51 protein-coding genes and 1 tRNA gene are annotated in these 56,766 nt (G+C 67.0%); 30 read left to right on the top strand and 22 right to left on the bottom strand.

Translation table 11 applies throughout. The features are described from left to right. Positions 1 to 272: 272 nt before the first annotated feature. The 4 genes from C996_RS0110040 to C996_RS0110025 form a co-directional block, all read right to left on the bottom strand. The gene (locus C996_RS0110040; RefSeq protein WP_018867314.1) at positions 273 to 1,043 is read right to left on the bottom strand and encodes a DUF2063 domain-containing protein; all 771 of its coding nucleotides are present in this window, start codon (positions 1,041 to 1,043) and stop codon (positions 273 to 275) included. Beyond that, the gene (locus C996_RS0110035) at positions 1,036 to 1,920 is read right to left on the bottom strand and encodes a DUF692 domain-containing protein (protein ID WP_026279281.1); all 885 of its coding nucleotides are present in this window, start codon (positions 1,918 to 1,920) and stop codon (positions 1,036 to 1,038) included. The genes C996_RS0110040 and C996_RS0110035 overlap by 8 nt, the downstream gene beginning before the upstream one ends. Next, complete coding sequence (locus tag C996_RS0110030; RefSeq protein WP_018867312.1) at positions 1,910 to 2,203, bottom strand: hypothetical protein; 294 nt, start codon at positions 2,201 to 2,203, stop codon at positions 1,910 to 1,912. Before C996_RS0110030 ends, C996_RS0110035 begins: the two co-directional genes overlap by 11 nt. 117 nt (positions 2,204 to 2,320) lie before the next feature. Next, on the bottom strand, positions 2,321 to 2,956 hold the full coding sequence (locus C996_RS0110025) for a DoxX family protein (RefSeq protein WP_018867311.1): 636 nt from the start codon (positions 2,954 to 2,956) through the stop codon (positions 2,321 to 2,323). Positions 2,957 to 3,126: 170 nt separating this feature from the next. Between C996_RS0110025 and C996_RS0110020 the strand changes: the two genes are divergently transcribed. Further along, positions 3,127 to 4,059 carry an AraC family transcriptional regulator gene (locus C996_RS0110020; RefSeq protein ID WP_018867310.1) on the top strand — a complete coding sequence of 311 codons (933 nt, stop codon included), beginning with the start codon at positions 3,127 to 3,129 and terminating at the stop codon, positions 4,057 to 4,059. Between the two features lie 9 nt (positions 4,060 to 4,068). On the opposite strand, the gene C996_RS0110015 is transcribed toward C996_RS0110020, so the two are convergent. The 6 genes from C996_RS0110015 to sdhC form a co-directional block, all read right to left on the bottom strand. Then, complete coding sequence (locus C996_RS0110015; RefSeq protein ID WP_018867309.1) at positions 4,069 to 5,025, bottom strand: NifU family protein; 957 nt, start codon at positions 5,023 to 5,025, stop codon at positions 4,069 to 4,071. After that, positions 4,979 to 5,233 carry a succinate dehydrogenase assembly factor 2 gene (locus C996_RS0110010; RefSeq protein WP_018867308.1) on the bottom strand — a complete coding sequence of 85 codons (255 nt, stop codon included), beginning with the start codon at positions 5,231 to 5,233 and terminating at the stop codon, positions 4,979 to 4,981. The genes C996_RS0110015 and C996_RS0110010 overlap by 47 nt, the downstream gene beginning before the upstream one ends. A gap of 136 nt (positions 5,234 to 5,369) precedes the next feature. Further along, positions 5,370 to 6,071 (bottom strand): succinate dehydrogenase iron-sulfur subunit, encoded by a 702-nt coding sequence (locus C996_RS0110005; RefSeq protein WP_018867307.1) that lies wholly within the window; start codon positions 6,069 to 6,071, stop codon positions 5,370 to 5,372. An 80-nt stretch (positions 6,072 to 6,151) separates the two neighbouring features. After that, entirely contained in the window at positions 6,152 to 7,927 is a 1,776-nt protein-coding gene (gene sdhA / locus C996_RS0110000) for a succinate dehydrogenase flavoprotein subunit (RefSeq protein ID WP_018867306.1), read from the bottom strand. 10 nt (positions 7,928 to 7,937) lie between these two features. Then, complete coding sequence (gene sdhD, locus C996_RS0109995; RefSeq protein WP_018867305.1) at positions 7,938 to 8,276, bottom strand: succinate dehydrogenase, hydrophobic membrane anchor protein; 339 nt, start codon at positions 8,274 to 8,276, stop codon at positions 7,938 to 7,940. Then, on the bottom strand, positions 8,273 to 8,653 hold the full coding sequence (sdhC, locus tag C996_RS0109990; RefSeq protein ID WP_018867304.1) for a succinate dehydrogenase, cytochrome b556 subunit: 381 nt from the start codon (positions 8,651 to 8,653) through the stop codon (positions 8,273 to 8,275). The genes sdhD and sdhC overlap by 4 nt, the downstream gene beginning before the upstream one ends. A gap of 188 nt (positions 8,654 to 8,841) precedes the next feature. Between sdhC and C996_RS0109985 the strand changes: the two genes are divergently transcribed. Both C996_RS0109985 and C996_RS14665 read left to right on the top strand, forming a co-directional pair. Next, positions 8,842 to 9,888 carry a folate-binding protein YgfZ gene (locus tag C996_RS0109985; protein WP_018867303.1) on the top strand — a complete coding sequence of 349 codons (1,047 nt, stop codon included), beginning with the start codon at positions 8,842 to 8,844 and terminating at the stop codon, positions 9,886 to 9,888. A gap of 3 nt (positions 9,889 to 9,891) precedes the next feature. Continuing rightward, positions 9,892 to 10,056 (top strand): hypothetical protein, encoded by a 165-nt coding sequence (locus C996_RS14665; RefSeq protein ID WP_012983248.1) that lies wholly within the window; start codon positions 9,892 to 9,894, stop codon positions 10,054 to 10,056. Positions 10,057 to 10,093: 37 nt separating this feature from the next. Here C996_RS14665 and C996_RS0109975 read toward each other — a convergent pair whose 3' ends face one another. From C996_RS0109975 to C996_RS0109960, 4 genes are read right to left on the bottom strand one after another with little or no spacing between them, the layout of a single operon-like run. After that, a complete protein-coding gene (locus C996_RS0109975) occupies positions 10,094 to 11,527 on the bottom strand; it encodes an FAD-dependent oxidoreductase (RefSeq protein WP_018867302.1) in 1,434 nt (477 codons plus the stop codon). Further along, the gene (locus tag C996_RS0109970) at positions 11,527 to 11,907 is read right to left on the bottom strand and encodes a DUF302 domain-containing protein (RefSeq protein ID WP_018867301.1); all 381 of its coding nucleotides are present in this window, start codon (positions 11,905 to 11,907) and stop codon (positions 11,527 to 11,529) included. Before C996_RS0109970 ends, C996_RS0109975 begins: the two co-directional genes overlap by 1 nt. Before the next feature lie 54 nt (positions 11,908 to 11,961). Continuing rightward, positions 11,962 to 13,101 (bottom strand): acyl-CoA dehydrogenase family protein, encoded by a 1,140-nt coding sequence (locus tag C996_RS0109965; protein WP_018867300.1) that lies wholly within the window; start codon positions 13,099 to 13,101, stop codon positions 11,962 to 11,964. Positions 13,102 to 13,135: 34 nt separating this feature from the next. Next, positions 13,136 to 13,684 carry an OsmC family protein gene (locus tag C996_RS0109960; RefSeq protein ID WP_018867299.1) on the bottom strand — a complete coding sequence of 183 codons (549 nt, stop codon included), beginning with the start codon at positions 13,682 to 13,684 and terminating at the stop codon, positions 13,136 to 13,138. A gap of 415 nt (positions 13,685 to 14,099) precedes the next feature. Here C996_RS0109960 and C996_RS0109955 point away from each other — a divergent pair, with 415 nt between their 5' ends. From C996_RS0109955 to C996_RS0109915, 9 genes are all read left to right on the top strand, one after another. Continuing rightward, entirely contained in the window at positions 14,100 to 14,960 is an 861-nt protein-coding gene (locus tag C996_RS0109955; RefSeq protein WP_018867298.1) for an ABC transporter ATP-binding protein, read from the top strand. A gap of 43 nt (positions 14,961 to 15,003) precedes the next feature. Continuing rightward, a complete protein-coding gene (locus tag C996_RS0109950) occupies positions 15,004 to 16,287 on the top strand; it encodes an ABC transporter substrate-binding protein (RefSeq protein ID WP_018867297.1) in 1,284 nt (427 codons plus the stop codon). Then, on the top strand, positions 16,284 to 17,123 hold the full coding sequence (locus C996_RS0109945) for an ABC transporter permease (protein WP_018867296.1): 840 nt from the start codon (positions 16,284 to 16,286) through the stop codon (positions 17,121 to 17,123). Before C996_RS0109950 ends, C996_RS0109945 begins: the two co-directional genes overlap by 4 nt. 198 nt (positions 17,124 to 17,321) lie before the next feature. Beyond that, positions 17,322 to 18,965 carry a sigma-54-dependent Fis family transcriptional regulator gene (locus C996_RS0109940; protein WP_018867295.1) on the top strand — a complete coding sequence of 548 codons (1,644 nt, stop codon included), beginning with the start codon at positions 17,322 to 17,324 and terminating at the stop codon, positions 18,963 to 18,965. Positions 18,966 to 19,151: 186 nt separating this feature from the next. Beyond that, entirely contained in the window at positions 19,152 to 20,606 is a 1,455-nt protein-coding gene (locus C996_RS0109935) for an ABC transporter substrate-binding protein (protein WP_018867294.1), read from the top strand. A 3-nt stretch (positions 20,607 to 20,609) separates the two neighbouring features. Continuing rightward, entirely contained in the window at positions 20,610 to 21,458 is an 849-nt protein-coding gene (ntrB, locus tag C996_RS0109930) for a nitrate ABC transporter permease (protein WP_018867293.1), read from the top strand. Positions 21,459 to 21,487: 29 nt separating this feature from the next. Then, positions 21,488 to 22,399, top strand: a complete 912-nt coding sequence (locus C996_RS0109925) for an ABC transporter ATP-binding protein (protein ID WP_018867292.1) — start codon at positions 21,488 to 21,490, stop codon at positions 22,397 to 22,399. A 33-nt stretch (positions 22,400 to 22,432) separates the two neighbouring features. Continuing rightward, complete coding sequence (gene cynS, locus C996_RS0109920; protein WP_018867291.1) at positions 22,433 to 22,879, top strand: cyanase; 447 nt, start codon at positions 22,433 to 22,435, stop codon at positions 22,877 to 22,879. A 130-nt stretch (positions 22,880 to 23,009) separates the two neighbouring features. Then, positions 23,010 to 25,475: an EAL domain-containing protein gene (locus tag C996_RS0109915; RefSeq protein ID WP_018867290.1), complete on the top strand. Its 2,466-nt coding sequence runs from the start codon at positions 23,010 to 23,012 to the stop codon at positions 25,473 to 25,475. Between the two features lie 49 nt (positions 25,476 to 25,524). Here the strand turns inward: C996_RS0109915 and C996_RS0109910 are convergent. Continuing rightward, positions 25,525 to 25,600: transfer RNA gene (locus C996_RS0109910), tRNA-Ala, on the bottom strand. Between the two features lie 548 nt (positions 25,601 to 26,148). On the opposite strand from C996_RS0109910, the gene C996_RS0109905 reads away from it, so the two are divergent. The 11 genes from C996_RS0109905 (at position 26,149) to C996_RS0109855 (ending at position 38,913) form a co-directional block, all read left to right on the top strand. Beyond that, the gene (locus C996_RS0109905; protein ID WP_018867289.1) at positions 26,149 to 26,928 is read left to right on the top strand and encodes a 3',5'-cyclic-nucleotide phosphodiesterase; all 780 of its coding nucleotides are present in this window, start codon (positions 26,149 to 26,151) and stop codon (positions 26,926 to 26,928) included. Positions 26,929 to 27,060: 132 nt separating this feature from the next. After that, on the top strand, positions 27,061 to 27,750 hold the full coding sequence (phoB, locus tag C996_RS0109900) for a phosphate regulon transcriptional regulator PhoB (RefSeq protein ID WP_018867288.1): 690 nt from the start codon (positions 27,061 to 27,063) through the stop codon (positions 27,748 to 27,750). 15 nt (positions 27,751 to 27,765) lie between these two features. Next, positions 27,766 to 29,109, top strand: a complete 1,344-nt coding sequence (gene phoR, locus C996_RS0109895; protein ID WP_018867287.1) for a phosphate regulon sensor histidine kinase PhoR — start codon at positions 27,766 to 27,768, stop codon at positions 29,107 to 29,109. A 302-nt stretch (positions 29,110 to 29,411) separates the two neighbouring features. Next, positions 29,412 to 30,380, top strand: a complete 969-nt coding sequence (locus C996_RS0109890; RefSeq protein ID WP_018867286.1) for a PstS family phosphate ABC transporter substrate-binding protein — start codon at positions 29,412 to 29,414, stop codon at positions 30,378 to 30,380. A 239-nt stretch (positions 30,381 to 30,619) separates the two neighbouring features. After that, complete coding sequence (locus C996_RS0109885) at positions 30,620 to 32,890, top strand: ABC transporter permease subunit (protein WP_018867285.1); 2,271 nt, start codon at positions 30,620 to 30,622, stop codon at positions 32,888 to 32,890. Positions 32,891 to 32,917: 27 nt separating this feature from the next. Beyond that, a complete protein-coding gene (gene pstA / locus C996_RS0109880) occupies positions 32,918 to 34,585 on the top strand; it encodes a phosphate ABC transporter permease PstA (RefSeq protein ID WP_018867284.1) in 1,668 nt (555 codons plus the stop codon). Between the two features lie 349 nt (positions 34,586 to 34,934). Further along, positions 34,935 to 35,765 carry a phosphate ABC transporter ATP-binding protein PstB gene (gene pstB / locus C996_RS0109875; RefSeq protein WP_018867283.1) on the top strand — a complete coding sequence of 277 codons (831 nt, stop codon included), beginning with the start codon at positions 34,935 to 34,937 and terminating at the stop codon, positions 35,763 to 35,765. Between the two features lie 26 nt (positions 35,766 to 35,791). Next, positions 35,792 to 36,514 carry a phosphate signaling complex protein PhoU gene (gene phoU, locus C996_RS0109870; RefSeq protein ID WP_018867282.1) on the top strand — a complete coding sequence of 241 codons (723 nt, stop codon included), beginning with the start codon at positions 35,792 to 35,794 and terminating at the stop codon, positions 36,512 to 36,514. Between the two features lie 67 nt (positions 36,515 to 36,581). Next, positions 36,582 to 37,187 carry a DsrE family protein gene (locus C996_RS0109865; protein WP_018867281.1) on the top strand — a complete coding sequence of 202 codons (606 nt, stop codon included), beginning with the start codon at positions 36,582 to 36,584 and terminating at the stop codon, positions 37,185 to 37,187. A 441-nt stretch (positions 37,188 to 37,628) separates the two neighbouring features. Continuing rightward, positions 37,629 to 38,063, top strand: a complete 435-nt coding sequence (locus C996_RS0109860; RefSeq protein ID WP_018867280.1) for a glutathione S-transferase N-terminal domain-containing protein — start codon at positions 37,629 to 37,631, stop codon at positions 38,061 to 38,063. A 22-nt stretch (positions 38,064 to 38,085) separates the two neighbouring features. Beyond that, the gene (locus C996_RS0109855; RefSeq protein WP_018867279.1) at positions 38,086 to 38,913 is read left to right on the top strand and encodes an amidohydrolase family protein; all 828 of its coding nucleotides are present in this window, start codon (positions 38,086 to 38,088) and stop codon (positions 38,911 to 38,913) included. Between the two features lie 430 nt (positions 38,914 to 39,343). Here the strand turns inward: C996_RS0109855 and C996_RS0109850 are convergent, their stop codons facing one another. Then, the gene (locus C996_RS0109850) at positions 39,344 to 41,254 is read right to left on the bottom strand and encodes a methyl-accepting chemotaxis protein (RefSeq protein WP_018867278.1); all 1,911 of its coding nucleotides are present in this window, start codon (positions 41,252 to 41,254) and stop codon (positions 39,344 to 39,346) included. A gap of 179 nt (positions 41,255 to 41,433) precedes the next feature. After that, positions 41,434 to 42,936: a DASS family sodium-coupled anion symporter gene (locus tag C996_RS0109845; RefSeq protein WP_018867277.1), complete on the bottom strand. Its 1,503-nt coding sequence runs from the start codon at positions 42,934 to 42,936 to the stop codon at positions 41,434 to 41,436. 172 nt (positions 42,937 to 43,108) lie between these two features. Between C996_RS0109845 and C996_RS0109840 the strand changes: the two genes are divergently transcribed. The 3 genes from C996_RS0109840 to argF all read left to right on the top strand — a co-directional run bounded on the left by C996_RS0109840 (position 43,109) and on the right by argF (position 45,915). Continuing rightward, on the top strand, positions 43,109 to 43,690 hold the full coding sequence (locus C996_RS0109840; RefSeq protein WP_018867276.1) for a superoxide dismutase: 582 nt from the start codon (positions 43,109 to 43,111) through the stop codon (positions 43,688 to 43,690). Positions 43,691 to 43,792: 102 nt separating this feature from the next. Then, positions 43,793 to 44,989, top strand: a complete 1,197-nt coding sequence (locus C996_RS0109835; protein ID WP_018867275.1) for an acetylornithine transaminase — start codon at positions 43,793 to 43,795, stop codon at positions 44,987 to 44,989. Beyond that, positions 44,986 to 45,915, top strand: a complete 930-nt coding sequence (gene argF / locus C996_RS0109830; RefSeq protein WP_018867274.1) for an ornithine carbamoyltransferase — start codon at positions 44,986 to 44,988, stop codon at positions 45,913 to 45,915. The genes C996_RS0109835 and argF overlap by 4 nt, the downstream gene beginning before the upstream one ends. Positions 45,916 to 46,079: 164 nt before the next feature. Here argF and C996_RS0109825 read toward each other — a convergent pair whose 3' ends face one another. Together C996_RS0109825 and msrP are read right to left on the bottom strand one after the other, a co-directional pair. Beyond that, positions 46,080 to 46,727 (bottom strand): sulfite oxidase heme-binding subunit YedZ, encoded by a 648-nt coding sequence (locus tag C996_RS0109825; protein ID WP_018867273.1) that lies wholly within the window; start codon positions 46,725 to 46,727, stop codon positions 46,080 to 46,082. A 12-nt stretch (positions 46,728 to 46,739) separates the two neighbouring features. Then, complete coding sequence (gene msrP / locus C996_RS0109820; RefSeq protein ID WP_019592804.1) at positions 46,740 to 47,717, bottom strand: protein-methionine-sulfoxide reductase catalytic subunit MsrP; 978 nt, start codon at positions 47,715 to 47,717, stop codon at positions 46,740 to 46,742. A 214-nt stretch (positions 47,718 to 47,931) separates the two neighbouring features. On the opposite strand from msrP, the gene C996_RS0109815 reads away from it, so the two are divergent. Next, on the top strand, positions 47,932 to 48,132 hold the full coding sequence (locus C996_RS0109815; protein WP_018867271.1) for a PA3496 family putative envelope integrity protein: 201 nt from the start codon (positions 47,932 to 47,934) through the stop codon (positions 48,130 to 48,132). Between the two features lie 293 nt (positions 48,133 to 48,425). Here the strand turns inward: C996_RS0109815 and C996_RS0109810 are convergent, their stop codons facing one another. The 3 genes from C996_RS0109810 to C996_RS0109800 form a co-directional block, all read right to left on the bottom strand. Continuing rightward, positions 48,426 to 49,565: a lipocalin-like domain-containing protein gene (locus tag C996_RS0109810; protein ID WP_018867270.1), complete on the bottom strand. Its 1,140-nt coding sequence runs from the start codon at positions 49,563 to 49,565 to the stop codon at positions 48,426 to 48,428. 137 nt (positions 49,566 to 49,702) lie between these two features. After that, the gene (locus C996_RS0109805; protein ID WP_018867269.1) at positions 49,703 to 52,243 is read right to left on the bottom strand and encodes an ABC transporter permease; all 2,541 of its coding nucleotides are present in this window, start codon (positions 52,241 to 52,243) and stop codon (positions 49,703 to 49,705) included. Beyond that, positions 52,240 to 52,956 carry an ABC transporter ATP-binding protein gene (locus tag C996_RS0109800; RefSeq protein ID WP_018867268.1) on the bottom strand — a complete coding sequence of 239 codons (717 nt, stop codon included), beginning with the start codon at positions 52,954 to 52,956 and terminating at the stop codon, positions 52,240 to 52,242. Before C996_RS0109800 ends, C996_RS0109805 begins: the two co-directional genes overlap by 4 nt. A gap of 451 nt (positions 52,957 to 53,407) precedes the next feature. On the opposite strand from C996_RS0109800, the gene mgtE (C996_RS0109795) reads away from it, so the two are divergent. The 3 genes from mgtE (C996_RS0109795) to C996_RS0109785 form a co-directional block, all read left to right on the top strand. Continuing rightward, positions 53,408 to 54,766, top strand: coding sequence for a magnesium transporter (gene mgtE / locus C996_RS0109795; protein WP_018867267.1), 1,359 nt, complete (start codon positions 53,408 to 53,410; stop codon positions 54,764 to 54,766). A gap of 12 nt (positions 54,767 to 54,778) precedes the next feature. Continuing rightward, positions 54,779 to 56,137: a magnesium transporter gene (gene mgtE / locus C996_RS0109790; protein WP_018867266.1), complete on the top strand. Its 1,359-nt coding sequence runs from the start codon at positions 54,779 to 54,781 to the stop codon at positions 56,135 to 56,137. A 434-nt stretch (positions 56,138 to 56,571) separates the two neighbouring features. Continuing rightward, positions 56,572 to 56,766 (top strand): transposase (locus C996_RS0109785; RefSeq protein ID WP_026279278.1); only part of this gene is annotated, 195 nt, incomplete at its 3' end.

Below are 56,766 nucleotides of genomic sequence, written 5' to 3'. Positions count from 1 at the left end.
GGCGACGCTGTGCCGGCGCAGTTGGGCCCGTATCCGGTGCCGCCGAGGAACCCGGAGGACATCAGCCCTCGGCACTCGACGCCCGACTCCGTCTACCAGATACCTGAACCAGCCCCTCAGCTTGCCGCCCATTGACGCTCGCCTCACTGAAACCGGGGAAACACTGATCAATGTTTCCCAAAGGCTTTCTGTTTCAGTAACTAGCGTCTTTCACCGACCTTTCCCATGCCCGGGCGTCCGGGTCTGCGGTGCCGGCGTCCAGTCCCTCTCCCTCAGCCGGAAACGCCTTCCGGCCGCGTCCCCACAATGGCGCCCAGGCCACGGTAGTGCTCCAGGAGCTGGCGGCCACTGGCGACCAGGTCATCGGTGACCTCCAGTTCGAAATCGCCAGCCACCCGACGGATCTGTTCGGCGCCCGTCGCCGGCGCCTCGAGCACACGCCACAGCAGGCGGGCACCGAGCGGATTCAGCTCGGCGAAGCGCACCCGCTCCTCGCCCGAGCGATAGGCCAGCAGATAGGTCGGGACCTCACCCGGCTGTTCCGGCTGGAACTCCGCCCCGATGCGATGCACCGGATACTCGTAGGCGAGCAGACGCGCGGTGGCGGAGAACACCGGGACCCCGGTCATCAGGTCGCCGGTGCGGTCGAGGTCCGCGGGGCAGACGTCTTCGGCGTAGACCAGCTCGGTCTCCACCCGCTCGTAATGGGCCAGTTCCGCCAGAAACGGCGGATCGCCGGGCTGCGCCGAACGCTCGTCCGCCAGGTAGCGCACGAACTCCGCCGCCAGTTGCGGGAAGTACGGCGTCTCGCTGCCATGATCACGGTAGAAATCGCGTACCAGCTGTTCCCATGCGGCGGCTTCCAGCAACCCGCGCAAGACCGGAAACCCCCTGGCCAGCAGGTTCGCCACGTTGTTGAAGAACAGCCGCCGGTAGATCTCCAGGCGCCGGCTCTCGATGCCTTCCGGCGCCGGGTAGCGTTCGGGGTCGCGCAGATGCCGCGCGAATGCCGCCTGGATCTGCTGGAAGTCGGTCTCAGGCATGCAGGATACGCTCTTCCTGCCCTGCCCGCGCCTGGAGCTGCATATCGCGGATGCGGTTGGTCTCCGCCAGGAGCTCCTCCAGCGGCGGGAAATTGAAATCACGCTCGAGCAGCGTCGGCACCGGGCCGATGCGCGCGTAGGTCTCGCCCAGCAGATCCCAGACATCGCTGCAGATCGGCTGGCCATGGGTATCGACGCGCAGATCCGGCGCCTCGGCCTCGTGCCCCGCGATATGCAGATAGCGCACCCGCTCCAGGGGCATCGCGTCGAGAAACTCGGTCGGCGCGTAGCCGTGGTTGATGCTGTTGACGACCACGTTGTTCACGTCCAGCAGCAGGTCGCAGTCGGCCTCCTCCAGCACCGCGCGAACAAACGTGATCTCGTCGAGTTCGGCCCCCACCGGGGTGTAATACGAGACGTTCTCCAGGGCCATCCGGCGCCCGAGGATGTCCTGTACCTGACGTACGCGGTCGGCCACGTAGTGCACCGCCGCCTCGGTAAACGGGATCGGCATCAGGTCATACAGATGCCCCTGGCCATCGCCACAGGCCGAGAGATGCTCGCTGTAATCCTCGATCCCGTGAGTATCCAGGAAGGTCCGCAGGTCCTGCAGGAAGGTTCGGTCCAGCGGGCGCGGCCCGCCGATGTCGAGGGACAGCCCGTGGCAGACAAAGGGCTGGGCCTCGGTATATTCGCGAAAGATGCGCCCCAGGCGTCCGCCCAGGTGCATCCAGTTCTCCGGCGCCGCCTCGAAGAAGCCCAGGCGTTCCGTCGCCTCCGGGGCCTCGGCCAGCGGGCCCAGAAGGGCCCGCCGCAAACCGAGCCCGGCACCGCTGACGCGGGCCGGGTTGACGGGCCTGACGCTCCTAGCCGCCACAGGTCCCCTCGCCACAGGCCCCTTCGGAATCCTTGTCGTCGCCGGATCCGCCGCAGGTGCCTTCGCCACAGCTACCTTCGCTGTCCTTGGGTTCTCCGGCACCGCCGCAGGTACCTTCTCCGCAGGCCCCTTCGGCCAGCATCAGCGGCGACTGGCCACCCTGCTGATAGCCGTGGTTCAGGTCGGCCGATGCGAACACCGGGCTGGTGGCCATGGCCATACCGATCGCCGCGCTGCCGACGGCCCCGGCGAGGGTCTTGGTGGAAAACAGATCGTTCTTCATGATTTCACTCCTCGTCTTGCGATTATGGACCCTTGGCTTATAGATCCTTGGGTTATAGACCCTTGAGCTATAGAACCCGGCCCCGTTCAGTAATGGCTGCTCGCACAGCTCTTGGTGTTATCCCCTGCTCATCATCCTCCGACGGATGTAGTAGTCGATGCTGACATAGCGCCCCGCCCCCCAGAAGAACAGGACCAGCAGCATCACGAAAAAGGTCGCGGCCATCTCGATCCCGTTGTTGACGATGGCAAAGTTCCCGGTCTCGGTCAGCCAGTTATAGTTGCCGTGTTCCTGCAGGATGGACTTGGCCCGGTCCAGGCGCATCTGCGCCTGCTCGATCCCGGAACAGTTGAACAGACACATCATCGGGTCGGAGATGCGCTGCCAGCCGTGTTCGAGATGCACGGTGACCGCCGCCACGACCATCGTGATCATCAGCGGGATGGAGAACCAGCGCGTGGCCAGCCCAAGCAGCAGCGCGATCGCGCCCAGCACCTCGGCATAGGCCGACAACAACACCATCAGATACGGGAACGGCATGCCCAGGCCCCAGTCCGCGTTGCCGAACCACATCACCACGCTTTCCTTCGGCAGCAGCCCGTCCAGCTTGTTGGTCCCCGCCATCCAGAAGATGGGGGCGAGGTAAAGCCGCAACAGCAAGGGCGCCAGGAAGTCCGCGCCGCGCGTCCAGTCAAGCCAGCCCTGTATCCGTACCATCAAGTTTCCCGTCGCGCCCATGATGCCCTTCTCCATTTCGTCTGCTACTGGATGAAAGCCTAGACCGACCGCGTCGCCAGTACGCGGGGTCAGACGCCGGCGTTTATGTTCGAGCGTCCAGATCCCCCCTTATGACCACAAAACGGCGGAAACCCGGGGCGCAACGGTCTAAGGTGAATCCCAACCACAAGGGAAAAGGACGTTCAATGGATATCAGCCCCCACGAGGACGTGCTGTCGACGGTACTGGCGGCCTACAACCTGCGCGCGCGCATCGACACCAACCCGCGGCTGTGCGGGGAATGGCAGCTCAGCACCGCGGGTTCGGGGAATGCCAGCTTTCACCTGGTCGGCGAAGGCGGCTGCTATCTGCACATGGAGGATATGGCCCCGGTCTGGATGGAGGCCGGCGATCTGCTGTTGCTGCCCCACGACGACTGGCACCTGATGGCCAGCCGCGACACCGTGCCCGATCGGGACAACCACCTGACGCTGGTCGAGGGTGCGGATCCGCCCGACACCCCGGTCACGCAGCTCCTGTGCGGGCACTTCGAGTTCGATTCCGGCCGGCGCAACCCGATCCTGGCCGCTCTCCCCGACCACATCATCATCCGCCGTCGCGAATCGGGCGAACGCCTGGCGCATCTGGCGGATCTCATGAACATCGAACTCGCGGAGCGTTCCTCGGGCTACCGGCCGGTGCTGGATCGTCTGGCGGATACGCTGTTCGTGATGGCCGTGCGCCATCACATCTGCACCCAGCGCGAGCACTCGGAGGGATCCCTGATCGCGGCCCTGGCGGATGACCGCATCCGCCGCGCGCTGGATGCCCTGCACGCCCGGCCCGAGGCGAGCTGGACCCTGGAAGGCCTCGCCAGCGAGGCGGCCATGTCGCGCAGCAGCTTCGCCGAGCGCTTCCACACCCTGGTCGGGCAGACCCCCATCGACTACCTGACGCAGTGGCGCATGGTCCTGGCCGAGCGGCTGCTGCGCGATGGCCGCGAGTCGGTCGCCAGCGTGATGGACGCGGTGGGCTATACCTCGGAGGCGGCCTTTCGCAAGGCCTTCAAGCGGGTACACGGGTTCGGGCCGGGACGCCTCCGGCAACTGCTGCGCCGTCTGGGCTCCGGCCCGGCCTGAAGGCAGCCGTCAGAAGGTATTCGCGACGCTGGCCACGCCCGGTGCCCGCGAGCGGACCAGGCGTTCGACGACATTCTTGAGATCTAGCGTGGAACGCGGGCAGCCGACACAGGCTCCCTTCAACCGAACCCGCACGGTGCGCCCATCGAGTTCGACGAACTCGATATCGCCCCCGTCCTGCATCAGGATTCGCCGCGCCTCCTCGATCGCGGCGCGCACGGCGTCCTCGTCGATCGGACCGTCGGCGGGCACGTCCGCCGCCTCGCGTTGCGCATGGGTCTGGGCACGGTCCAGACGCAGCGCGAGTTCCGGGTCCAGCTCCTCGATCGCGTCGAGTTCTTCTTCACTGTAGACGTGATCGGGCTCGTCGCTCAGCAGATGCGAGACGTCCACCATCACCTGCGCATTGTCGGGTCCAGCCATGCTCGGGCCTCCGGGTACTCGGCTTTTGGCCAGTATAGCAACGCCCCGCTCCAGCCCAGCGCGAAGCCGCACCCGCCAGCCGGGATCCGCTTCCTCGCGCCCCGGAGGCCAGCGCAGGCGCATGCGCAAGCGGCGCAGGTCCTCCGGGTGCAACCGGCCCGCGTGCAGCCAGAGACGCCGGACCCGACCGGTCTCCGGGAGCCGGACCACCAGGATCACCATCCCGCGCAGCACCCGGGTATCGGGCAGGATCTCCACCCAGTCCACCCGCTCCTGGCGCAGTCCTTCGGCCGTGGCCAGCCACGTCGCGCCATCGGGCGTCTGGCCCAGCCAGTCCCAGGGCGGCGGCCGTGTCCGTCCTTGCCATACCCAGCCGGCCACCGCCAGCCCGAACGCGGGCATCAACGCCCACAACGGACTGTATGCGAGCACGTACCCCACGACCGCCAGCAGCAGAAGGATCTGGCCCGCGAGCGCGAGCCGGGGAAGAACCAGGTCAGGCCGAAGGTGCAGCCGCAGCGGCGGCGCGGATCGCCGGGACAAGCCGGGCTATCCCTTCATCCACCGTGGCCTGGCGACCCATGACCACATCCAGCAGCACATTGTCGGGGTAGTCGAGCAGGCGCTCGAAGGCATCGCGACCCTCCTGGTCCAGTTGCGCATATCCCTGCGCGAGAAACTGCCCGAGCAGCCAGTCGTTCTCCAGCATCCCGCGGCGGCAGCGCCAGCGAGTACGGCTGTCGGGTTCCATCACAAAAACGCCCGTCCAGGCCCCTGGTAGGAGCCTGCTTGCAGGCGAAGCCCCTGCCCGCGTCTGGCTTTGGCGGGGGCATTCGCCTGCAAGCAGGCTCCCACGGGGGCCCGCTTGAGACGGTGCATGGCGCCGGTCACAGCGACTTCTTCAGCATGGTGCGGCGAATGTCGCTGATCGCCCGGCTCGGGTTCAGGCCCTTCGGGCATACCTGCGTGCAGTTCATGATCGTGTGGCAGCGGTAGAGTTTCCAGGCATCGTCCAGCTCGGCCAGGCGGTGATCGGTGGCCTCGTCGCGGCTGTCCTGGATAAAACGCGCGGCCTGCAGCAATGCGGCCGGGCCGAGGAACTTGTCCGGATTCCACCAGTACGACGGACAGGCGGCGGAACAGCAGCCGCACAGGATGCATTCGTACAGACCATCCAGCTGGTCACGATCCTCCGGGCTCTGCTTGCGCTCGACCTCGGGCTCCGGGCTGTCGTTGACCAGCCAGGGCTCGGCCTTGCGGTACTGGTCCCAGAAGTTGCCCATGTCCACGATCAGGTCGCGGATCACCGGCATCCCCGGGAACGGGCGCAGCGTGACCGGCGCTTCCAGATCCGCCAGCGGCGTGATGCAGGCTAGACCGTTCGTGCCGTTGATGTTCATGCCGTCCGAGCCGCAGACCCCGTGCTGACAGGAGCGGCGAAAGCCCAGGGAATCGTCCTGCTCCTTCAGCAACAGCAGCGCATCCAGCAGCATCATCCCCGGCTCGACCTGGTCGTCGGGCAGGGTGAAGCGCTGCATCTTCGGCAGCGTATCCGTATCCGGGTTGAAGCGGTAGATCGAGAATTCCATCCGTACCTTCCTTCAGCGCCTGCTGATGCGGTTCGCGGCGCGAACCGCATCCCGCAGAGCGTTGCATTCCCGACAGGCCATCAGTACACGCGCTCCTTCGGCGGGAACGAGGCCACGGTGTTCGGCTGGGTGCGCACCGGCTTGTAGTCGAGGCTGTCGTCCGCCAGCGAGTACAGGCTGTGCTTGAGCCAGTGCTGGTCGTCGCGCTCGGGGAAGTCGATGCGCGAATGTGCCCCGCGGCTCTCCTCGCGCCCCAGCGCGGAGCGGATGGTCGCGATCGCGCAGTCCATCAGGTTCTCCAGCTCCATCGCCTCCACCCGTGCGGTGTTGAAGGTGGCCGAGTGGTCCGCGATCACCGCATGGTTCAGGCGTTCGCGCAGGGCGCGGACCTTTTCCACCCCCTCGCGCATCACCTCGTCGCTGCGGAATACCGAGCAGTGGTCCTCCATCACCTTGCGCAGTTCGCGCTTGAGCGGTTCGACCTGCTCGGCGGAGCCGTCGCCCGGGTCCTTGCGATCCCAGCGCGTCAGTCGCGCCATCGCCTGATCCACGGCCGTCTCGTCCAGCGGCCGGTGGTAGCGGTTCTCGGCCAGGTACTCGAGGATGTGGTTCGCGGCCGCGCGCCCGAACACCAGGATATCCAGCAGCGAGTTACCGCCCAGGCGGTTGGCGCCATGCACCGAGACACAGGCGGCCTCCCCGGCCGCGTACAGCCCCGGCACCGGGTCCTCCGGGGTGTCCTTGACCGGCGCCACCACCTGGCCAAAGCGGTTGGTCGGGATCCCGCCCATGCTGTAGTGACAGGTCGGAAAGATCGGGATCGGCGCCTCGATCGGATCCACCCCGAGGAAGGTAATGCTCGTCTCGCGGATGCCCGGCAGACGCTGCATGATCGTGTCCGCGCCCAGATGGCGCAGATCCAGCAGCACATGGTCCGCGTTGCGCCCGCAGCCGCGGCCCTCGCGCACCTCGGTGGCGATGGAGCGGCTGACCACGTCGCGCGAGGCCAGGTCCTTGGCCCGCGGGGCGTAGCGCTCCATAAAGCGCTCGCCCTCGGAGTTGATCAGGAACCCGCCCTCGCCGCGCGCGCCCTCGGTAATCAGCATGCCGCGCCCGGCGATCCCGGTCGGGTGGAACTGCACGAACTCCATGTCCTCCAGCGGCACCCCGGCGCGCAGGGCCATCGCCATGCCGTCGCCGGTATTGATCAGGGCGTTGGTGGTGGTGCGGAACAACTGCCCCGCCCCGCCGGTGGCGATCAGCGTGGTCTTCGCCTCGATCACGATCGGCTCGCCGGTCAGGATCTCGAAGGCCAGCACACCGAGCACGAAGCCCTGCTCGTCGCGCAGCAGGTCCACCGCGAAGTACTCGTCAAAAAAGTGCGTACGCGCGCGCAGGTTCTGCTGGTACAGCGAGTGCAGAATGGCGTGCCCGGTACGGTCGGCCGCCGCACAGGTGCGCGCCGCCTGGTCCTGACCGAAGTTCTGGCTCTGCCCGCCGAAGGCACGCTGGTAGATATTGCCGTTGTCCAGGCGCGAGAACGGCACGCCGAAGTGGTCCAGCTCGTAGACCACCTTGGGCGCGGCGCGGCACATGTATTCGATTGCGTCCTGATCGCCCAGGTAGTCCGACCCCTTCACGGTGTCGAACATGTGCCAGTGCCAGGAGTCCGGCAGCACGTTGGCCAGCGCGGCGTTCACCCCGCCCTGCGCGGCCACCGTGTGCGAGCGTGTGGGAAACACCTTGGAGACCACCGCGACCTGGGCATCGCCGTTGGACAGCTGCAGCGCGGCGCGCAGGCCCGCGCCGCCGGCGCCGATGATCAGGGCGTCGAATTTGCGCCGTGCCACGTTCATGCCAGTCCCTTCATGCAAGCCCCGCTCGAATCAGAATGAATAACGCCCACAGGCCCGTCAGGAGCAACCCGCCGCCACCGAGCACGAACACCACAAGCCGTGCACCGGGGGCGTGCACGTAGTCCATCGCCACGTCGCGCAGGCCGATCCACGCATGCAGCCAGAGCAGCAACACGAACACGGCTGTCAGCAGCCCCACCACCGGGTGTCCCATCACCGCCAGCCAGGCCGCATGGTCCGCCGGCGCGGCCAGCACGAAGAATCCCAGGGCGAGAATTACGTACACGCCCACATAGACCGCCGTGATGCGCTGCAGCAGCCAGGCGCGCTGTCCGCTCAACAACTTCACAGCACCAGCCCCAGCCAAACCAGCGCGGTGGCCAGAAGGCCGGCGTACAGCGCATCACGCGCCGTGCGCAGCGAGCCCTCGCGATCCTCCCCGATGCCGAATTCCATCAGCAGGTAGCGAATGCCGGCGAACAGGTGATGCAGCAGCCACCACAGCCCGAGCGCCAGCGCCGCCAGGCCGAGCGGATGGTGGATGATCGCGATCACCTGTGCGAAGCCCGCGGGGCTGGCCAGGGAGCGGTCCAGCAGCCAAAGCAGCACGGGAATCGACAGAATCAGGAAGACGCCGGTAATCCGGTGCAGAATGGAGACCACGGCATTCAGCGGCAGTCGGATCTTGCGCAAATCCAGAAAGACGGGACGTCCCTGCCGAGTCATGCCACCCCCTAGAACAAAGATAAAGAATCCAGGGCTGACACCCTGTGAAAGGTTCGTCTACTATCGAGCCGCTTGGTTCAGCTTACCACCTCAATCCAGTGCAGCGCTGCCTTTCCGGGCGTCCCGGCCACCGATGGCGAATCGGTCCGGCGGCGCGCGGCGACGAGCACTGCCACAGGAGAATCCCGATGCGCGAAGACTGGAAACACCACTTGATCGACGCCGGCGCCGAGTTCGAGGAGGACGACCTCCTGCACTACGGCAACCCGGAGCGCGAGCGCCGCATGGCCGTCAACGGCGAGGTGATCTGCGACCTCTCCCACCGCGGTCTGCTGGAGGTGCGCGGCGACGACGCCACCGACTTCCTGCAGGGGCAGTTCGGCAACGACATCCACGCGGTGGACGCCCAGCACAGCCAGCTCTCCAGCTACTCCAGCCCCAAGGGGCGGGCCTATGCCGTGTTCCGCGTGCTGCGCACGAAGGACGGCTACCTGCTCGAGATGCCGGCGGACCGGATCGAGCCGGTCGCCAAGCGCCTGCAGATGTTCGTGCTGCGCGCGAACGTGATCATCGAGCACGCCGGGGACTCCCGCATCCACTTCGGCTTTTCCGGACCGGATGCCGAGAAGGAGCTGACCAACGCTCTGGGCGTGTGTCCCGGCGCACCGGAAGAGGTGATCGAGAAGAATGGCGTGACCGTCGTCCGGGTACCCGGACTGCACCCGCGCTTCGAACTGTTCGGCGAGATCGACGCCATGCGCCGCGCCTGGGACAGCCTGAACGTCCACGCGGCCCCGGTGGGCCCGCGTGACTGGGCACTGCTGGACATCCTTGCCGGCGTCCCGACGGTGGTGGAGGAAACCACCGAGATGTTCGTCCCGCAGATGCTGAACCTGCACGCCCTCGGCGCGATCAGTTTCGAGAAGGGCTGCTACCCGGGGCAGGAGGTGGTGGCGCGCATGCACTACCTGGGCAAGCTCAAGCGGCGCATGTTCCGCCTGGCCATCCATACCCAGACCCCGCCGCAACCCGGCTCGCCGGTCTTTCGCGCGGACGGCAAGCCGGAGCAGTCGGATGGCGAGATCGTCGCGGCCGAACTCCACCCGGACGGGCTCTACTCCGCCCTTGCGGTCGTGCAGGTGGCCGCCGCGGAAGGCGAGCTGCGCTGGGGTGCCCCGGATGGTGCAACGGCCGAGGTGGTCGATCTCCCCTACGCCGTCCCGGAAGGAGCCTGACGCATGCGCTTCCTGTTCTTCTTTTTCGTCCTCATCCTGCTGGCGCTGTGGGCGGCCTTCTTCAGCCGCCCCAACAACCCCACGCTGTCCAACTGGCTCTACGTGCTGGCCGGTGTACTGGCCGTGCTGTTCCTGATCGGCTACCTGCGGCTCGACGGGGTCATATGAGCCCGCTTCGGGCCGGCCACGCCGGCCCGGTAGCGCATCACGACGCCAGGCGCGCCCGGGGATCCGCCACTGGTTTGCCCAGGCAGGTCTCCAGTTCGCGCGCCCGCCGCGCGTGCCGCCCCGACAGGGCGAAGCCGGCGAGCCGTCCGTCGGCGTGATATTCCAGGTGGCGCCCGTCCCCATCGGCGCTGATCTCCACCCATTCCCCGGTATCCACCGGCGGCGGGCAGACATTCAACGGCAGGCTCCCCGTCTTGACCTGCACGACACCGGCATCCGGTCGGTAGACCGTCGCCTCGCCCGACAGGGTCCGCGCCAGCGCCGTCGCCTGGCCACGCAGGGTCTCCACGTACGGGCGCAGCCGCCCCTCGAACTCGCAGCCATCACCCAGGGCGAAGATCGCCGGATCGGTCGTGCGCAACAGCGCATCCACCTCGATCCCGCGGTGACACGCCAGGCCCACGCGTTCGGCCAGCTCGCGCTGGGGCTCCAGGCCCAGCGCGGTGATCACCACCTCGGCCTCCAGTGTCGCTCCGTCATCCAGCACGAGGCGCCGTGTTGCATCCGTTACCGGTTCGATGCGCTCGACGGTGGCCTCGGTGTGCCACTGCACGCCATGATTCGCGAGTGCCTGCTGCAGGTCATCCCCCAGCGATTGGGGCAACAGCCCGGCCAGCGGCTGCGACGCACATTCGACGAGGTGCACGGGGTGGCCACCGGCCGCCAGGTCGTCCGCCAGTTCGCAGCCCACCAGACCTGCCCCGATGATGGCCACCCGGGTATGGGCAGGCGCGCCGCCACCGGCCTCCAGCGCCCCGCGCAGGGCCCGATAGTCCTCCAGCGTGTTCACGGCCAGGGGGGGCGCGGCGCCGCCCGGGAACGCCATCCTGCGCGGCCGGGCGCCAGTGGCCAGCACCAGCTGGCCGTACGGCACACCCCCGCGCGCTGTGATAAGGCGCTGCTGCGCACGGTGAATATCCAGCACCCGCACGAAGGGCATCAGGTCGATCCCGAGCCGCGCCGCCCGCGCCGATCCGGTCTCTTCGACCAGGTCCTCGACCGTGGTACCGCGCGCGAAGGCGTTGGAGATCCGCGGCTTGGTGTAGTAATCGCCCGAGTCGGCCGTCAGCAGGCGGATGGTCCGCCGCGGATCCCGCTCGCGCAGGGCCTCGGCCAGGGCCCAGCCGGCCATGCCGCCACCGACGATCACCACCGCATCCGGGTCGGCCATACCGCTCCCGGCACTCCAGGCCATCGCGGCGGCGCCCGCGTCCGCCGTTTCGGCGCGCGGTTCCAGCGCGGTGAAGTCGGCCTTGGTCACGTTGCAGTCGGGGCAGTACCAGTCGTCGGGGATATCCTCGAAGCGGGTCCCCGGCGCCAGGCCGGAATCCGGATCGCCCTTGGCCTCGTCGTAGATATAGCCGCAGACCTTGCAGATATAGCGCTTGAATGCGTCGGTTTCGGTACTCATCACGCGGCCTCCACGGCGTCGAGAATGGCCTGCAGTTTCGGGTCCAGTTCGGATCCGATGGCCTCCAGGTCGGGGTTGGCCCACGGCGCGAACACCTCCCGCGCGGAACGCGTGCTGATACGCAGGATGTCGCCATTACCGGACACATGGATACGCAACGGGATGTCGATGCCCGCAGGCTTGCAGGCCTCCCAGACACGCACCGCGTAGCTCGGGTGAAAGACCTCTAGGATCTGATCGGTCGGCACTTCGACCCCGATCTTCGCGGCGTTGGCCTGACCATTGATATGCGAGACCAGCTTCAGGCCCTGGGCATCGATCGCCGCCTTCAGGGTGTCGACGGCCGCCTCGGGATCCATTCGGGTAGTGATTTCCAGCATGGCGATTCCTTGATTCGGCCCGGGGCCCGGGGGCCCCGACCGTGGGTGGTGGTTTCAGTGCGCGTGGATGCGCGCAAGCTCCTTGCGCAGGTGCTTGATGGCCGGTGTCACGATGGCCACAAAGTACGACTCGCGCAGCTTGCGCTGGGCCGCCGCATCCGCCTTGTATCCGCGCGCCCCGCAGTGCAGCAGGGCCGACTGCGACGCGCGCAGGGACAGCTCGGACCCGGTCAGGCGCATCTGCAGCACGTCCGCGAAGAACCGCTCGGATTCGTCGAACGGCGTCTCGGCCAGCGCATAACAGGCCGCGCGCCCGTCCTCCAGGGCCTCTTCCAGTTCGCCGACCTGGTCGTCGAGATAGCCGTTTACGTGCGCCAGGGTCTCGTTGGCCTCGCGCATCGTGCGAAGGCAGCCGTCGATGAGCCCCAGCCCCATGCCCATCTGCAGCAGCACGAAGCCCGGACGGATCCGGCGGATGTACTCGGGGAGCGACTCGGCCAGCACGTGCGCATCGGGCACGAATACGCGGTCGAAGTGGCAACCGAAGGTGCGCGACCCCTCCAGGGCCGTGAACTCGGGGCAGGCCGTCAGGCTGAAACCGGGGTCGGCGCAGTTGATCAGTGCCATCACCGGGCGCGGGTTCGCGTCGGTGGTCCGGAAGATCGCGCCGAAGTAGTGATCCTCGCCCAGGTTGGACACCCAGGGCAGCGACCCGGAGACCACATAGCCCCCGTCCACGCGTTCGGCGGAGAGTTTCAGGTCCTCGATGTTGGCGAACCATTTCATCGGGTTGGACAGCGCGGTGGCGCCCAGCGCCTCGGCATTGGCCAGCTTCGGCAGCGCCTCGCGCTTGAGTGTGTCCGAGCTGCTGTTCTCCACGTACCAGGCGCAGGCGTTCTGGCACCAGGCCACGAACCCGGTGGTCATGCACTCGGCCGAGATCACCTCGGTGGCGCGGATCGCGCTGGCAATGTCGGTGGTGCCACTGGCGTTCTGGCTGGCCAGATGGCGATTGAAGGCGCCGAGGCGGCCAGCCTCGCGCAGAAAATCCTCGGGGTACAGGCCTTCGCGGTCGATACGGGCGGTCAGTGGCGCGAGGTCGCGTTCCACCAGCGCCTGCAGCGCGGCGTCGGCATCCGCCGGCCCTGCGGCCGGCGACACCCCCGTCACGTCTTGAGTGCGGGTTTCGAGCATTGGGTTTTACTCCCGTAAAGATCCAGTAACCGGTTCAGGCCAGCTCGACGCTGACGTTGACCGGGTTGCGCATGGTGTTGGCGACCGGCGACCAGAAGTCGGCATGCGCCACCAGGTCCTTGAGCTGCTCCTCGCTGGCATCGCCTTCCAGGTGCGCCTTCACGCGGATGTCGGAGAAACCGAGGTGCTTGTTGACGTCGGTGTCGCCCACGCCCCATACGGCGGTCACGTTGATATCCCCTTCCAGAGTGAGTTCGAGCTTGGTCAGCGTGATGCCGCGGTCGATCGCGTTGGCGTGCATGCCCACCGACAGGCAGGCGCCCAGGCTGGCGAGAACGGCCTCGGAGGGATTCGGCGCGGTGTCGTCACCGAGCAGGTGCGGCGGCTCGTCGATTACGTGGGCATCCAGATCGCGCACGTAGGTCAGGTTGCGGAACTTGCCCTCGCAGACCGTGGTGGCCTTCAGGGTCACGATGCTTTCGGGGTTGGCCTTGCCCTTGGCGGCCAGGCCGTTCAGGCCGTCCTGGTCGATCGGCTCCAGGCCGTTGACGGTCAGGGAGGTGGTGGCTTCGGCTACGGACATGGTGATACTCCTCGCAGTTGGGATTCGTGGTTCCCCGGCGTTCGACCGGGTCGCCCATCCCGGTGCAGAAGCCGTGCCAACATCGCGCACACCGCACCACAAGGCCGTTTTCGGGACGTCGCTCCGGAATCGCCCCGTCACCCGACGACCATTTAGTCCACTTTGTCCACCCGGAATCGGCCGCTTTGTCCGGATTGTCCATTGCGCATGCCCCGCGCCGGATCGCCCCGGCTTGCCGGCGCACCCACCCTGCCTCCCGGTATTTCGCGTCAGCACGCCGTTTCGAACCCGCCAACGATGAAAATCCCGGGGATCAGGACGGGTTTGGCACGTCCCTTGTAAGGAACCTTCGTGAACGCGCCGCCGAGGCGATCCGCCCGGCGGCTCATGAACGAAGGATCAAGAGGGACACGCCATGGGCGCCGCCATCTCCATCGACTACATCACCCATCACTATCCCGGGCAGGAAGCCCCCACGCTGAAGGACATCCAGGTCAACATCGCGCCGGGCGAGACCGTGGCCCTGATCGGCCAGAGTGGCTGCGGCAAGTCCACCCTGCTGCACATGCTCGCGGGGTTGCTGATGCCCAGCGATGGCTGCGTGCGCATCAACGGCCACCAGGTGATCAAGCCGAGTCCGCGCTGGAACATGATGTTTCAGAAGCCCTCGCTCTACCCCTGGATGACCGTGCGCAAGAACGCCTCGCTGGGCCTGATCTTCCAGGGCCGCAAGCGCGACATGCGCGAGCGCATCGACCAACTGCTGGAGACCGTCGGCCTGACCGACAAGGCCGAGGTCAACGTGCAGTCGCTCTCCGGCGGCCAGCAACAGCGTGTCGCCCTGGCGCGCAGCCTGGCCACCGACCCCGAGTTGCTGCTGCTCGATGAACCGTTCTCGGCTCTGGATGCCTTCACCCGGGTCGCCCTGCAGGACGAGGTCACCCGCCTGGCCCGCGAACGCGGCATCTCCGTGGTGTTCGTCACCCACGACATCGAGGAGGCCGTGGCCATGGCCGACCGCGTGCTGGTCATGGGCTCCAACCCCGGCACGATCACCGCCGAGCTGAGCATCGAAATCGACCACCCCCGCGACCGCAACAGCCAGGCCTTCGTCGACCGCAAGGCCGAACTGATGGGCTACTTCGGAGCCACTCGAAGCCCCAGCACCGCTCCGGAAGCCGCCGAGTCCGAGACCGCTTCGCCTGACACGGAAGACGAAAGCCAGGCGACCGAACCGACCACATCCGAATCCCGGGCACGCGTACGCGCTGCCTGATCCACCGCCGCCACTGCCCGACCCTGACCGAGGAACCACCACCATGTGCAACTGCGACAATCACCATGACATCGACCGCGAGCTGGACAGCCTGCTGGACCGCAGCTTTTCCCGTCGCAACTTCCTGCGCACCGCCGCCGTCGGCGGCCTGGCCGGCACCGGGCTGGCCCTGCCCGGCTCGCTGTTCGGTGCCGAACCGGGCAGCCTGGAGGAACCCGAGGGCGTCGTCCGTGACTTCGACGGCGTCGTGCGTATCGGTTACATCCCGATCACCGATGCCGCCGCGCTGCTGGTCGCCCACTCCGAGGGCTATTTCGAGGACGAAGGCCTGGAGGTCGCCGACCCGACCCTGATCCGCGGCTGGTCGCCGCTGATCGAGTCCTTCGCCGCCAACCGTTTCAACCTGGTGCATCTGCTCAAGCCGATCCCGCTGTGGATGCGCTACCAGAACGACTTTCCGGTCAAGATCATGTCCTGGGCCCACACCAACGGCTCTGCCGTGGTCACCGGGCGCCACGTCGACGTGCAGTCGTTCTCCGACCTGGGCGGCAAGAGCGTGGCCGTCCCCTACTGGTATTCGATGCACAACGTGGTCATGCAGATGGCCCTGCGCGACGCCGGCCTGACGCCGGTGATCCGCGACCAGGGCTCGGCGCTGGAGGCGCACGAGGTCAATCTGATGATCATGCCGCCGCCGGACATGCCGCCGGCCCTCGCCGCGCGCTCCATCGATGCCTACATCGTCGCCGAGCCGTTCAACGCGGCCGGCGAATTGCTGGCCCGCGGCAACGTGCTGCGCTTTACCGGCGACATCTGGAAGAACCATCCCTGCTGCGTGGTCTGCATGAATGAGCGCCTGACCGACCGCGAGCCGGAGTGGACGCAGAAGGTCATGAATGCCGTGGTCCGCGCCCAGGGCACCATCCAGGAGGACAAGAAGAGCATCGCCACAATGCTCTCGCGTGACGGCAAGGGCTACCTGCCTATGCCCGCCAACGTGGTGGAACGCGCGATGACGAACTACCACGACGACAGCACCTACGCCGACAGCGGCGCGATCCGTCACCCCGAATGGGAGAACGGCCGCATCGACTTCTCGCCCTGGCCGTATCCGTCCGCGACGAAAATGCTGGTGGGCGCGATGAACGAGACCCTGGTCGGTGGCGACACCACCTTCCTTGAAGGCCTGGACCCGGACTTCGTGAAGGATGACCTGGTGAACTACGACTTCGTGCGCAAGGCGATGGAGACCCACACCGCGTGGCAGGGTGCCCCGGGTGTGGACATGGATTCGCCGTTCGCCCGCGAGGAGGTGGTGGTCCTATGAACCGCGAAGCCACGCTCTCCGTCGACCCCACAACCGTGGAACGGCTGATGCCGCTTCTGCGGTTCGCCGACCGCGCCCGCCGGGCCCTGCAATACCCGGCACTTGGGATCGCCGGCCTGTTCGCCCTGTGGTACTGGGGCGGCTGGGCCATCGCCAACAACGAGGACACGATGGCCTTTGCCAGCTTCGCCCCCGGGCCGACGCTGGCGGCGTTCTGGGACCTTGTCGTCTCCGGCAACGTCTGGAAGCCGATCGAGTCCAGCCTGTACCGCGTGGGCTGGGGTCTGGCCTATGCGATCGCCATCGGCGTCCCGCTGGGGGTAATGATCGGCTACTTCCTGACCCTGAAGCAGGTCACCCATGTGCCGTTCCAGTTCCTGCGCATGATCTCGCCGCTGGCCTGGATGCCGATCGCGGTGCTGGCCTTCGCCACCTGGGACGCGGCCATCATCTTCCTGATCGCCATTGCCGCCGTCTGGCCCATCACCTATGCCACCGCGCACGGGGTACAGCGCATCGACCCGATGTGGCTGAAGGTGGGCAACAACCTGGGGGCCAACCCGTACCACACCCTGCGCTACATCGTGATGCCCGCGATCGCCCAGGATGTGTTTGCCGGGATCCGCCTGGCCGTGGGGGTCGCCTGGATCGTGCTGGTCCCGGCGGAGTACCTCGGCGTCACCTCGGGGCTGGGCTACGCGATCAACGATGCCCGCGACACCCTGGAGTACGACAAACTGGCCGCCTTCGTGCTGGTCATCGGCATCATCGGCTACATGCTGGACGCCATCTGCGTGCGCCTGATCAAGCGCAGCAGCTACCACGCCGAGGGATAATCCCCACAAGCGGGACCCCATGGGCCCGGCCACCCCGGCCGGGCTCTTTCCCCCATCGGGCTAGGCGCGTGCAAGCCAACGGTGCGCCGCCCCGCCCCGTCACGAGGCACCGGCACCAAAACGGACCACCCCGCTACTGCGCCAACCCTTTACAAGCCGCCATGGGCGCACTGGCAGGGTTTCTGCATATCCCCACCCATGGCCTCGCAACACGCATCCGATTCGACCCCGCCCGACCTCGCCACGCGGGAGCAGGAGATCACCCTGCTGCTGGAGGTCGCCAAGCTCATGGGCCGCTCCGGCGACCCGGACGCCGCGATCTACCGCATCCTCGGGATGATGTCGCAGCTGCTGGGCCTCAACCGCGGCCGTGTGCTGCTGCCGGACCCGAACAGCGGACAGCTACGCATCCGCCACGCCTACGGCCTGACCGACGCCGAGCGCGACCGCGGCAGCTACAGCCTGGGCGAAGGCGTCACCGGGCGCGTGATGAAGACCGGCCAGATCGCCCTGATCCAGGACATCGACAACGAGCCCGAATATCTCGCGCGCGCCATCGACCGCTCCACCCTGCCGCAGGAGACCGTCGCCTATATCGCCGTCCCCATCGTGCAGGACGAACACGCCATCGGCGTCCTCGGAGTGCATCGCCTGCGCCGCCGCTCGCGCCAGTTCCAGGACGACCTGAACCTGCTGCGGGTGGTCGCCAGCATGATCGGCCAGGTCCTGCGTATCCATCAGCTCATCGCCGAACGCACCGCCGAACTGGTGTCCGAGAATCGCTACCTGAAGAGTGCCCTGGACACCCAGGGCGGGCAGTACGGCATCCTCGGCGAGAGCCCGGCCCTGCGCCATGTCCTGAAACAGGTCCACCGCATCGCGGACACCCAGGCCACCGTGCTCGTCACCGGGGCCTCCGGCACCGGGAAGGAAAAGATCGCGCGCATGATCCACCGGATCAGCCAGCGCAGCGCCAAGCCATTCATCTCCATCAACTGCGCCGCGATCCCGGCCGATCTGCTGGAATCCGAACTGTTCGGCCACGAAAAGGGCGCCTTCACCGGTGCCTCCAGCGCCAAGACCGGCAAGATCGCCCTGGCCGACGGCGGCACGCTGTTCCTGGACGAGATCGGCGACATGCCGGAGGCATTGCAATCGAAGATCCTGCGTGTGCTGCAGGAGCGCGTGGTCCAGCCGATCGGCGGTTCGCGCGATATCCCGGTGGACGTGCGCATCATCGCCGCGACCCACCAGAACCTGCAGGCCGCGGTGAATGCCGGGGAGTTCCGGCTCGACCTGTTCTACCGCCTGAACGTGATCCCGCTGCACATGCCGGCGCTGCGCGACCGCGCCAGCGACATCCGCCTGCTCACCCGTCATTTCCTCGACCGCTACACCCACCTGCACGGCTGGAACGTGGTCGTGGATGACGGCGTCCTGGAGCGTCTGGAGGCCTTCGACTGGCCGGGCAATATCCGGCAACTGGAAAACGTACTCGAGCGGGCCGTGCTGCTGTCCACCGACGGCCGCATCGGCACACCGCTGATTGACGAGATCCTCCACGAGGAGTCCCGCATCAGTCCGTTCGAGCGTGAGCCCCTGGGCTCGCACACCGAGCCCTCGTCGGCAGCGCCCCGCGAAGCCGCGCCGGCGCCCCCTTACGGCGCAGACTGCACCAGCGCGGTGCGCCCCTACCAGCGTGTGCACGCCTCCGAGGCAGAGCGCCTGGCGCGGGCGATCGAGCGGGCGCGCGGGAACAAGACCCGCGCCGCCCTGGAACTCGGGCTGACCCCGCGTCAGCTGCGCTACCGCCTGAAAAAGCTCGGCATCGAAACGACTTAGCGCCGCCCCCGGCGCCAATGGACGATTCGTCGGCATTGCCCGAAATGACGTCAAAGTGTCGGCCGGTCGCGCCCCTGCGGGGGCCCCGCGGCAACCGTTTCCAGCCGTTGGCATGGCACCTGCAAAGACTCTCGACATGCGCGGCAAAGATGCCCGCATCGATTCGAGCCACGAGGAGAGCCGACCATGCCGACCAAGAGTCTTCACGATCCCTTTGACGCCAATGCCGACCTGCGCCATGGCTCCAGCTGCCGCCACGGCCATACCAGCCCCGGGAGCTGCAGTTGCTTCGACACCGCGTCCCCGGACCTGGAAGAAAAACTGGAGCACCGCGCCACCCATGACCCCGTGCAGGCCGACGCCCACCAGACTGGCGAGGACCTGAGCGACGAGGGCATGATCGACCGCGCCGTGGAAAGCGCCATCGTCCGCGGCATGTTCGGCCACAACGAGATCAACCGTCGCCGCTTCCTGCAGATGCTGGGCGGCGGCACCGTGGCCGCGGCCCTGGGTTCCATCCTGCCGCTGGAGAAGGTGAAGGCCGCGATCAAGGACGGCGGGCCGCTGGAGAAGACCAAACTGCGCGTCGGCTTCGTGCCGATCACCTGCGCCACCCCGATCATCATGGCCCACCCGATGGGCTTCTACGAGCGCCACGGCCTCGACGTGGACGTGATCAAGACCGCCGGCTGGGCCGTCGCCCGCGACATGTCGCTGTCGGGTGAATACGACGCCTCGCACATGCTCTCGCCGATGCCGCTGTCCATGACGCTGGGCTCGGGCTCCTCGCGCGAGCACTACATCATGCCGGCGGTCGAGAACATCAACGGCCAGGCCATCACCCTGCACAACAAGCACAAGGACAAGCGTGACCCGAAGGACTGGAAGGGCTTCACCTTCGCCGTGCCCTTCGAGTACTCCATGCACAACTTCCTGCTGCGCTACCTGGTCGCCGAGCACGGGCTGGACCCGGATCGCGATATCAGCATCCGCGTCGTCCCGCCGCCGGAGATGGTGGCCAACCTGCGCGCCGAGAACGTCGACGGCTACCTGGCCCCCGACCCGTTCAACCAGCGCGCGGTCTGGGACGGCATCGGCTTCATTCACATGCTGACCAAGGATATCTGGGATGGGCACCCGTGCTGCGCGTTCGCCTGCTCCGCGGCCTGGGCCGACGAGCATCCCAACACCTTCGGGGCCCTGTTCCGCTCGCTGATCGAGGCCACCCAGTACAGCTCGGACATCAACAACCGCGCCGAGATCGCCGAGGCCATCTCCCCGCGCGCTTACCTCAACCAGCCGCAATCGGTGGTCGAACAGGTGCTCACCGGTCGCTACGCCGACGGCCTGGGCAACGTGCAGAACGACCCGCACCGGATCGACTTCGACCCCTTTCCCTGGCACTCGATGGCGACCTGGATCCTCACCCAGATGAAGCGCTGGGGGTACGTGGATCGAGACTTCGACTACAACCGCCTGGCCGAAGACGTCTTCCTGGCCAGCGAATGTGCCGAGGTGATGACCGAGCTGGGCTACGAGGCCCCCAGCGACACGTACAAGAACTTCGAGATCATGGGCAAGGTGTTCGACTACACCGACCCGGAAGGCTATCTCGACAGCTTCGAAATCCGCAGGAGCTAAGCCATGTTGAGCAATCTCAACTTCCGGGCGACCGTCCTGTCGCTGGTGATGCTCGTGGTCTTCCTGGGTGTGTGGCAGCTCGCCACCGCCCCGGAGGTCCTCGCGCCTCAGCAGGGCGAGCTGAGCGAATACGAACGTCTGACCGGTGGCGGTGCTCAGCAGAGTTCGGGCAGCGGCATTCCGGCCCCAACGCAGGTGTTCAGCCACGCCTTCAGCGAACTGAGCAACCCGTTCTACGACGCGGGCCCGAACGACAAGGGCATCGGGATCCAGCTGGCCTACTCGATCTACCGGGTCCTGCTGGGCTTTGCGCTGGCCGCGCTGATCGCCATCCCGCTCGGCTTCGTGATCGGCATGTCGCCACTATTGAACAAGGCGTTCGATCCCTACATCCAGATCCTCAAGCCGATCTCGCCGCTCGCCTGGATGCCGCTCGCCCTGTTCGTGATCCGCGATTCCAACATGTCGGCGATCTTCGTGATCTTCATCTGCTCGATCTGGCCGATGCTGGTCAACACGGCCTACGGCGTCGCCTCGGTGCGCAATGACTGGCTGAACGTGGCGAAGACCCACGAGCTATCCAACCTGCGGACGGCCTTCACGGTGATCCTGCCCGCCGCGGCCCCGACCATCCTGACCGGCATGCGCATCTCCATCGGCATTGCCTGGCTGGTCATCGTCGCCGCCGAGATGCTCGTGGGCGGCACCGGCATCGGCTACTACATCTGGAACGAGTGGAACAACCTCGATCTCGCCAGCGTGATCTTCGCGATCATCATGATCGGCATTGTCGGCTTCCTGCTGGATGCCTCCCTCGCCCAGGCCACCAAACTCGTGCGCTACGCCGACTGAGTCGGCGCAGCCCAACCAGGAGTACAACCATGAGCAAGGGATTCCTCGAAATCGAGAACCTGAGCCAGCGTTTCCCGCAGCCCGACTCGAACGACCTGATGACGGTGTTCGAGGGGGTCGACCTGGACATCGAAAAGGGCGAATTCGTCTGCCTGATCGGTCACTCCGGCTGCGGCAAGTCCACCATCCTCAACGTGCTCGCCGGCCTGGCCACCCCCACCGACGGCAACGTGATCATGGACAACAAGGAGATCAAGGGCCCGAGCCTCGACCAGGGCGTGATCTTCCAGAACCACAGCCTGCTGCCCTGGCTGTCGGCCCGCGACAACGTGATGTTCGCGGTGCGCGCCCGCTGGCCGCACTGGAGCAAGGCCAAGCGCCGCGAACACGCGGAGAAGTATCTGCACATGGTGGGCCTGGATCATGCGATGGACCGCAAGCCCGCTCAGCTCTCCGGGGGCATGCGCCAGCGCGTCGGGATTGCCCGCGCCTTTGCCATTGAACCCAAGCTGCTGCTGATGGACGAGCCGTTCGGGGCCCTGGACGCCCTGACCCGCGGCGTCATCCAGGAAGAACTCCTGAAGATCTGGTCGGAGACCCACCAGACCGTGTTCATGATCACCCACGACGTGGACGAGGCGATCCTGCTGGCCGACCGCGTGCTGCTGATGACCAACGGTCCGCATGCCCAGGTCGCCGAGTCGGTCAAGATCGACATCCCGCGCCCGCGGAAACGGGCCACCCTGCATCAGGAGGAGGCCTACTACCCGATCCGCAACCACCTGGTGGACTTCCTGGTGGACGGCGCCAAGGCGATGTCCGCGAAGGCGCAGGAGGCGGCCGCCCGCGGCGAAAATCCGCGCCACCGTCCGCGCATCGTCAACCCGGCCCGGCCCGAGGCCGATCCCGAACCCGGCCCGCGCATGGTCCGCGCGGTCTGAACCCTTTCCTCTATCCCTTTCAAGGAGCACACGATGAGTCTCAGCAAGAGCGCCATGACCACCACCATCCTCGAGGCGAAAGAGAACCGCGGCACCACCTGGGCCGCGATCGCCGAGGCCACCGGGTTGCACGAGGTCTATGTGACCTCCGCCTGCTACGGCATGAATCACCTGGAGAGCGACCAGGCCGACAAACTGGCCACTTTCCTGGGGCTTGGCCCGGAAGTCGCCCAGGCCCTGCAGGTCTTCCCGCACAAGGACTGGGACAAGACCATCCCGACCGACCCGGTGCTCTACCGCTTCTACGAGGCCATCAACGTCTACGGCGACACCATGAAGGCCCTGATCCACGAGAAGTTCGGCGACGGCATCATGAGCGCGATCGACTTCACCATGGACATCGACAAGGTCGAGGACCCCAAGGGCGACCGCGTCAAAATCACCTGGAACGGCAAGTTCCTGCCCTACAAGAGCTGGTAGTCCACCCCTCCGGTCACGCGGCGGCGACCTTGCTTGCCGCGTGACCGCCCCTCATCCACAGGCCGGTCAAGTACGGCCCTCCAGCCGGGAGCGTGTACGGCAAGTCCCTTCTCATAGTAGGCTCTTGCCGATGCGCCTCCGGTCCCCCCTCGTCCGTCTGCTGATCCTGCTGTCCGCGCTGTCCTGCGCCGCGCCGGCGATGGCCGGAGATCATGACGGTGCCGAGGTGTACACCATTGGCGTGCTGGCCTTCCTCGACGCCGGCCAGACCGCTGCCCAGTGGCAGCCCACCGCCGACTACCTGAGCGCGCAGATCGACTCGGCCGAATTCCGTATCCAGGCCCTGAACTACCCGGAGCTGAATCGGGCCGTCGCCGCGCGCGACATCGATTTCGTCCTGACCAACACCGGACATTACGTACGCCTGGAGGCCGGACAGGGCATTACCCGCCTGGCCACCCTGATCGCCGAGGAACAGGGCCAGCCTATCCGCCAGTTCGGCGGGACCATCCTGGTGCGTGACGACCGCGCGGATCTTCAGTCCCTGGACGACCTGAGAGGCCAGCGACTGCTCGCCGTGGACGCGGACTCGCTGGGCGGCTGGCTGGCGGGCCACGAGGCGCTGCGTAACGCGGGCGTGGAGCCACAGGACGATCTCGCCGCCCTTGAATTCACCGGCATGCCACACCACCGCGTGATCGAGGGGCTGCTCGCCGGAGACGCCGATGCCGGCATCGTGCGCACCGGCGTACTGGAGGGCCAGCTCCGGGCCGACACCCTCGCCCCGGGGGCACTGCGCGTCCTGGAACCCCGGGAGACCGCGGAGTTCCCGTTCGCCCACTCCACCCGCCTGTATCCGGAATGGCCCTTCTCGCGCCTGGAACACACGCCGGATCCGCTAGCGGAGGCGGTGAGCATCGCCCTGCTGAGCCTGCCGTCCGACCATCCCGCGGTGCGCGCCGGCGGCTACCACGGCTGGTCGGCGCCGTTGTCCTATGCCTCGGTTCACACCCTGCTGGAAGAACTCGGCCGTCCGCCCTACGACCGTCCGGTGGTGGTCGACCTGCGCGCCTACTGGGAGGCCCGACCCGAGGTCCTGCTGGGGTTCCTGGCGGGCCTGTTGCTGCTGAGCGGCCTCGCCGCGCTTTATTACCGGCGTCTCACCACCCGGCTGTCGCTGGAGGTCGAGCAGCGCCGGGCGGCCGAAGCGCGCCTGCGCACGCACGAGGCGGAACTGGCCTACCAGGCCGGACACGATCCGCTCACCGGCCTGCCCAACCGCACGCTGCTGCAGGAGTGCCTGCACGATGCCATGCAGCAGGCCCGTGAGGCGAACGGATGCCTGGCCATCCTGTTCGTCGATCTCGACCGCTTCAAGACCGTCAACGACAGCCTGGGTCACCGGGTCGGCGATGCCCTGCTGCAAATCCTCGGCGAGCGCCTGAAGACGCGTTTCGAAGCGCGCACCATCGCGCGCATCGGCGGCGACGAGTTCGTTGTGATCATCGAAGACGCGGCCGATCACCGGGAACTCGAGGCGCGCGCCCGCCAGTTGCTGGCGCTGATCGCGGAACCCTTCGCCGTCGGGGGCTGGAGCGACCTCCAGGTGGGCGCAAGCATTGGCATCGCCCTGTATCCCGACGACGCCACCGAGGCCGGCGAACTGATCACTCAGGCCGACGCCGCGATGTACGAGGCCAAGGACGCGGGACGCAATACCTTCCGCTTCTACCGCACCGCCCTAACCGATGCGGCCAGCCAGCGCCTGGAGATCGAGAACCGCCTGCGCCGCGCGCTGGCACAGGGCGAACTGGAGGTGTACTACCAGCCCCAGATCCAGATGACATCCGGCGTGATCACCGGCATCGAGGCCCTGGTTCGCTGGCGCGACCCGGAACACGGCCTGGTCACGCCGGACGTGTTCATCCCACTGGCCGAGGAGACCGGGCTCATTGTGGATGTCGGCGCGTTCGTCCTGCGCGAGGCGTGTCGTCAGGTCGTTGACTGGGACCGGGCCGGACTGCCGCCGCTGGAGATCTCGGTCAACCTGTCGGCCCGCCAGGTCGCCGCACCGGGCCTGCTTCACCAGGTCCGACAGGTCCTGCAGGAAACCGGTCTCCCGGCCCGACGCCTGACCCTCGAGCTGACCGAAAGCACGCTGATGGAACAGGCCGAGACGACCCGCGGCACCCTGCAACAGCTCAAGCAACTGGGCGTGGCACTGGCCATCGACGATTTCGGCACGGGCTATTCGTCGCTGGCCTACCTGAAGGAATTCGCCATCGACATCCTGAAGATCGACCAGACCTTCGTGCGCGACCTGCCCGAGGATCGCAGCGACGCCGAACTGGCCGTGACCATCATCGGCATGGCGCACAACCTCGGGCTGGATGTTCTCGCCGAGGGGGTGGAAAACGCCGCGCAACTCGGCTTTCTCGCCACCCAGGGCTGCGATGCCTGGCAGGGCTACCTGTGCAGCCACCCCCTGCCGGCCGATGCCCTCGCCGCACTCGTGCGCCAGCACGAGCCCGAGCCCTTCGCCCGCCGGACCGCACCGCGCAGACGAACATTGCCCCGGCGCCACGCGGGCCCGTAACCCGCCCAAAAAGAAAAAGGCCTGCGAAAGCAGGCCTTTTTCAGGTGTTTGGTGGAGCGGAGGAGGATCGAACTCCCGACCTTCGCATTGCGAACGCGACGCTCTCCCAGCTGAGCTACCGCCCCAAACAGGACGCGCATTCTAGCAACTCCACCGGGTGGCGGGAAGACCCGTCGGTGCAACTTTCCTTTGCGCATATCGCCCGCGAAATCGCCTTTTCGAGCGACACGTCACGGAAGCCGGGGCTGGACTGGGTCTAGCATTGAGGCATGTCCGTCAGCCACCTCCAGCACCCAGGGAAACACGGATCCATGTACACGCTCGCGTTGGCACCCCAGGTTTTCCGAGACAAGGCGCGGTGCGCAGCCGGTAATGGTTCTACCGGCCCGTTTTTGATGGATGCGGGCCGCAACGCAGGATCGGGGAACCTGGGGTGCCAACCCCGAAGGGGCTCGGCCGCCCGTTGTGACCAAAAACGGGCGCGCGCACGGCGTTGCGGCGCCCTTGTGCAGAATGACTGCACGGCAGTCACCGCGCCTTGTTCGCACGCAAAAGCGACTCGAGCGCGTGCCTGTACATGGATCCGTGTTTCCCTAGGGGCGTCCGGCCTCGGCTCGCACTCCCCCAATCCAGCCGCGGGACGTCCCGCCGCCGGCTGGATATACTACCTCGCATGAGCTTGACCGTTCGCATCCTGGGCGCCAGTGGCGGGATCGGCCCGGGCCGGCGCACCACGTCGATCCTTATCGATGACGATGTCCTGATCGATGCCGGCAGCGGCGTTGGGGACCTGAGCCTGGACGAACTCCGCCGCATTCGCCACGTGTTCCTGACCCACTCGCATCTGGACCACATCGCCTTCCTCCCGATGCTGGCCGACATGGTCTACGGCCCGGATGCCGCACCCATTCATGTGCATGGACTGCCCGCCACGCTGAAGGCCCTGTGCGACCACGTGTTCAACTGGGTGATCTGGCCGGACTTCACCCGACTGCCCCGGCCCGACCAGCCCCTGATCCGGCTGGAGACCGTGCAGCCGGGGCAAACCGTCGCGGTGGAACAGCGCGAGATTTGCGTGCTGCCGGCGCGTCACACCGTTCCCGCGGTTGGCTACAGCGTCACCAATCACGACGGCGCGGCCTTCGCCTTCAGCGGCGACACCACCTCCTCGCACCAGCTCTGGCCGGCCCTGAATGCCCTGCCCAACCTCGACCTGCTGATGATCGAGACCGGTCTCCCGGACGAGATGGAGGGCATGGCCGACCTGGCCAAGCACTACACCCCGCAGCATCTGGGCGAGGATCTGGCCATGCTGGAACACCGCCCGCGTATCGCCATCACCCACCTCAAGCCCGGCCATGAGCAGGCGATCCGCAAGCAACTGGCCCGCTCCCCTCACCACGACGGCATGATCTTCCTGCACGGCGACGAGCGCTTCGTACTCGGCACCTGAAGGCGTGGCCACCAGTGCGCAGGCCAACGGGCCTCCAAACCCGCACCTTCGGGACCATCCACTATCCGCAGGTTCACATGTCTGTAACATCGCTGTTATCTAATGCCGACCAGGCAATCACGAGACGGGGCCATGGCCACTCGAATTCTGCTGGTGGAGGATGACACCGCCATTCGCGAAATGCTGCAGCTGCCGTTCCAGAAGGCGGGCTACGAGGTGCGCGAGGCCGGCGACGTGCGCAGCGCCAAGTCCCTGCTGCTGGAGGACCCGCCGGACCTGATCCTGCTGGACTGGATGCTGCCCGACATCAGCGGCATCGACTGGGCGCGCACCCTGAAGGCCAGCCCGGTCACCAAGGACATCCCGCTGATCATGCTGACCGCGCGCGGCGAAGAGGAAGACCGCGTGCGCGGCCTGGACGTCGGCGCCGACGACTACGTGACCAAGCCGTTCTCGCCGCGCGAGCTGGTCGCGCGCATGAAGGCGGTGCTGCGACGCACCTCGCCCACTACCAGCGAGGAACCGGTCGAGATCGAGGGCCTGCGCCTGGATCCGGTCTCGCACCGCATCACCGGCAATGGCGAACCCATCAGCATGGGCCCCACGGAATACAACCTTCTGCACTTCTTCATGACCCACCAGGACCGCGTGTTCAGCCGCGAACAGCTTCTGGACAAAGTCTGGGGCACCAACGTGTACGTCGAGGAACGCACGGTAGACGTACACATCCGCCGCCTGCGCAAGGCGCTGGCCGACACCGGCCATGATCACCTGGTGCAGACCGTGCGCGGTTCGGGGTACCGTTTCTCGCAACACCCCTGACCTTCGGCGGTCCCCGTGCAGCCCCGCAAGACCTGGCCCGACATCCTCATTACCAGCCTGCTGATCGCGCTGCCGATCCTGGCGCTTGGCTGGGCAACCGGCCAGTTCTGGCCCACGGTGGCCTTCCTGCTGGGCGCGGCCCTGGCCTGGAATATCGCCAACCTGCTGTGGCTGGAGACCTGGCTGCGCCGTGGCGGGCGCGCCGAGCCCCCCGATGTGCGTGGGCTCTGGGGCGTGATCTTCGATCAGCTCTACCGCCGCCGCAAACGCCACGAGAATCGGGTGCATCGGCTGCGCCAGCTCCTGGAACGCTACCGCGACTCGGCCCGCGCGATGCCCGACGCGGTCGTGGTCCTCAACGACGACCTGCGCATCGAGTGGATCAACGATATGGCTTGCCAGCTGCTCGGGCTCGAGTGGCCGCGTGACGAGGGCCAGCGCATCACCCACCTGCTGCGCCACCCGGAATTCCTCACCTTCATGGAACGCGCCCGCGAGTCGCTGGCGCGGGTCACCGTGCCGTCGCCGCTGGATGACGAGCGCCAGCTGGAGATGCGCATGCTCCCCTACGGCGATGCGCAGTACCTCCTCCTGGCGCGCGACACCACTCACCTGCACCGGCTGGAGGTGATGCGCCGCGACTTCATCGCGAATGTCTCGCACGAGCTGCGCACGCCGCTGACCGTGCTCTACGGCGTTACCGAGACACTGGAAGACGCACTGGAGGACCAGCCGGAACTGACCCGCTCGGTGCAGATGCTGCGCGAACAGTCGGAACGCATGAAGCTGCTGGTGGACGACCTGCTACTGCTCTCGCGCCTGGAAACCGGCGAAACCACCGGCCCGCAGGACTGGTTCAACCCGCTACCGATGCTGCAGAAACTGACCGAGGAGGCACGGCTGCTGTCGGGCACGGAGGCCCATCGGATCGTCCTTGACGCCGACCCCACGCTGGAATTCCGGGGGAATTCGGACGAGCTGCGTTCCGCCTGCGCGAACCTGATGTTCAATGCGGTCAAGTACACCCCCGGCGGGACCACAATCACCCTGAAATGGCGAGCCGATCCTGACGGTGCGCGCCTGATCGTCGACGACACCGGCCCCGGCATTGCCAGCCATCACCTCGGTCGGCTGACCGAACGCTTCTACCGGGTCGACGCCGGACGCACTCAGTCCCGCGGCGGCACCGGACTGGGGCTTGCCATCGTCAAGCACGTCCTTGCCCGCCACGACGGCCACCTCGCGATCGAGAGCCAGGTCGGCCAGGGCAGCCGCTTCACCTGCCTGTTCCCCCTGAGCCGCATTCGCCACGCCGAAGCCGCCGACCGATCCAGCCAGGAAGACCCGGCGGGGGCCTGACGAGCATCCACAAGGTTCCCGGTCCCGGGCCATCCGGACCGATTGCCGCGTCGCTGCGCTCCTCGCAATGACTGCTACAGCAACCCGTCATTGCGAGCGCAGCGAAGCAATCTACCGGGCATAGCCCGGGTCTGGCCGGACCCACATCCCCGATCGCCGCGCTGCCGCAGTGGCCCGCCACATGTCACACCGCTGTCATGTTGCCGTCACGCAACTGCAAGCAAGCCTCCCGATAATCCCGCATCAAGGACCGACCGATCGGCTCCGAACAAACCTCAAAGCAAGCACCAGGGAGTACACCCATGCTGTTCAAGCGCACGATTCTCGCCGCCGCCGCGGCTGCCGCCCTCGCCATTACCCCGGCGATGGCCGATGTCGACCCCAACCTGCCGGCCTATCAGGCAGTCAGCGGGATCTCCGGTAACCTGTCCAGCGAAGGCTCGGACACCCTGAACAACCTGATGGCGCTGTGGGCCGAGGAGTTCCAGGACTTCTACCCGAACGTCAACATCCAGATCCAGGGCGCCGGCACCTCCACTGCCCCGCCCGCCCTGACCGAAGGCACCGCCGACTTCGGCCCGATGTCCCGCCAGCCGCGCGACAGCGAGCAGGCCGCGTTCGAAGAGCGTCACGGCTACGAGATGACCCTGGTGCCGGTCGCCATCGACTCCATCGCGGTCTACGTCAACCGTGACAACCCGATCGAGGGCATGTCCATCGCCGACGTGGATGCGGTGTTCTCCTCGACTCGCCGCTGCGGCGGTGCCGAGGACATCACCCGCTGGGGCCAGCTGGGTCTGGAAGGCTCCTGGGCCAACCGCGACATCACCATCTACGGTCGTAACGCGGTCTCCGGTACCTACGGCTACTTCCGTCAGCACGCCCTGTGTGACGGCGACTTCAAGAACGCCGTGAACGAGCAGCCCGGTTCCGCCTCCGTGGTCCAGGGTGTCGCCGAGTCGCTGAACGGCATCGGCTACTCCGGCATTGGCTACCTGACCTCCGGCGTGCGCACCGTTGCCCTGGGCGAGAACGAAGGCGAATACTTCGAGCCGACCGCCGAGAACGCCGCCTCCGGTGACTACCCGCTGTCCCGCTTCCTGTACGTCGCGGTCAACAAGCACCCGGAAGACGGCCTCGCCCCGCGCCAGGCCGAGTTCCTGAAGATGGTGCTGTCCAAGGAGGGCCAGGAAGTGGTCGTGCGTGACGGCTTCGTGCCGCTGCCCGAGACCGTCGCCCAGCGCCAGCGCGAAGCCCTCGGCCTCGAGTAAACACCACCACAGGAGCCTGCCGGCGGGGCTTCACCCCCATGGCCGCTCCAACGCGATCATCGGCCGCGGCCGAGACCGCACAAGGCCCGGACACCGTCCGGGCCTTTTTTTTGTGCCGCCAACCCTTCCCATTGGCGTTCAAGCGGCTGTCACGTCGCTGTCACCTTTCTGTCACGAAGCGCCCGTAGCATGCACGCCAACTCAAGCCTTCCGCCTGCCGACCCTCAGGGGAATCCCGAATGTCCGGACCTCATGCGATCTCCACCCTTGGCCGCTTCCAGCGCTGGCGCCGCGCCAAGGACACCTCGGCGCGCTACCTGATCGGCTTTTTCGGCGTCGCGGTGGTCGGCGCGCTGACCCTGATGTTCGTCTACCTGCTGAGCGAAACGCTGCCCATGTTCCTGGGCGCCGAGCTCGAGGAACAGACCCAGTACAGCGCCCCCGGCGGCGCCGACACCGGGACCGTCCACCTGGCGGTGAACCGCCACCGGGAGATGGCCGTGCGCCTGACCGAGGACCGGCGTGCGATTTTCTTCCGTCCGGAAAGCGGCGAGATCATCCAGGAACAGTCGCTGCCAATCCCCGACGATGCCCGGGTCACCAGCTTCACCGCCGCCGAACCGCGCACCCGACTGGTCGCCATCGGACTGGACAATGGTCAGGTCCTCGCCATCGAGTACGAGTACAACGAAAGCTTCACCCCCGAAGGCCGCACCTACGAGCCCGGCCTGGTCTACCCACTGGGGGACGAGAGTTCCTCGCTGCTGGACGTCGATGGCGAAGGCCAGGCCATCGAGGTCGTCGGCATTCAGCGCGGCTCCAGCGGCGTCCGCGTCGCCGCGGCCACAGCCGATGGCCGCCTGCGCCTGGTGAATTTCGAGGAACGCACCTCGATGATGACCGGCGAGGTCGAAGTGCGCCGCTCCGCCCACGACATGCCGTCCCTGCCGGAAGGCGCCACTCCGTCGCGCATCCTGCTGGACATCACCGGGCGCAACATGCTGGTGGGCGACGACCAGGGGCGCCTCCACTTTTACGACATCTCCAACCCCCGCAATGCCCAGCGTATCGATACCCGTCGCGTGGTCGAGGGCGAGGACGCCGAGGTCACCTCGCTGGAGTATCTGCTGGGTACGGTCTCGGTGATGGTTGGCGGGTCGGACGGCTCCGTGACGCAGTACATGCTGGTGCGTGACGACGATAACGTGAACCGGATTACCCGGGTACGCGAGTTTCCCCGTCACGCGGCTGCCGTGACCAACACCCAGCCGGAATATATCCGCAAAGGCTTCGCCACCGCGGACGCCAGTGGCGCCCTGGCCATCCACTACCCCACCTCGCAGCGCACGCTGGTCCAGTATCAGGTCGGCACCAAGCCCCTGCATCGGGTCTACATGGACCCGCGCAACCGGCTCCTGATCGCGATCGACACCGACGAGACCTGGACCCTGCACCGCCTGTCGAACCCGCACCCGGAGGTCTCGCTCCACGTGCTGTGGCAGAAGGTCTGGTACGAGGGCCGCTCCAGTGGTGACTACGTCTGGCAGTCGTCCTCCGCGACCGACGAGTTCGAACCCAAGTTCTCGCTGGTGCCGCTGACCCTGGGCACGGTCAAGGCCGCGTTCTACGCCATGCTGTTCGCCACCCCGCTGGCGATCATGGGGGCGATCTACAGCGCCTACTTCATGTCCAGCCGCATGCGCAGCCTGACCAAGCCCAGCATCGAGCTGATGGAGGCCCTGCCGACCGTCATCCTCGGCTTCCTCGCCGGGCTCTGGCTGGCCCCGTACATCGAATCCAACCTGCCGGCGGTCGCCAGTATCCTGATCCTGATGCCCCTGATGATGCTGGTGGTCGCCTTCGTCTGGACGCGGCTGCTGCCGGAGGGCGTGCGCCGCGTGATCCCAGCCGGCTGGGAGGCCGCCGTGCTGATCCCGGTGGTGATCCTGGTGGGCTGGTTCTCCGCGTCGATGAGCCCCCTGATCGAGGTCTGGCTGTTCAACGGCGACGCCCGCCAGTGGCTGACCGACGCCGGCTACACCTACGACCAGCGCAACGCCCTGGTCATCGGCATCGCCATGGGCTTCGCGGTGATCCCGACCATCTACTCGATCTCCGAGGACGCGGTCTTCAACGTGCCCAAGCACCTGACCCAGGGCTCGCTGGCGCTGGGCGCTACCCCATGGCAGACCGTGGTACGCGTGGTGCTGCTGACCGCCAGCCCGGGGATCTTCTCCGCGGTGATGATCGGCTTCGGCCGCGCCGTGGGCGAGACCATGATCGTGCTGATGGCCACCGGCAACTCTCCGGTCGTGAACTTCAACATCTTCGAGGGCATGCGCACGCTCTCCGCCAACATCGCGGTGGAGATGCCCGAAACTGCGGTGGGTGGCACGCACTACCGCATCCTGTTCCTCGCCGCACTGGTGCTGTTCGCGCTGACCTTCTTCGTGAACACGGTCGCCGAGATCGTGCGCCAGCGCCTGCGCAACAAGTACAGCTCCCTCTAAACCGCATCGACGACAGGCTCCGATCCGATGAATAAATGGTTCAAAACGGGCACCCCCTGGATCTGGCTCAACGCGGGCGCCGTGGCGGTGTCGCTGACGATGGTCTTCGGGCTGATCATGATGATCGCGGTCAACGGCCTGTCGTTCTTCTGGCCCTCGGACATCATCGAGTTCGAGTACCAGACCACCGAGCAGAGCGAGCCCGTCCGGGTGATGGGCGAGCTGTCGCGCTCCGAGACCATGACCGCCCAGGCCATGCGCGAGACCGGCTTCGATGTCCCGGAAGGCCAGGAGATCGTGGTCCGCCACCTGATCAAGCGCGGCAACCGCGACCTCGATTCGCGCGACTTCCGCTGGTACGTAGAGGACTTCATGTCCGAGTGGGAACGCCCGCGGGACGCCGTGGCCCTGGAACGCCTGCAATGGGGCAACTTCTACGGCTACATCCGCGAGTTCCGGGTGGATGACGAGGTGGTGGCCGAGGGCAGCGCGGCCCGCGAGGCCTTCGAGGCGCGCATCCCGGAAACCCGCTCCCTGGTGCAGAAGATCGAGCGCATCGAGCGCATCGAGATCGGCCGTATCAACCACGCGCTGGAACAGGTCCGCCTGGCCGAACGCGGCCTGGAGCGCGACACCGCGCTTTCCGACGCGGAACGTTCCGAACGCCATGAGGCCCTGCAGGCCGAGCGCGAGGCACTGGATGCGGAGTACAGCGAACTTGAGGCCGAGCGCAACCGCCTGCGCCAGGAGGTCGCCCGCTACGCGCTCACCCTGCAGACCGCCGATGGCCAGCGTTCCAGCATCAGCCTGTCCCAGATCGTGAACGCCTGGTGGCCGAACGACATGGGCACCGTGCAGAAGCTCGGCCACTACGTGGTCAACTTCTGGGACTTCATGACCGGCTTCCCGCGCGAGGCCAACACCGAGGGCGGCATCCTGCCGGCGATCTTCGGCACCGTGCTGATGGTGCTGCTGATGTCCATCGTGGTGACCCCGTTCGGCGTGCTGGCCGCCATCTACCTGCGCGAATACGCCAAGCAGGGGCCGCTGGTGCGCACCATCCGCATCTCGGTGAACAACCTCGCCGGGGTCCCCTCCATCGTGTTCGGCGTGTTTGGCCTGGGCTTCTTCGTCTACCTGATCGGCGGCAACATCGACCAGGTCTTCTTCCAGGATGCCCTGCCCTCACCGACCTTCGGCTCGCCGGCGATCATCTGGGCCTCGCTGACCCTCGCCCTGCTGACCTTGCCCGTGGTGATCGTGTCCACCGAGGAAGGCCTGACCCGCATCGGCAGCAGCATCCGCCATGGCTCGCTGGCCCTCGGGGCCACCAAGGCCGAGACGCTATGGCGGCTGATCGTGCCGCTGTCCGCCCCCGCCATGATGACCGGCCTGATCCTGGCGGTGGCGCGTGCCGCCGGCGAGGTGGCCCCCCTGATGCTGGTTGGCGTGGTCAAGCTGGCGCCCAACCTCCCGGTGGACGGCAACTTCCCGTATCTCCACCTGGACCGCGCCTTCATGCACCTCGGCTACCACATCTACGACGTCGGCTTCAAAAGTCCGAATGTCGAGGCCGGCCGGCCACTGGTCTACGCGACCGCGCTGGTCCTGGTGCTGCTGATCATCGTGCTCAACCTCACGGCGATCTCCATCCGCAACCACCTGCGCGAAAAGTACCGCGCCGACAGCGACTGAGACGCGCCATGCACAACGTCTCTCTCAGGCACGGTCATTGCGAGGCCCCGCAGGGGCCGCGGCAACCTCGCGACGCAACCCCGACGTTCGCTCCAGTCGCCTGCGGCGTCCGTCACAGAGATCGCCACGGCCCTGCGCGCCTCCCCATGACGCCTGGCTTCTCCCGTCATTGCGAGGGTCCGCAGGACCCGTGGCAACCTCCGGACGCAACCCCGGACGTCCGTCGGGCCCAGCGCCCGGGCCACCCACGGAGATCGCCACGGCGCTGCGCGCCTCGCGATGACGGTGCTTTTCCGTACCGTCGCGATAACGGGCTGCGTCGAACCCTATTCCCCATGGAGTACCCGAAATGAGTGACACCCAGACCCACGCCGTCAACGTGGCCCAGAACAACCAGGCCCCGCGCGGCCTGAACCTCGACCGCGAGGACATCTGCCTGACCGCGGAGGACCTCAAGCTCTATTACGGCGAGGACCAGGCACTCAAGGGGATCGACATCCGCATCCCGAAAAACCGCATCACCGCGTTCATCGGACCGTCCGGCTGCGGCAAGTCCACGTTCCTGCGCTGCTTCAACCGCATGAACGACCTGATCGACGCAGCCCGCATCGAGGGCACCATCCGGCTCGACGGCGCGGACATCTACGACAAGACCGTGGACATCCCCGAGCTGCGCCGACGCGTCGGCATGGTGTTCCAGAAGCCGAACCCGTTCCCCAAGTCGATCTACGAGAACGTGGCCTACGGCCTGCGCCTGCAGGGGGTCAAGAACCGGCGCCGGCTGGACGAGGTAGTCGAGAAATCGCTCAAGCGCGCGGCGCTGTGGGACGAGGTCAAGGATCGCCTGCACGAGAACGCCTTCGGCCTGTCCGGCGGCCAGCAGCAGCGCCTGGTGATCGCCCGCGCGATCGCGATCGACCCCGAGGTCCTGCTGCTGGACGAGCCCTGCTCCGCGCTGGACCCACTGGCCACGCTGAAGATCGAAGAACTGATGATCGAGCTGAAGAAGGACTACACGCTGGTCATCGTCACCCACAACATGCAGCAGGCCGCGCGCGTATCCGACTACACCGCCTTCATGTACATGGGCGAACTGATCGAATACGCCGACACCGACACCCTGTTCACCTCGCCCGCGAAAAAGCAGACCGAGGACTACATCACCGGCCGCTTCGGCTGACGTCGCGACCGCAAGGGGATACCACAATGGACAAGAGCTTCTTCAAACAGCACATCTCGCAGCAGTTCAACGCCGAGCTGGAGGACATCATCAAGCAGGTGATGGCCATGGGCGGCCTGGTCGAACAGCAGCTCGCCGATGCTGTCCACGCGATGGTCGAGGGGGATGTCGAACTCGCCGAAAAAGTGATGACCTCGGACTACCAGATCAACGCCAAGGAGGTCGAGATCGACGAGGAATGCACCCACATCCTCGCGCGGCGCCAGCCGACCGCCTCGGACCTGCGCCTGGTGATCGCGGTGATCAAGACCATCACCGACCTGGAACGCATGGGCGACGAGGCCGAGCGCGTCGGCCGCATGGGCCTGCACCTGCTGGACGCGGACCGCAACAGCGCCCCGATGGCGGACATCGCCAGCATGGGCGAGCACGCCCGCGAGATGACGCGCGGCGCTCTCGATGCCTTCGCCCGTATGGATGTTGAACAGGCCGTGCGTGTGGCGCAGCAGGACATCCAGATCGACAGCCTGTACGAGATCATCACCCAGAAGCTGATGAAACAGATGACCGCCTCGCCGGATTCGGTCCCGCGCCTGATGGACATCATCTGGGCTACCCGTTCGCTGGAACGCATCGGCGACCGCGCCCGCAACATCTGCGAATACGTCGTCTACTTCGTCAAGGGCAAGGACGTGCGCCACACCAGCTACGACCAGATGGCCGAAGAGGCCACCGGCGACCGCCACTGAGGCAGGTCCCGTCGCACCCGGGACACGGTCGTTTGCGTCCCGGTCCGGTGCCCGCTTCAATGGGGGCATGCGCAGCTACAGCCTCCTCAAGTCGTTCGCGTCCCGCTCCGGGGGGCTCGTCGCCATGTGCCTGTGCATCCTGAGCGCGATGCCGGCGCTGGCCGCGAACCCGCTCGGCGCACCCGAAGAGGCGCCCGCGGGAGAACCCTCGGCCGCCGTACTCGAGATGCTGGAGCGCGACGAACGCCCCGCCGGCGTGGTCTTCGAGATCATCGAGAATGACCGCGCGGCACTCGCCGCGCTGCTTCCCGAGATCCGCGCGAACATCGCCCGGCTGCGCGAAGACGACCCGGATTTCCCGGTGGCCATCGTCGCCCACGGCGCGGAGCAGTTCACCCTCACCCGCGGCGAGGCCGGCCAGCACCCCGGCCTGCACGCCGAGGTCGAGGCACTGGTGCGCGACGAAGACGTAAGCGTCGCCGTCTGTGGCACCTTCGCAGACTGGCGCGGCATCGAGGCCGACGCCTTCGCCGACTTCGTGGAGGTCGCCGATCTGGCCCCGGATCGCCTCGACGACTACCGCGCGCTCGGCTTCGAGATCATCCGCCTGCGCCCCTCCCTGCTCGACGCCCCCGAACAGGACCCCTGGCAGTTCGACTTCGGCAATCCCTGACCTACTGATTGAAAGACCTTTTTCACCACGAAGCGCACGAAGGCACGAAGAAGGGCCAGGTCAAAGTCAAAGGCAGTTCACAGGAAGGCTGGAAGATGCGAAGGATGGATCGGCCAGAACCGGCCGGAACCCGGCAAACGCACCGGGCAACCCCCTGTGGGAGCGGGCTTGCCCGCGAAGCCCCCGCCCGCGCCCACTCAGCCACCGGCCTTCAAAACACCCCTCCCCGCCGGGCCCTGCCAGACCCATTACCCGATCCATATCTCTTCCAATCTTCCCCTCTTCCTGTAAATCGATTCTCCGCCCTTGACCCGCCCCTTCTTCGTGCCTTCGTGCGCTTCGTGGTGAATCCGCCCTTAAACCGCCCTTGCAGCAGCATGACTAACACTCTGGCCGTCGGGATGCTGTAACGCCGTCGGGCTCCTGTGGCATGCTTTCCGCATGCGATTCCTGATCCGAACCTTCTTCCGTGGCGTGCGCCTGATCCTGACCCCGTTCATGCTGATCGGGGAGCGCGTCTCGCGCCCGCGCGGCATCGAGCGCGACCCGGCCGAACAGGCCCGGGTCGACGAGCAAACCCGCCATCTGGCCCTCTATCACTTCCCGGCCTGCCCGTTCTGCATCAAGGCCCGACGCGCCATGCAGCGGCTTTCGCTGGACATCGAACTGCGCAACGCCCAGGCCGCCGGGCCATGGCGCGAGGAGCTGCAGAATGAGGGCGGCCGCCTCCAGGTGCCCTGCCTGCGCATCGAGGAAGACGACCACTCGGTGCGCTGGCTGTACGAATCCGACGCGATCATCCGTTACCTGCGCGAGCGCTTCGATCCGCAACAGGCCGCGCCGGCCGCCGCCACCGACGCCCCGCCGCGTTCCTGACCCGGAGCGACAGCCGAAGACCATGTATCACTCCATCCGTCGTTCCCTGCTCGCGCTCCTGCTGACCCTGCCATTCGCGGCGGCCAGCGCCGCTTCGCCGATCTTTGACGCCCACCTGCACTACCGGCCGGCCGAGGCCGCACACTTCGGCATTAGCGACGTCGCGCGTACCCTGGCCGCCAACGAGGTGCGCAGCGCCATCGTCATGGCCCCCGAAGACGATCTGATCCGCCGCCTCAAGGCCGGGTCCGATACGCGCATCGTGCCGTTCCTGGAGGTTTCGCAGCGGCTGGGCAAGAAGATGGACTGGATGCATGTCGAGGATCTCGGCGACCGCGTCGCCCGCATGCTCGATGAATCCGACGTGAAATGGCGCGGCCTGGGCGAGTTCCATATCCTGGCGGATGACCGCTTCGCCCCCGGTTTCGAGCAGCTGCTGGACCTGGCCGTGGCGCGCGACCTCACCATCATGATCCACGGCGACCCCGCCGTAATCGACCACGCCTACGCGACCCATCCCGAGGTCCGCATCCTCTGGGCCCATGCCGGCAGCTACGCGTACCCGCCGCTGGTGCAGGACTACCTCGAACGCCACCCGCGCATGAACATGGACCTGTCCATGCGCAACCCGCGCATCAATCCCGGCGGCCAGATCGACGACGCCTGGTTCGAGCTCTTCCTGGCCCACCCCGACCGCTTCATGATCGGCGTGGACACCTTCACGCGCACCCGCTGGGAACAGTACACGCGCCTGAAGGACGAGACCCGCGCCTGGCTGGAACAACTCCCCGAGGACGTCGCCCGCGCGATCGCATGGGAGAACGGCGAAAGGCTCTTTCCCGCCCAGTAAGGGCCTGGATTCACCACGAAGCGCACGAAGGCACGAAGAAGGGCCAGGTCAAGGGCGATTCACAGGAAGGCCGAAAGATTCGAAGGATGAATCGGCTAAAACCGCCCGGGGCCTGGCCGACGCCGTGACCCGTCCAGCCCGCCGGCCGAGCCCCCTGTGGGAGCGGGCTCGCCCGCGAAGCCCCCGCCCGCGTCCGCTCGAGCACCAGGCCTCCAACCAACCCTCCCCGTCAGACCGTGCCCGATCCACTACCCCATCAATCTCGCTTCCAATCTTCTCCTCTTCCTGTAGACCGGTTTTCGCCCTCGACCCAGCCCTTCTTCGTGCCTTCGTGCACTTCGTGGTGAACCAAGCCGTTCAACCACACACGCATGAAAAAGCCCGCCACCCCAAAAGGATGGCGGGCTCGGCTCCCGGCACCTGATCGTGATCAGACCTTGAACTGACCCACGCGCTGCTGCTGCTCGGAGGCCAGCTTGGACAGCTCCTCGGACGCATTGCGGATCTGCTCCGAACCCGACGCGGTCTGATCCAGCACCTCGGTGATGTTGGCCACGTTGCGGTTGATCTCCTCGGCCACCGTGGACTGTTCCTCGGCGGCGCTGGCGATCTGCGTGTTCATGTCGCTGATGCGGGTGACGGATTGCGTAATCGCGACCAGCGACTCGCCGGCCAGGTTCACCTGCTCCACGCTCTCGTGGGCCTTGGCACGGCCGTCTTCCATCGCCTGCACCGCCTCGCGCGTGCCGGTCTGGACCCGCTCGATCATCTGCTGGATCTCGTGGGTCGAGTCCTGAGTGCGGCTGGCCAGCGTGCGCACCTCGTCCGCCACCACCGCGAAGCCACGGCCCTGCTCGCCGGCGCGGGCGGCCTCGATCGCCGCGTTCAGCGCCAGCAGGTTGGTCTGATCGGCAATGTCGCCGATCACCTCGAGGACCTTGTTGATCTCCTCGGCGTCCTGCGACAGACGACTGACCACCTCGGCGGCGCTGTCCACCTGAGTGGACAGGCCATTGATCGCGGTGACCGTCTTCTGCACCACCTGCTGGCCGGCGTTCGCATCCTGATCGGTGGTCTGCGCGGCGGCGGCGGCGTCCGCCGCATTCCGGGCCACTTCCTGCACGGTGGCCGTCATCTCGTTCATCGCGGTGGCGACCTGGTCGGTCTCCGCCTTCTGGCGGCGGACCTGCTCGTTGGTCTCCTCGCTGGTCGCGGACAGCTCGTTGGCCGCGGCCGCTACCTGGTCGGAACCGGCCGCCACCTGCTGGATCAGCACCCGGATCTTCTCCACGAAGTTATTGAAAGCGATGGAGAGATCCCCCAGCTCGTTCTTGCCGGATACCTTCAGCTGACGCGTCAGGTCCCCTTCGCCACTAGCGATGTCGTTCAGACGGTCCACGGTCTGGCACAACGGCCGCACGATGCTGCGCGTCAGGAACCAGGCCAGCAGCGCGCCCAGGACCACAGCAATCACGCCGACCATCACCACGGTACCTGTGGCATTGCGCGCCATGTCGACATAGGCACTGCGATCGACCATCAGCTCGAGGACGCCCACCGCGTCCCCGGAGAAGTCCATCACCGGCCGCGCGATCACCGCCATCGGCTTGCCCTGGTAGGTCACGTTGCGCACGTGTCGCTCGCCGCCGAGCACCTCGCGCATCTCGGCGGCGCTGAAGGTGGCCTCGCCATCGATGGTGCCGCCAAAGCGGCTGAAACGTCCGTCGTCCCGCAGGTACAGCGCGACCGGCGCCCCCAGCTCCTCGGTAAACTGCTCGAAGAAGGGATCACCGAAGGACAGGCCAAACTCCACCGAGCCCACGTGTTCGCCATCATGGGCGATCGGCACGACACCTCGAATCCCGAGGCCCGCCACACCCTCTTCCAGACCGGAGATCGGCGCCTGATTGTTGTTGGTATCGACCACGGTCTGGCGGAAGCCGGACAGGTCGTCATCGTAGCGGTCCGGACGATGCACGCGCAGGAAGGATGTCGCCGGCGGCGTATGGAACTGGTACTGGCGCACTCCGTAGTCCGTGCTCAGCGACTCGAAGGTCGGCACGGTCATCGCGGCCAGGCGCTCGCGATCACCCGTGGCCAGTGCCTCCTGGACATCCGGGATGCGGGCGACCGTCTCGGCCATCGCCGTGGCCCGCGCCGCCTCCTGGTCCAGCCGATCCAGCAACTGTCCGGCCAGGTCGTTCAGCTCGCGCTGTTCGGCGCGATCCGCCATCGTGCCCAGGGCGTTCATCACCACCACCAGCGTCAGCACCACGGCGAGTACGACCACGCCGATGATGCCCACCATGAGCCGTACACCAATCCGGATATTCTCAAACATGTCTGCGCGTCCTTTCCTAGACCGGTCACGGCCGGCTTCAGAATCAAGATTCAGGTCAGTCGTCCTTCCTAGCGGCGGCGAATCCTAAAACTTGAATACGAAGGTACTTTCTTCCCCACAGGTTCTCAGGGGACAAGATTGCTTCGGTGGGCCGCTTCCGAGCTCCGCGCTCAGACGGGCTACAACAACAGAATCTCGGCAAACGCGTAGACCACCAGGCTGATCAGCACCAGCGCCAGCACCGAGAGCAATGCCCCGCCACGCACCATGTCCAGCACCCGCAGCCGGTTGCTGGCGAACACGATGGCGTTGGGTGGCGTCGCCACCGGCAGCATGAAGGCCACCGACGCGGCAAACGCCACCGGCAGGGCCAGCAACAGCACGGGCACGTCCATGCTCAGCGCGAACGCGGTCACCAGCGGCAACAGCGTGGCCGCTGTCGCGGTATTGCTCGTCACATGACTCAGGGTCATGGTCAGGAGCGCCACCCCGGCCATGATCAGGATCAGCGGCCAGGCCTGGGCGATCACCAGGGCGTCCGCCGCCAGCTCCGCCAGCCCGCTGGACTCGATCGCCGCACCCAGGCTCAAGCCCCCGCCTACCAGCAACAGCACGCCCCAGGGGAGCTCGCGCGTGTTGTCCCAGCTCAGCAGTCGGCGCTGTTCGCGCGACCCCGACGGCACCAAGAACAGCAACCCGGCCCCGAGGATCGCGATGCCGGCATCGGTCAGCGAGATCGGCAGCCAGCCCTCGAGCAGCGGCCGTGTCAGCCAGGCCAGCGCAACCAGCAGAAACACCCCGGCCACCCGCTTTTCCGCGACCGACCAGGGGCCCACGGTCGCGCGCTGTTCGTCCAGCAGCGCGCGCAGACCGTTCAGCTCCACCCGGTGCACCGGAAACACCCAGCGAGTCAGCGACCACCACGCAAGGGCCAGCAACACCGCCGCCAGCGGCAGCCCCAAGGTCATCCATTCCAGGAACCCGATCTCCATCCCGTGGCGATCGCCGAGGTACGCGGCCGTCAGGGCATTCGGCGGCGAACCGATGATGGTCGCCATGCCCCCGATGTTCGCGGCGAACGCGATGCCCAGCAGGAGCGCCAGGGCCGGGCGTCGCGACTCCATGTCCTGCCCCTGTGGCGGCGCGCCGCGCTCGATCAGCCCCAGCACCGAGAGCGCGATCGGCAGCATCAGGGCCGCCGTCGCGGTATTGCTGACCCACATGGACAACCCCGCCGTGGCCAGCATGAAGGCCCCCACCAGCACATGCAGGCGATTGCCGGCGCGCGCCACGATCGCCAGCGCCATGCGCCGGTGGAGATCCCAGCGCTGCACGGCCAGGGCAATGGCGAAGCCGCCCATGAACAGGAAAATGATCGGATTCGCGTACGGCGCGGTGGCCTCGTCCATGGGCACGATGTCGAGCACCGGCAGGACCGCGATCGGCAGGAGCGCCGTCACCGGCAGCGGCAGGGCCTCGCTGATCCACCAGGTCGCCATGAACAGCGTCAGGCCCAGAACCCGCCAGGCCGCCGGATCGAACCCCGCCGGGGCCGGCACCAGCAGGAAGATGACGAAGATCGCCGGCCCCAGCAACAGACCGATGCGCCCGCGCCAGTTCACCGGAGGGGTCTTTTCCGGTTGGGTGTCGCGTTGCCCTGCCGTGTCCTCGGTCGCTGCCATGGGCCTCTTTCGTCGGTGAAGCATCAGGGTATACGGCCCGGGCCAAAACCAACCCGTACCATCGGAAATTGCATCGTCCGGGCAACGTGACTATCGTTGTCCCGTTATGCGGCGTCCCCGTTTCGGGACGCTGCCACAGCAGTTTCTCACGACACTGTCCAAGGAGTCTTTCATGGCCTACGAACTGCCCGATCTGCCCTACGCCAAGAACGCGCTGGAGCCGCACATCTCCGCCGAGACGCTGGAATACCATCACGACAAGCACCACGCGACCTACGTGACCAAGCTGAACGGCCTGCTGCCGGGCTCCGAGTTCGAAAACGCCACGCTGGAAGACATCATCAAGAAGGCCCCGGCCGGCGGCATCTTCAACAACGGCGCCCAGGTCTGGAACCACACCTTCTACTTCAACTGCATGGCCCCGAACGCCGGCGGCGAGCCCTCGGGCAAGCTGGCCGATGCCATCAACAGCGCCTTCGGCTCCTTCGACGCCTTCAAGGAGAAGTTCAACGAGTCCGCCGTTGGCAACTTCGGCTCCGGCTGGACCTGGCTGGTGCAGAACAATGATGGCTCGGTGGAGATCGTCAACACCTCCAACGCCGCGAACCCGCTGCGCGACGGCAAGACCCCGCTGCTGACCTGCGACGTCTGGGAACACGCCTACTACATCGACTACCGCAACGCCCGCCCGAAGTACCTCGAGAACTTCTGGGCCGTGGTGAACTGGGACTTTGTGGCCCAGCAGATGAAGTAAAGTCCCAAGCGGACTAAACTAGGCGCCTTTGGCCGCATGACGCGGCCGCGCCTTTCATCGAGCCGGCGGCCCTCCGCCGGCTCTTTGGTTTCGGAGAACCCCATGAGCGACGCCCTGCAGAACACCTACAAGCGCCTGCCCGTTGCCTTCGAGCGCGGCGAAGGCGCCTGGCTGTGGGATACCGACGGCAAGCGCTATCTCGACGCCCTGTCGGGGATCGCGGTGTGTGGCCTTGGCCACGCCCATCCCAAGGTCGCCCAGGCCGTCTGCGACCAGGCCAGCACCCTGGTGCACACATCCAACCTCTACCGCATCCCGCTGCAGGAACAGCTGGCGCGGCGCCTGTGCGCACTGTCCGGCATGGATCGCGCCTTCTTCTGCAACTCGGGGGCCGAGGCCAACGAGGCGGCGATCAAGCTCGCCCGCCTGCATGGCCGTGCCCGCGGGATCGCCGAGCCGAAGATCGTGGTGATGGAAGGCAGCTTCCATGGCCGCACCATGGCCACCCTGTCCGCCACCGGCAACGCGAAGGTCCGGGCCGGATTCGAGCCGCTGGTATCGGGCTTTGTGCATGTGCCCCACGGCGACGCCGAGGCCGTCGAAGCCCTGGCGGCCGACCCGGACGTCGTCGCGATCCTGGTGGAGCCGGTCACCGGCGAGGGCGGCATACATGTCCCGCCGCCCGGCTACCTGCGCCGCCTGCGCGAACTGGCCGACCAGCACGGCTGGCTGCTGATGCTGGACGAGATCCAGGCCGGCATCGGCCGTACCGGGCACTGGTTCGCCTTCCAGCACGAGGGCATCACCCCGGATGTGGTCAGCCTGGCCAAGGGTCTCGGCAACGGCATCCCCATTGGCGCCAATCTGGTGGCCGGTGCCGCCCGCGAGCTCTTCAGCCCGGGCATGCACGGCACCACGTTTGGCGGCAACCCGCTGGTGTGCCGGGCGGCGCTGGCCGTACTCGATGTGATGCAGGACGAGGCCCTGTGCGAACAGGCGTCCCGTCAGGGCGAGCTCCTGCTGAACCGACTGCGCGACCGCCTCGCGGACCATGCGGGCGTCGTCGCCGTGCGTGGCCGCGGTCTGATGATCGGGGTCGAACTGGACCGCCCGGCCGGCGAGCTGGTCATGGCGGCGCTGGAGCGGGGGCTGATCCTGAACGTGACCGCGGATCGGGTCATTCGCCTGTTGCCGCCGCTGATCATCGACGACGACCAGGTGGAACAGATCGCCGTAACCGTAGCCGACCTGGTGGACGCGTTCCTGGCGTCGCCCCAAGCCAACGAGGTCTCCGCATGAACCCACGCCACTACCTCTCGTTCCTGGATCTCTCCGGCGACGAAACCCGGGCCCTGCTGCAGCGCGCCATCGAGCTCAAGCAGCAACTGAAGGCCGGCGAGCACCACGATGACCTGCTGCGCGGCAAGACGCTCGGCATGATCTTCGAGAAGTCCTCCACCCGCACCCGCGTGTCGTTCGAAGTGGGCATGCAGCAGCTGGGCGGCAACGCCCTGTTCCTGTCCCCGCGCGACACCCAGCTGGGGCGCGGCGAGCCGATCGAGGACACCGCCCGCGTGCTCTCGCGCATGGTCGACTGCGTGATGATCCGCACCTACGAACACGAAAAGATCGAGCTGTTCGCCAAGCACGCCACGGTGCCGGTGATCAACGGCCTGACCGATCTCGAGCATCCGGCCCAGCTGCTGGCCGACCTGCAGACCTACTTCGAGCATCGCGGCGACATCCGCGGCAAGCGCGTCGCCTGGATCGGCGACGGCAACAACATGTGCCACAGCTACATGTACGCCGCGCGCCTGCTGGGCTTCCAGCTGGTGGCCGCCTGCCCCGAGGGCTACGACCCGGAGCCCAGTGTGGTCGATACCACGCGCGAACACTTCGAGCTGACCCGCGATGCCCGCGCCGCCGCCGAGGGTGCGGATCTGGTCGTCACCGACGTCTGGGCCAGCATGGGGCAGGAACAGGAAAAGAGCGCCCGGCGCCGGGCCTTCTCCGGCTTTTTCGTCGATGCCGACCTGATGCAGCTCGCCAACGACGACGCCCTGTTCATGCACTGCCTGCCGGCGCACCGCGAGGAAGAGGTCTCCACCGACGTCCTGGAAGGCCCACAAAGCGTCGTCTGGGACGAGGCCGAAAACCGCCTCCACGCCCAGAAGGCCCTGCTCGAATTCCTCATCACCCTCAACGCCGACCAGCGCGCTCCGTAAGGGCGAAAAGCGTTAACAGGAAGATGGGAAGTTAGGAAGGGTTATTGGTGAGGTGGCATCCCCGGCGCGGCGGCTAGCATCGCGCGGTGGGCGAAATCTCGGCCCCCACAATCAAAACCTCCCTGTCTTCCCATCTTCCTGTGAAACGCCCTTGACCTGAACCTTCAGGCGGGCGCGCGGCGGCGGGCATGGAGGCGCCGGCGGGTCTGCCAGCGGTAGACGACGCGCCAGCCGAGCAGGAAGGCCAGGATGGCCGCGTACAGCGCGACCTCGGCATAGTCGGCCCGCGCGAGCCACAGGAAATGCAGGATAGCCAGTACGCCGGCCACGTACACACCGCGGTGCAGCCAGACCCACCCCTTCTTCAGCCAGCGCTGGGCACCATCGGTGGAGGTGACCGCCAGCGCCAGCAGGATCACCCAGGCGGCGAAACCGACCATCACGAACGGGCGCTCGGTCAGGTCGTAGAGCACCAGTTCCCAGTCGAAGAACAGGTCCACCCCCAGCCAGATCAGGGCGTGCGCGGTCACGTAACCGAACGCGACCAGCCCCAGCATCCGCCGCAACCGGGTGAGCCACGCCAGCCCGGTCATCTGCCGCAACGGGGTCACCGCCAACGCCACCAGCAGCGCGATCATCGCGTGCGTGCCGGATAGCTCCAGCAGCTTCTCGATCGGGTTCACACCCAACCCGCCGAACCAGCCAAGCGTACGCAAGCCGATCCACATGGCCGGCAGAAGCGCCACCAACAGGACGGCCCACCACACACCGGTGGGCGGACGGGACCGGGCTCGACGGGTTGTGGCGGTCATGCCCCCATCCCGTCAGAAGTGCTCGCGCAGGTCCATGCCCTCGTACAGCGACGCCACCTCGTCCCCGTAACCGTTGAACATCTCCGTGCGCCGGCGCCGGAACTCGCCGATGCGGCGCTCGGTGCGCTGCGACCAGCGCGGATGATCCACGTCCGGATTCACGTTGCTGTAAAAGCCGTACTCGTCAGGCTGCGCCTGGTTCCACAGGGTCGGTGGCTGGTCCTCGACGAAGCGGATGTGCTGAATGGACTTGATGCTCTTGAAGCCGTACTTCCACGGTACCACCAGCCGGATCGGCGCCCCGTTCTGGTTGGGCAGCACCTCGTCGTACAGACCCACAGCGAGGATGGTCAGCGGGTGCATCGCCTCGTCCAGGCGCAGGCCCTCGGTATAGGGCCACTGCAGCCCACCGGAACTGGCCCGGCGCCGGGGCCGCTGCCCCCGCAGGTTTTCGGGGTCGTGAATACTCTCGAACGCCACGTAGCGCGCACCCCCGCGCGGCTGCGCCTGCTCGATGATGCGGTTCAACTCGAAGCCGATCCAGGGGATCACCATCGACCAGCCTTCCACACAGCGCATGCGATAGATGCGCTCCTCCAGCGACCAGGGGCTGATGAAGTCCTCCACCGCGTACTCACCCGGGTTGTCGCACAGCCCGTCCACGGTGATCGTCCAGGGATCGGTCTTCAGCTGATCGGCGTAGGTCTTCGGATCCCCCTTCCCCGGGCCCATCTCGAAGAAGTTGTTGTAACTGGTGATCTCGTCGTACGAGGTCTTCGACTCGTCGGTCGAGAAATCGCTGGGTTCGAATTCCAGCGGATACCCCCGCAGGGCGGCGGAGGCCGGCAGCGCCGCGCCCAGCCCACCGAGCGCCAGACCAGCGCCCAGCCCGATCCCCGTTCGCAGGAAATCGCGCCGCCGCGCGTAGATCTCCGGCGGCGTAATCTCGCTACGGGAACACTCGGAACGACGTCGGGTGCGGATCAGCATGGCCTGCCCTCGCAACTGTTCGGCGGCGACGGGAAACGCCGCCACTCGTGCACCATGGACCAGCAGCGCCCGCTCGAGTTCGGATCGCGTACTCCATAAGGGAAAACGAGGAACAATAAGAATTTTCTGCTTGCGGGCCGGCCTAAACGATATATAAGGCTTTTCTGATACCGCAGTCCGGGGTGGCCCGGCCGGCTTGTTAGGAGACCCGACAATGGACCCGACGATCGATGATGCGGCCGATGGCGCCGACGAGATCGCCAGCCTGTTCGACACTCAGCTCGTGAACGACCGCGGCCCGGCGCGTCACGCCGCCCGCCGCACCCTGGAACGCCTGATGGAAGAACGCGCCCTGCGCGCCCATCTTCAGGACGACTTCGACCTCGACATCCCGCACGAGGCGATGGACTGGTGACCCCCGGGGTGGCCTCGCGCCACCCTTCTCCTGCAAGCAGCCCTGTTGCACCACAGAGGGCACAGACGACACGGAGAGAGGCCGGGTCGAAAGCGATTAACAGGAAGATTGGAAGGTAGGAAGGCTTGTTGTGGGGCGCCCGGGCACCCCCAGCGCGCGAGGGCTGATCCTGCCTCCGACGCAGCACTGCCGGACCCAAAAAACCTTCCGATCTTCCAATCTTCCTGTGAAAGCTTTTCGCTTTTGACCTGGCTGTTCTCTGTGTCCTCTGTGCGCTCTGTGGTCGAAACGCCCTAGTCCTCGTACCCCGTCAGCTCCACAAAGCCTCGCCCGATCGCCTCTCCGTCCGGATCGAGGATATCCACGGCGCCCTCCCAGTAGCGGATCACGGTATCCATCTCCTGTTCGTCGCGGATGGCGCGCACGGTGAATTCGCGTGACGCCGAGCCGTCCGGCGGCGCGATGCGCATGGCCCACTCCACCGGATAGCGATTGCCGGAGGGCTGTGTGGCCCAGCGCCGGGGCTCCAGTTCGACCTGATCGGGCTCCAGAAGCCGATCTTCGGCGTCCGCCGGCATCCAGCGGCCCTTGGACAGCGGATGCGGCTCGCCTCCCTCCTTGCGCAGCTGGTAGTACATGACGTCCAGCCCGTCGTCGAACTGCAACGCGAACCAGTCCCAGCCCACCTGATCCTCGGACAGCGCACTGGTGCTCCACTCGCGGTCCATCCAGGCCTGACCGGTCACCGCCAGGCGCCCGAGCTCCGCGCGCTCGACCTCCCCGCGCACCGCGATACGGGGCATGGAGTAGTAGTAGGAGGCATTGCCCGGCTCCGGGCCCTTCTGGCTGAGCCCCGCCTCGCCCTGGAGCACCGGGCCACGCAGGGGCTCCAGTTCCAGCGCCAGCCGGTAGTCATCCACGCTGAAGTCGAGCGTCCAGCGGTCCTGGTCCATATCCGCGAGCTGCCAGTCCTCGGCCCACACGCGGCCGACCGGCTCCGTGGCCCCCGCCAGCCCCGCCCCGTCGCGCACGAAGCGCTCCTCGGAGGCATGGTGCCCGGCCTCGCGGTCGATCACCGCCGTATGCGCCATCCAGATATCCGGGCTGGCCCAGGCCGAGTCGTGCCAGCGCGCATCCCCCGCCAGCTCCGGCGCCAGCCCGACGCGGAAGAAGGTGATGTGAAAGCCCAGCCGCTCGCCCTCCGGCCCGTCGAGATTGCCGGTCACATACCACCACTCGTTGCGAAACCCCGGGTGCGGCCCGTGATCACGCGGAAACTCGAACACCCGCGGCGCATCCGCACGCCGGAACCCGTCCGTCTCCTCCCCGCCCAGGGCCTCGCCCACCCGCAATCCGGTCACCCCCGGATCATCGGTCTCGGGCGGATCCACACCCCCGCAGGCGCCCAACACCCCCACCATCATCAGCACCATAACCACCCGCAGGCGCAGGCGCAGCCCCAGTGGGAGCCTGCTTGCAGGCGAAGCCCCTGCCCGCGCTGGACCCTGCCAAACCCCATTCGCGGGCAAGCCCGCTCCCACATGTCCCAACCAACGCCTCATCCAGTCCATCACGGCACCTCTCTAAGGGCCGGCACCAGCCGCATGCGCGCCATTCGCCACGCCGGGATGGCCGAGGCCAGCAATGCCGCTCCGATGCCCAGCAGCACGGTCTCGACCACCTCGTCCCAGGGCAGACGCAGGTCCATCCCCCAGCCGAAGGCCTCGCGGTTGATCACCTCGATCAGCAGCCAGCCCATGCCCAGCCCCAGCGGGATCGCCGCCAGCGCGGCAAACGTGCCGAGTACCCCGCCCTGCAGCACGACCAGACTACGCACGCCCCCGGGCAACAGCCCGAGGCTGCGCAGCGTGGCGAACTCGCGCGCCCGCTCCATCTGCAACGCCATGAGCGCGCCCAGGATCGCGATGAAGGCCACCACCAGCGTGATCACCCGCAGCAAATGGGTAATGGCAAACGTCCGGTCGAAGATCGCCATCGACTCCTGCTCGATATCGCCCGGGCGCGTCACCAGGGCTGGGCGGTCCTGCTCTGCCAGCCAGGCTTCCAGGCGTTCCACGACCGCTTCCACATCCACTCCCGCCGGCAGCCGCAGCCCGAACGACCCCACTCCATCGGGTGGCATGCCCGCCCGGACAAAGGCCGCCTGGGTCATCAGCACAGTACCGCTCGGGTTGCCGTAATCACGGTAGATCCCGAGGACTTCGAAGGGGCGCTGGCCGCCGGGCACCGCCAGCGACAGCCGATCCCCCGGCCGAACGTCGTGGTGCGCCGCAAACGGCTCGGTCACCAGCACCGCATCCTCTGTCGCGAGCCGCTCCCCCAGCGCTTCACGCGCCACCGTGCTCTCCAAAAGCGGCAGATAATCCAGCCAGTTGGCATGCGGTCGCACCACATAGAGATCGACCAGGCCGCGCTCGCTGACGACCTCCTGACTGGACCCGCTACTGACCGACACGGCTCCCGAGCGCGCCACCAGGCCGGCCATCCAGTCCTCGGGCAGACGCGCACCACCGCGCGCCGAAGCCGGCGCCGCGGGCACCACGTAAAGATCCGACGTCAGCGCCTGGCCCAGCCACTGCTCCACACTGCCGCGAAAGCTGCCGACCATCACCGCCACGCCGATCGCTGCCGCCAGCGCCAGGGTCAGCGCCGAGGTAGCAGGCGCGCTGCGCGACAGGCTGCGCTCCAGGCTGCGCACCGCGATGCGCGGCAGGGTCACCCCGCGAACCAGCGCCGCCAGCCCGCGCAGCGTCCACACCAGTACCCAGGGCAGCAGCAACACCAATCCGGCAATCAACAGGAACAACGCCACGAAGCCGCCCACCAGCGCCCCCGCACCGGTGACGATCAAACCACCCCCCGCGAGCAACAGCGCCATGGACAGCACAGCCAGCCATGCCGCCCAGCGACGGGCACGGCGCTCCAGCCCCCCGCGCCCCGTGCTGCCCGCACCGGCCGCGCGCGCCGCCTCCCAGGCAGGGGCCAGCGCCGCCGCCAGCGACAGCCCCACTCCCAGCAGGAATACCGCCCCCAGGGCCAGTGGGCGTGGCGTCACCCCGGTTACTGCCACCGCGAAGAAGTGATCCGTGACGGTCTGCGCCACCTGCGCCACCAGCACCTGCGCCAGCGCAATGCCCAGTAGCGCGCCCAGCAGCGTCCCGATCACGCCGACCAGCAACGCCTCCAGCAACACCACGCCGAAGATCGCCCGCCGGCCCACACCGACCAGGCGCAGACTCGCGATCACCTCGCGGCGCCGGAGCACGGCAAAGGTCTGCGTGTTGTAGATCAAGAACGCCGCGATCAGCAGTGCCAGCAGGCTCATCGCCGTCAGGTTGGTGCGAAATGCCTGCGCCAGCTCGCGCGCGGCCTGCCCACGACTCTCCACCGGCACCAGCTCCAGTTCGGCGGGCAGAGCCTCGGCCAGCACATCGACCTCGGCATCCGTCAGCCGCACATCGATCCGATCCAGCCGCCCCAGCCGGTCGAGCAGCCCCTGCGCCGTGGCGATATCCGTCACCCACAGCGAGCCACCACCCTCATCGGTCGCGGCGTCCGCCTGGTCGCGCTCGGCCGCGCGATCAATGACCGTCACCTCGCGCGCACCCCCCGCCGCCTCCAGCGTCACACGCGACCCATGAGCCCGGCCCGAATCGCGGAACCAGCCCACCGGCGGCAGAATCGTCCCCGGCTCGGTCACCAGCCGCTGCACCGGGGCATCCCCGATATCCGAAGCCGCGCCGCGAAACGGCCCCTCGGCCAGCGGATCGACGCCCAGCACATAGATCGTGCTGCCGTCCGGCAAACGGGCCGGCCCCTCCACGATGGGAGCGGTATCGCGCCACCCGGCCATGCGTAGCTCGCGGTAGAAGGCCTCGTCGAACCCGCTTGCCGGCCCGAGTAGCTGGTGCGTCGCAGCGCCTGCAACCTCATCCATGGAGCGGTCAAACGCCCGCTGGGCCGACTGGTTCGCCAGGTCCACCGCGAGCACCACGGCCACGCCAATGATCACCCCCACCAGCGTCAGCAACCGCTGCAGCGGCCGCCGGCGCCAGTCGCGCAGCCAGGCTCGCAGGACCAGAAGGCTCATGCGGGAGCGGCTTCCGTGGAACCGGCCGACTGCAGAAGCCCGTCGCGCATGGTCAGAACCCGGTCCAGCCGACCCGCCAGTTCATGACTGTGGGTCACCAGCAGCAACGAACAACCGGTGGCCCGAACCTGCTCCAGCAACAGGGCAAACACCGTCTCGCCGGTGCGCGAGTCGAGGTTGCCGGTGGGCTCGTCCGCCAGGATCAGCGCGGGTTCGTGGACCAGCGCCCGCGCGATCGCGACGCGTTGTTGCTCGCCCCCGGACAGGGTCTCCGGATACCGCCCGCTCTTGTCACCCAGCCCCACCGCCTCCAGCTGCACCGCGGCGCGCTCGCGGCGTTCGCCGGCAGACAAGTCTGTCGCCAGCTCCAGTGGCAGCATCACATTCTCCAGCACGGTCAGCGTCGGAATCAGGTGAAACGACTGGAACACGATCCCCACGCGGCCCCGCCGCAGGCGCGTGCGCGCCGCCTCGTCCAGCCCCGCCAGCGCCTGCCCCGTCAGGTACACCTGGCCGCGCGCCGCCGCCTCCAGCCCGGCCGCGAGATGCAGCAGGGTGGACTTGCCGCTGCCGCTTTCGCCGACGATCGCCACCCGCTCCCCGGCGCGAAGCGCGAAATCCACCCCATGCAGCACCTCCCCCTCGCCGGGGTAGGCAAACGCCACATCGGTCAGCGACAGCACCGCGCCTTCTACCGAGCCTTGTTGCTCCATCGCACACCTTCTCAATCACACGAATCTTCGCCTGCGAGCAGGCTCCTACCCGGCAGGGGAAGCCCCCCGTAGGAGCCTGCTCGCAGGCGAACAATCCTCATTGAACACCCCACACCCTCTGCCCCCCTGCAGACCATGAAGAGTAGATGAATGTTTCAAAACCCCGCACAAGCGGTTGATTGAGGCCCGTCATCCGTTAGAATAAGCAGCATCTTCACACGCGGGAACACGCCTTGAAACGTCGATCACGAAGTCGATCTATCCGCGCCTAGCGGCAAGCGCCCGTTCCCCGACCGGTCGCTTCCGTCAGGCCTCTTTGATCAAAGAGCCGGGAGCGGCCGGGCCCAGCCCGACCCGAACCTGGACCATCCACCGCATCCGTGCGGCGCCTCGCCGGTCTGTGCCCGAGCACAGTCCACTCCGAGCGCCCCGATGCCGCCGGGAGAAGGGCATGGAGCTTCACCTCGAACAGTCCATCATCGAGCTGAAGGAGCTGTTGCGTCTGGACGACCGCGACGGGCTCCACGAACTGCTCGACTACATGCGCGTGCAGGATATCGCCCACGCGCTGATGGAGCTGGGCGACGACGACCTCTGCGCCGTGTTCAACCTGCTGCCGCCCGGGCGCAAGGCGGACGTCTTCGCCTACCTCGACACGGCACATCAGATCCGCCTGCTGGAGGCCTCCCCGCGCGAGGATGCCCGCTTCATCCTCTCCGAGATGGAGGCGGACGACCTCACCGCCCTCCTGCAGACCCTGGACCCGGACACGCTGCGCGGCTACCTGCGCCTGCTGCCGTTCCGCGCCATCCGCCGGGCGCTCAAGCAGCTCAACTATCCGGAGGACTCGGTCGGCCGCGTGATGTCGCCGGACGTGGTCGCGGTGGACCCCGACTGGACCCTCAAGCGCGCCCTGGCCTTCATCCGCCGCAACGCCGACGAGCACTCCAACAACGTGATCTTCGTGGTCGACCAGGACCGCGTCCTCCTGGCCGCCGTGCCCATCCGCCACTTCCTGCGCGCCGGTGCCGACAGCCCGGTGCGCGACCTGCTGGACGAGGCCGAGCCGATTACCATCGCGGTCTCCGAGGACGCGGTCGAAGCCGCTCGCAGGATCCAGCACTACGACCTGGAGACCCTCCCGGTGGTGGGCGAGACCGGCGAGCTGCTGGGCGTGGTCACGGTGGACGACGTAATGGACCTGATCGAGGCCGAATCCACCGAGGACTTCCACAAGCTGGGCTCGGTGGGCACCCTGCCCCTGTCGCCGCAGGAGGCGAGCCCGTTCCTGCTCTATCGCAAGCGGATCGGCTGGCTGCTGGGCCTGGTGGCCTTCAATACCATCGGCGCCATGATGATCTCCCAGTACGAAGAGATCATCGAAGCGGTGGTGGTACTCGTGTTCTTCCTCCCGCTGCTGATCGCCTCCGGTGGTAACGCAGGCGCGCAAAGCTCCACGCTGATGGTGCGTGCCATGGCCACTGGCGAGGTCACCGCCCGCGACTGGCTCAAGCTGTGGGCCAAGGAGATGGGTGTCTCCGTGACCCTGGGCGTCAGCATGGGCGTGGCGGTCTCGCTGGTCGGCCTCTGGCGCGGCGGCCCGGAGATCGCACTGCTGGTCGCCCTGGCCATGACCGTCATCGTCACCGTGGCCAGCATCCTCGGCATGCTCCTGCCGGTGGTCTTGAACAAGCTCCGCCTCGATCCGGCCACGGCCAGCGTCCCGCTGGTCACCTCGCTCGCCGACATCGGCGGTATCCTGATCTACTTCTCGCTGGCCGTAGCCCTGCTCGGCCTGGCGACTCCGTAAGAGAACCCGCGCATGAGCGCCACCGAACCCGATCTCGAGACCCTGCCGCAGGTTATCGCCGACGCTCTGGACGAACCGGAGGCGGACGTCCTGCAGGCAATCTGCGGCTCCTACGCCGCACCGGACCTCTCCGACGCGCTGGAGGCCCTGCCGGCCGAGCGGATGGAGGCCTTCTTCCAGCGCCTGGACGTCGAGTGCACGGCGGATATCTACGCCCACCTGGAACCGGACCATCAGTCACGGGTGTTCCAGGCCCTGGACGACGCGCACGCCAGCCGCCTGGTTGCCGCGCTGTCCTACGACGACGCCGTATCCGTCATCGACGGCCTGGAGGACAAAGAGGCCGAATCCCTGCTCGAGACCCTCCCGGACGACGACCAGGAGGCCCTGGAGACCCTGCTCGGCTACCCGGAGGAGAGCGCCGGGCGCCTGATGACGCCCGAGTTCGCGACCGTCCAGCCGGACTGGTCCGTGGCCGAGGCCATGGATCACCTGCGGGAACACAGCGATCTGGCCGAGACCGTCAACACCATCTTCGTGATCACCCCCAATGGCGAGCTGCTGGGCTGGGTCCGCCTGAAAGAACTGCTGCTGTCGCGTCCCTCCACCAGCGTGCGCGAACGCATGCACACAGATGTCGTCAGCATCGCGGCGGAGGAAGACCGCGAAGAGGCCGCCCACCGCATCTCCCACTACGACCTGGACGTGCTCCCGGTCGTGAACGACGACGGCCACCTCCTCGGCATCATCACCGTCGACGACGTAATGGACGTGCTGCGCGCGGAGACCACCGAGGACTTCCACCGCATGGCCGCGGTCGGCGACGTCGTGCTCTCTCTGCGCGACGCCAGCATGCAGCTCCTCTACCGCAAGCGCATCGGCTGGCTGGTGATCCTGGTCGCCGTGAACATCCTCTCCGGCATGGCCATCGCCCACTTCGAGGCCGCCATCGAGACCGTGGTCGCGCTGATCTTCTTCCTGCCCATGGTCATCGCCACCGGGGGCAACGCCGGCGCGCAGGCCTCCACGCTCGTCGTGCGCTCACTGGCCACCAACGACATCAAACTCCAGGACTGGTGGCGCCTCGGCGGCAAGGAGATCCTCGTCGCCTCCGCGCTGGGCGCCACCCTCGCCGGCGCCATCTGGCTCTCCGGCAACTGGCTCGGCAGCCTCGAGGTCGCCAACGCCATCGCGCTGGGCATGTTCCTGGTCGTCCTGTTCGGCTCCATGTTCGGCCTGCTACTCCCCTTCACCCTCACCCGCTTCGGGGTCGACCCGGCCGTCGCCAGCGCCCCGCTCATCACCTCCGTCGTCGACGTCGTCGGCATCACCATCTACTTCGCCACCGCCGTCACCATCCTCGGCCTCTAGCTCCGCAGCCCCCGTCCTCCCTGTAGGAGCGTGCTCGCACGCGAAGCCCCTGCCAACGCCAGGCCGGCACCGAAACACCACCCTCCCCGCGGGCGCCCCCCTTCTGGCAACGCCCTTCGTGGGAGCGGGCTCGCCCGCGAAGCCCCTGCCAAAAGAAACCCGTCATTGCGAGGAGCAGAGCGACGAAGCAATCGGCCTGAGATCCCGGAGCGCTTCTCGTAGACCCGCGCCCAGTAACCCGAAGAGCCGGGATCTCCACCGATGAGCGAAACCCACCGCATCCCGCACCACCACCGAGGACCACCCAGAACAACGACGAAATCGGCAACAGCCCAGTAGTGTGCTGAGTTGTGTGCAGAAGCTGGCAGGAGGTGAGCGGCCATGGTATTCGGGTTGGTTAGCGACCACCTGAACCCCTCAAGGAGGGCGAGACCATGACCACTCACAAGAGCCAGGCTACTGCGGATCGCACGTCACTGCGAGCGCTTTTGGGGACAGACGAGGAACTGATGCGCACGCTGGTGCGCGAGGCGGTCCAGCAGGTCCTGGAGGCCGAGATGAGCGACCAGCTCCAGGCGGCGCCGGGCGAGCGCACCGAGGGCCGCCTGGGTTACCGGGCCGGGTACTAC

This window comes from Thioalkalivibrio sp. ALE25 (assembly GCF_000377285.1).
Lineage (GTDB): Bacteria > Pseudomonadota > Gammaproteobacteria > Ectothiorhodospirales > Ectothiorhodospiraceae > Thioalkalivibrio.
The sequence above is the reverse complement of the archived record's forward strand: the minus strand, read 5'-3'. Positions and strand labels throughout refer to the sequence as shown.

Excerpts from the sequence above, each read along its gene's own strand:
- C996_RS0110040 (WP_018867314.1), bottom strand. The coding sequence starts at position 1,043 with ATGCCTGAGACCGACTTCCAGCAGATCCAGGCGGCATTCGCGCGGCAT.
- C996_RS0110030 (WP_018867312.1), bottom strand. The coding sequence starts at position 2,203 with ATGAAGAACGATCTGTTTTCCACCAAGACCCTCGCCGGGGCCGTCGGC.
- C996_RS0110025 (WP_018867311.1), bottom strand. The coding sequence starts at position 2,956 with ATGGAGAAGGGCATCATGGGCGCGACGGGAAACTTGATGGTACGGATA.
- C996_RS0110020 (WP_018867310.1), top strand. The coding sequence starts at position 3,127 with ATGGATATCAGCCCCCACGAGGACGTGCTGTCGACGGTACTGGCGGCC.
- C996_RS0110010 (WP_018867308.1), bottom strand. The coding sequence starts at position 5,233 with ATGGAACCCGACAGCCGTACTCGCTGGCGCTGCCGCCGCGGGATGCTG.
- C996_RS0110005 (WP_018867307.1), bottom strand. The coding sequence starts at position 6,071 with ATGGAATTCTCGATCTACCGCTTCAACCCGGATACGGATACGCTGCCG.
- sdhA (WP_018867306.1), bottom strand. The coding sequence starts at position 7,927 with ATGAACGTGGCACGGCGCAAATTCGACGCCCTGATCATCGGCGCCGGC.
- sdhC (WP_018867304.1), bottom strand. The coding sequence starts at position 8,653 with ATGACTCGGCAGGGACGTCCCGTCTTTCTGGATTTGCGCAAGATCCGA.
- C996_RS0109985 (WP_018867303.1), top strand. The coding sequence starts at position 8,842 with ATGCGCGAAGACTGGAAACACCACTTGATCGACGCCGGCGCCGAGTTC.
- C996_RS14665 (WP_012983248.1), top strand. The coding sequence starts at position 9,892 with ATGCGCTTCCTGTTCTTCTTTTTCGTCCTCATCCTGCTGGCGCTGTGG.
- C996_RS0109975 (WP_018867302.1), bottom strand. The coding sequence starts at position 11,527 with ATGAGTACCGAAACCGACGCATTCAAGCGCTATATCTGCAAGGTCTGC.
- C996_RS0109970 (WP_018867301.1), bottom strand. The coding sequence starts at position 11,907 with ATGCTGGAAATCACTACCCGAATGGATCCCGAGGCGGCCGTCGACACC.
- C996_RS0109965 (WP_018867300.1), bottom strand. The coding sequence starts at position 13,101 with ATGCTCGAAACCCGCACTCAAGACGTGACGGGGGTGTCGCCGGCCGCA.
- C996_RS0109960 (WP_018867299.1), bottom strand. The coding sequence starts at position 13,684 with ATGTCCGTAGCCGAAGCCACCACCTCCCTGACCGTCAACGGCCTGGAG.
- C996_RS0109955 (WP_018867298.1), top strand. The coding sequence starts at position 14,100 with ATGGGCGCCGCCATCTCCATCGACTACATCACCCATCACTATCCCGGG.
- C996_RS0109950 (WP_018867297.1), top strand. The coding sequence starts at position 15,004 with ATGTGCAACTGCGACAATCACCATGACATCGACCGCGAGCTGGACAGC.
- C996_RS0109945 (WP_018867296.1), top strand. The coding sequence starts at position 16,284 with ATGAACCGCGAAGCCACGCTCTCCGTCGACCCCACAACCGTGGAACGG.
- C996_RS0109940 (WP_018867295.1), top strand. The coding sequence starts at position 17,322 with ATGGCCTCGCAACACGCATCCGATTCGACCCCGCCCGACCTCGCCACG.
- C996_RS0109935 (WP_018867294.1), top strand. The coding sequence starts at position 19,152 with ATGCCGACCAAGAGTCTTCACGATCCCTTTGACGCCAATGCCGACCTG.
- ntrB (WP_018867293.1), top strand. The coding sequence starts at position 20,610 with ATGTTGAGCAATCTCAACTTCCGGGCGACCGTCCTGTCGCTGGTGATG.
- C996_RS0109925 (WP_018867292.1), top strand. The coding sequence starts at position 21,488 with ATGAGCAAGGGATTCCTCGAAATCGAGAACCTGAGCCAGCGTTTCCCG.
- cynS (WP_018867291.1), top strand. The coding sequence starts at position 22,433 with ATGAGTCTCAGCAAGAGCGCCATGACCACCACCATCCTCGAGGCGAAA.
- C996_RS0109915 (WP_018867290.1), top strand. The coding sequence starts at position 23,010 with ATGCGCCTCCGGTCCCCCCTCGTCCGTCTGCTGATCCTGCTGTCCGCG.
- C996_RS0109905 (WP_018867289.1), top strand. The coding sequence starts at position 26,149 with ATGAGCTTGACCGTTCGCATCCTGGGCGCCAGTGGCGGGATCGGCCCG.
- phoB (WP_018867288.1), top strand. The coding sequence starts at position 27,061 with ATGGCCACTCGAATTCTGCTGGTGGAGGATGACACCGCCATTCGCGAA.
- C996_RS0109890 (WP_018867286.1), top strand. The coding sequence starts at position 29,412 with ATGCTGTTCAAGCGCACGATTCTCGCCGCCGCCGCGGCTGCCGCCCTC.
- C996_RS0109885 (WP_018867285.1), top strand. The coding sequence starts at position 30,620 with ATGTCCGGACCTCATGCGATCTCCACCCTTGGCCGCTTCCAGCGCTGG.
- pstA (WP_018867284.1), top strand. The coding sequence starts at position 32,918 with ATGAATAAATGGTTCAAAACGGGCACCCCCTGGATCTGGCTCAACGCG.
- pstB (WP_018867283.1), top strand. The coding sequence starts at position 34,935 with ATGAGTGACACCCAGACCCACGCCGTCAACGTGGCCCAGAACAACCAG.
- phoU (WP_018867282.1), top strand. The coding sequence starts at position 35,792 with ATGGACAAGAGCTTCTTCAAACAGCACATCTCGCAGCAGTTCAACGCC.
- C996_RS0109865 (WP_018867281.1), top strand. The coding sequence starts at position 36,582 with ATGCGCAGCTACAGCCTCCTCAAGTCGTTCGCGTCCCGCTCCGGGGGG.
- C996_RS0109860 (WP_018867280.1), top strand. The coding sequence starts at position 37,629 with ATGCGATTCCTGATCCGAACCTTCTTCCGTGGCGTGCGCCTGATCCTG.
- C996_RS0109855 (WP_018867279.1), top strand. The coding sequence starts at position 38,086 with ATGTATCACTCCATCCGTCGTTCCCTGCTCGCGCTCCTGCTGACCCTG.
- C996_RS0109850 (WP_018867278.1), bottom strand. The coding sequence starts at position 41,254 with ATGTTTGAGAATATCCGGATTGGTGTACGGCTCATGGTGGGCATCATC.
- C996_RS0109845 (WP_018867277.1), bottom strand. The coding sequence starts at position 42,936 with ATGGCAGCGACCGAGGACACGGCAGGGCAACGCGACACCCAACCGGAA.
- C996_RS0109840 (WP_018867276.1), top strand. The coding sequence starts at position 43,109 with ATGGCCTACGAACTGCCCGATCTGCCCTACGCCAAGAACGCGCTGGAG.
- C996_RS0109835 (WP_018867275.1), top strand. The coding sequence starts at position 43,793 with ATGAGCGACGCCCTGCAGAACACCTACAAGCGCCTGCCCGTTGCCTTC.
- argF (WP_018867274.1), top strand. The coding sequence starts at position 44,986 with ATGAACCCACGCCACTACCTCTCGTTCCTGGATCTCTCCGGCGACGAA.
- C996_RS0109825 (WP_018867273.1), bottom strand. The coding sequence starts at position 46,727 with ATGACCGCCACAACCCGTCGAGCCCGGTCCCGTCCGCCCACCGGTGTG.
- msrP (WP_019592804.1), bottom strand. The coding sequence starts at position 47,717 with ATGCTGATCCGCACCCGACGTCGTTCCGAGTGTTCCCGTAGCGAGATT.
- C996_RS0109815 (WP_018867271.1), top strand. The coding sequence starts at position 47,932 with ATGGACCCGACGATCGATGATGCGGCCGATGGCGCCGACGAGATCGCC.
- C996_RS0109810 (WP_018867270.1), bottom strand. The coding sequence starts at position 49,565 with ATGGTGCTGATGATGGTGGGGGTGTTGGGCGCCTGCGGGGGTGTGGAT.
- C996_RS0109805 (WP_018867269.1), bottom strand. The coding sequence starts at position 52,243 with ATGAGCCTTCTGGTCCTGCGAGCCTGGCTGCGCGACTGGCGCCGGCGG.
- C996_RS0109800 (WP_018867268.1), bottom strand. The coding sequence starts at position 52,956 with ATGGAGCAACAAGGCTCGGTAGAAGGCGCGGTGCTGTCGCTGACCGAT.
- mgtE (WP_018867267.1), top strand. The coding sequence starts at position 53,408 with ATGGAGCTTCACCTCGAACAGTCCATCATCGAGCTGAAGGAGCTGTTG.
- mgtE (WP_018867266.1), top strand. The coding sequence starts at position 54,779 with ATGAGCGCCACCGAACCCGATCTCGAGACCCTGCCGCAGGTTATCGCC.